Raw genomic sequence first — 44,380 nt, forward strand, 5'->3', positions numbered from 1 at the left:
TGGGATTGCTCCCTAGAAAGGAGGTGATCCAGCCGCACCTTCCGGTACGGCTACCTTGTTACGACTTCGTCCCAGTCGCGGCTCCTGCCCTCGGCCGCTGCCTCCCATACGGGTTAGCCCACGGACTTCAAGCATTAGCCACTCCCATGACGTGACGGGCGGTGTGTACAAGGCCCGGGAACGTATTCACCGCGCCATGGCTGATACGCGGTTACTAGCAACTCCGCCTTCACGGGGGCGAGTTGCAGCCCCCGATCTGCACTGAGACCACGTTTTGGCGATTAGCTCCGCCTTGCGGCTTGGCAACGCATTGTCGTGGCCATTGTAGCGTGTGTGTCGCCCCGGACGTAAGGGCCATGCTGACTTGACGTCATCCGCGCCTTCCTCCGCCGGTCACGGCGGCAGTCTCGGTAGACACCGGTAACTACCGACGCGGGTTGCGCTCGTTGCGGGACTGAACCCAACATCTCACGACACGAGCTGACGACAGCCATGCAGCACCTGTGACGCCCCCTCGAAGGCCGCGTCGTTTCCGACGCCTGCAGCGTCATGTCAAGCCCGGGTAAGGTTCTTCGTGTTGCGTCGAATTAAACCACACGCTCCGCTGCTTGTGCGGGCCCCCGTCAATTCCTTTGAGTTTTAAGCTTGCGCTCGTAGTCCCCAGGCGGCCGGCTTACCGCGTGAGCTAAGGCGCCCAGCGCGCTCGCGCGCGCCAAACGCCGAGCCGGCATCGTTTACGGCGTGGACTACCCGGGTATCTAATCCGGTTTGCTCCCCACGCTGTCGCGCCGCAGCGTCAGGTCGAGCCTAGGCGGCCGACTTCTCCACTGGCGTTCCTCCGGATCTCTACGCATTTCACCGCTCCACCCGGAATTCCGCCGCCCTCTGCTCGCCTCAAGCCTGCGCGTATCGGCGCGCCTCGCCCCGTTAAGCGGGGCGCTTTCAGCGCCGACGCCGCAGACCGCCTCCGCGCCCTTTACGCCCAGTAACTCCGGACAACGCTTGCCCCCTCTGTCTTACCGCGGCTGCTGGCACAGAGTTAGCCGGGGCTGCTTCTGGCGGTACCGTCATCATCGTCCCGCCCGAAAGGAGTTTACAACCCGAAGGCCGTCGTCCTCCACGCGGCGTTGCTCCCTCAGGCTTGCGCCCATTGGGGAAAATTCCTTGCTGCTGCCTCCCGTAGGAGTCTGGGCCGTGTCGCAGTCCCAGTCTGCCCGGTCGTCCTCTCAGACCGGGAACCCGTCAATGGCTTGGTGCGCCGTTACCACACCAACTACCTGATGGGCCGCAGGCCCGTCCCGGAGCGCCGGTTGGCTTTCCTCCGTAGAGCGTATGCGGGATTGTCCCGTCTTTCGACGGGGTATCCCCCACTCCGGGGGTGGTAACCCACGTGTTCCTCAGCCGTTCGCCACGCAGCCGGCACATGGCCGCTGCGTTCGACTTGCATGCATTAGGCACGCCGCCAGCGTTCGTCCTGAGCCAGGATCAAACTCTACATGATTGGTGCTGAGCCACAGCTTGCGCTGTTTCCCGTCACCGAATTGACATGGCGTTTATCTCTGGTTCACTCGTCATTCAGTTGTGAAGGTGCTTCTGCGGAACGAGGGAGAAAACAAAACCAAGAAAACTCAGCGTACTGAATTTTCTTGGCGACGTCTCTGAATTGTCTTCAGCGCGTTTCGCTCGAGTTTGCTCTCCACTTGTTTGGTCTGCCTCGCTGCTCGCGAGTGAGACCTCGTTCGTTCCAGCCCGCGTAGTATAGCACGCTGGTCGTAGGTTGTCAAGAGGGTACAAAATTTCGCATTTCTGCCCTTGAGGAAGCCTTAAATCAATTTTTTGAAGCAAGAGCAATTTTGTGAATTTTTCACCACTTTCACAACGAACCGTGCGCGCTAGCTGTGTTACGATTTATGAGGCATTGATTAGAACGACGAGCAGTGAGGAGCTATGCTGAACCTTTCGCAAGCGTTGCGCAGCGTGTCGGTAGTTGAAATCGCCAGCTATATCCCGGGGCCACTTTGTGCCGCGATCCTTGCCAAGTTAGGGGCAACGGTGATCAAGATTGAACGTCCCGGCGGAGACCCGATGCGCACCCTACCTCCACTCGATCAGACTGGTGAAAATCCGCTCTTTTCGCTGCTTAATCACGCCAAGCAATGCCGGGTGCTGAATCTGCGCCAAGCAAACGATCAAGCAGTCTTGCACGATTTGGTACGGTCGGCTGATGTGCTGATCGATGGCTTGCGCCCGGGTGCGCTTGGCCGGCTCGGTCTGTCTGATGACGTGTTGTTACAGGCTAATCCGCGGTTGCTGATAGTAGCCATTGGCGGTGCGCCGGCAACCCATACGCGCCGCGCCGAGGCGTTGCACGATTTGAACGCACAAGCGTTAAGCGGGTTGCTCGCTGCTGGCGAGCCGCCACCGCGCGTACCCGGTGTTCACGCCGCTGATATGGTGAGCGGCTTGATGGCCGCCAGCGCCGTCTTGGCCGGCTTGCTCGCCCGTACTACGACCGGCCAAGGCGGTCGCATCGAAACCTCAATGCTTGCCGCTGCGCGTTGGCTCAATACACCAGCATTGGCGCTCGCGATCGCTGGGTTGGCGGCTGATGATACGCTTAGCGGTGGTCTCGCTTGTTACCGTCTGTATCAGACGGCTGATGGCCGCTTTCTCGCTGTCGCTGCACTCGAAACCCATTTCTGGCAACGGGTCTGCACGGCGCTCAACCGGCCCGATCTCGTTCCATTACAGTACGACCCTGCTGCTCAGCCGATACTCACCACTGCGCTAGCGGCGGCTTTTCGCCAGCGCTCACTCACTGAATGGATGGCAATCTTCGCGCCGCTCGACGCATGTGTTTCGCCCGTCTTGACCCCGCAAGAAGCAGCGCAAGACGGACCGGTAAGCGTGGCGTTGGCGATCGAAACCTGATCTACGGCATCGGGTTAACCGATTGGCCAGCCGCAAGTTGGGCAATCGCCGGTCGTAGCTCGTCGAAGGTAATCCCACCTTCGTAGCGCGCTTGGATTACACCGTTGCCATCGACAAGGAATGTCCACGGCTCGGTGCGGAGATTCCACTCTTGCATCGCCGGCACGAGCTTGGCCTGTTGAAACGACTCGCCGAATGGATAGGGGTACACCTCAACGTGAATGAAGTTGACCCGATCGCCAAATTCGCTCTTGAGTTGCTTCAAAACACTCATATTCGGTGCGCAAACCGCTGTTTGGCAGAAACTTGGCGTTGAGAACGTCACCACGAATGGCTTGCCGCTCGCTATAGCATCAGCAATGGTCAGCCGGTAGAAATCAGGATCAGGCCGCGGGTCTGAGGTTAACTGATCGAGCGCAGGCACATCAGCCGCGGTCAGATTGCGTGACGGGATGGCTTTATCACCGACCATGGGCGCAAAGGCGCGCTCGCTTACATCGAGCCGAATGCGACTCTTCTGCGTACCACCTGCCTGCGGAATGACAATTTCGGCTTCCCAACCGCCAGCCCGATCGAGATTGGCGTAAGCAACGTAGAGACCGACCGGCAGCCCTTGACCTCGATAGACGGCCTTGGCCGTTGTGACCGGCTGGGTGCGATCACCGCCGGGGCCAACGTAGTATAATGTTACATCAAGTGAAAGATTTGGATCGTTGAGCGGCACACCACCCTGTAATAAGCCAAACGGCAGCCGGTTAAGACCAACCACCAATTCTGATGCGGCAATCACTGGTGCAATTGGCGCCGCCTCGGCTTGAGGTGACGCTACTTGGCGGCCACAGCCTGAGATGAAAACGGCCACGAGCAACACCATCGCCAAAATAAGACGCGAGTGCATAACAAACGTTCTCCTCTATTGCAAGACATCACGACGAAACGTGGCTCGATACGTGGTTTCGGCTCGTTCCACCACAACGGTAATTTCCCACCAGCCTTCCATAGTGTACGCTGTGCGCGTCCAATAACGCCCCGGCCCGTCTGGCAAGGCGACCGGTCGCGTCACCCCCATTGGCATCTCCGGCATATCGAGATCGAGATACACGTTGGCGTCATTAACCGGATTGCCCTGCGCGTCAGTGAGCAAAACCACAAAATCGACCGCCGTATTCATCTTGGCCCGGTCGGGCGTGTCGAGAGTGATTGACAAGCCATCAACGATTTTCGTTTCGCGCAACGGTGTCACGCTGTTGCCACACGCCGTTACGAGAGCAAGCAAGACAACAAAACCGAGTGAACGAATGAAACCCGTCATAGCGATTTCCGTACACCTTCGACCAACAATGGCAAGGCTGCCAACTGGACCAGATGAAACAGGCCGTTGTGATCGAATGGTATCTCGCCAATCACGACTTCAAGCGAACTGGTCTGAATACCAGCGGCAGCGATCGTGACTAAAATCCCCAGCATGATCCGATCAGCACCGGGCAATTGGCGACGACGGGCCAAATCGGCATAGATAGCCAATGCACTGACCATCGCTACCAATTCGTAGATAATAAACGCGAGAAAACCCCGCTGCACCCGCCGGCTGAGCCACGTAAAACCGGGAGCGATTAGGGCTAGCACTGGCAAAACGCACTGCCCGGTTCGTTCTCCCCAGCGATCGCTGAACGCAGCGGTCGTGAAAAGAGCAATGATGAGTGCCAGCAATACGTTCAGCGGTTGCCACAAACGCTCACGGGTTGAGGGTGAGAGGCGCAACCCATGCACAATAGCCCCCAGCGCACTGCTGGCGGCCAAGAGGGCAAAAGCGACTTGCCAGATGCGCCGGCGCCAACCTGCAACGCCGCGTAAGCGTTGTATCGAAATCAGCGCTGCTCCTGCCAGCGCCAAATCAGTTGCCGCTGTGGTCTGTTCACGCCGATCAGCAATAAGGAGATCGACAAGCCATTGCTTCACATGGCAACCTTGGTCTAGAGCACAATCTTTCGTTCAGCGATCAGGCGCTGGCGCAAACGGCGAAAGAGCGTGTCGTAATCGAGCCGTTCGTGCGTAATCTCATATTTGTACGCCTGCAACATCTGATGCACCTCGGCATTCAGGCGATCTTCCACCTGAAGTTCATCAGTCATAATATCGACAATGGCAGCCCGCAGTTCTGGATCGCCAGCTTGAAACAGCACCCCATCCGTCTCGGCCAACACATCGACCAGCATCGTCGCAAGTTGCTCAACTTTCGCTGGAGAAAGCTTCATTGGTGCCCCCTCTAAATGCGTCCAGCGGCCCGAAACGCGCGCCGCACCTCGGCTAGTTCGGCGAGCCGTTCGGGCGGCAACGGGCGCGCGCCGCCAAAGAGATGGGCCGCCAGCAAGGTGCGCGCGCAGTGTTCAATTTGTTCCATGCGGTGAAACGCCTGCATCAACGTGGCACCGTAGGTCAAGGCGCCATGGTAGGCCAGCAAGATGGCCTCGTGATCGGCGACAAACGGCGCAATCGCCGCGCCCATTTCAGGAGTGCCGGTCAGGGCGTAGGGTGCGGTTGGAATTGGCCCTAAGGCGATCAACGCCTCTGGCAACAATGGTTCCGCTAAGTTGACTCCGGCTAACGTCGCCCCCACTGCCGTTGGCGGATGGGCATGGACGCACGCCATCACGTCGGGCCGCTGGCGATAGACGAAGAGGTGCAGATAGCGCTCGGACGATGGTTGGCGGCCCGGCGCACCCCGAATCAAGTGGCCATCAAGATCAACTACAACGACATCGTCAACGGATAACATCCCCTTCGCCAAACCTGCCGGCGTCATCAGGATCGTCCCATCGGGCAACCGCGCCGAGAGATTGCCGTCGCCGGCAACGATCAACCCGCGCTCGTACAATAAACGACCGCATAGAACCATCTCGGCGCGCAGCGCCGCTTCTACCTCAGTGAGTTCGGTGGTTGTCATAGCGTTTGTGTTGGCGTAAACGGAAGAACAAGACAGCGGCAACAATCCAGCCCGACCATGCCAGCAGCGGACGGCTAAACCGCATGATAAGCATTACGATGAGTAGTACGGTTCGCAAACTCTGAATTACTAGCCGCTTAGCAAGGTCAGGGCGTGGCGTTGCCGTCCAATCAATCTGGTTGAGACGCGGCAATAAGCCGCGTTCCACACACCCTTCAAGTGAAAAGAGGTAAAGGGTATCGGTGTAATGTGCGGCGAGTTGCAAATCACGTTCGAGCGCGTCCCACGTGAGTGGAGGCAAATCTTCGGCGCTGCTTGATCGCACGGCGCTGCCGACAATACAACCGACCCCGATCGCATCAGCCGCCGGGCCGTAACTGTCGATCAGCGCGCCACCAAGATCGTTACCCAATTTTTCGATCGGAATACTGCTAAAGCAGAGCAACACCTCTACGTCAGCCGGGAGATCGACAATATCGAGTGCGCGTTGAATGGTTGTAGTCGCAGCACGCCGATCATCGATGATCAAGGGCAACTGGTAGGTATGCACCTCGTAGCCGTCGTGGTGCATTTCGGCGATCAAATCAATGTAAGCGGACCGCGCGCTCTCGTACAAGACATTTTCGTGGGCGAGCCAGATCCGGCGAGCAATGTCACGAATGCCACGTCGCCGGCTGGCAATCACTTCCCCTAGCGGAGGCTCAATATCAAGCCCAATCGCCTGAAAGTGCAGCTTGTGCGCGATCGCCCATTGCCGCGCGGCACGGTAGCGCTCAATCGCTTGCGGATAGTTCTGGAGGTTAAACCAGAACCCTTCTTCCGCCGGCAATAGCAACCATGCAATCACCGGGATCCGGTGTTGGTTGAGGGTGGCAATTGCTTGCGCCGTCTCTGCCGAGAGATTGTGCAGGGCGACAGCAACGCCGTACTCACCGGCGGCGAGAAAGTCGAGCAACCCCGGTGTGGCGAGTAACTCAAGCAGGGCCGGCCCCTCAAGCTCACAGAAGAAGATGATGTGGGGTCGTCCCAGCGTTGATGGTATTACGGCTGGCAGTGATCTCGTTTGCACGTCTGCATTATAGCACTGTCGCTTTCACGCCGTCGCCAGTTGCGGATGGCGCCGCCAGTGTTGCGTCGCCTGCTCATAGGCGTAAGCTAGTTGTAAGACTCTGACATCGGCACGCGGACGGCCGATGATCTGCAACCCGACCGGTAATCCGTCATGGGTGAAGCCGGCTGGCACGGCGATTGCCGGCGTATTACAGACCGAGATGTAGTAGCACGAGCGCATCCATTCGATATAGTTGCGCATCGGTATGCCATTGATCTCGGTAATATACGGTTGGTCGACCGGGAATGGCGGCACTTGGCTCACCGGCGCGATAATGAATTCATAGGTCTGCATAAACTCGTGCAGGCGTGCTAGCAACGCCGCGTGTAAGCGCATTGCACGCCCAACCTGCGGCCCGCTCAACGCTCGCCCGGCCTCGATGTTCCAAACCACCGTATCTTTCATACGAGCGCGTTCGCGATCGAGCAGCTCACCGAGTGCAAGTTCGTAGCGAAAGGCGCGCATGACCTGAAAGATCTCGTCGGCGTCGCTGAGATCAGGAGTCGCCTCTTCCACAATGCAACCGAGCTGCTCGAACACGGCCCGTTGCGCGGCAATCACGTCGCTCACCCGCGAATCAACCGGCAAACCACCTAGATCCGGACTCCACGCCACCCGCACACCGCGCAGATCGCATTCAAGCGGTTGGGCAAAGATGCTGGCCGGCTCGCTGATCGAGAGCGGCGCGCGTGGATCAGGCCCGGCAATGGCTTGCAAGATCAGGGCAATATCGGCCACCGTGCGCGCCATTGGGCCATCGATCGCGAATGGCAAGTATGGGGTGGGATCCGGCCAAACCGGCACGCGACCGGGTGAGGTGCGAAAACCGACCACGTTACAATAACCGGCTGGATTGCGCAGCGAGCCGCCCAAATCGCTCCCATCGGCAATCGGGATCATCCCGCATGCCAATGCCACGGCCGCCCCGCCACTACTGCCACCGCAGGTTTTGCTTAGGTCGTAGGGATTGCGGGTGGGGCCAAAAATTGGGTTAAAGGTCTGCGAACCAGCGCCAAATTCGGGAGTGTTGGTCTTGCCGATAGTCACGGCCCCGGCAGCTTTGAGGCGAGCAACGATCAGAGCGTCGAAGTCGGGCACAAAATCGGCAAAGATCGGCGAGCCATAGGTGGTACGCATGCCTTTGGTTTCGGCCAGATCTTTGTGCGCCACCGGCAAGCCAGCCAACGGGCCGGGATCCTCACCGCGCGCTAGCGCCTGATCAATGGCACGAGCGCGATCACGCGCACCTTCCACATCGAGCGTGACAATCGCATTCACCAATGGATTGAGCGCTTCGATCCGAACTAAATGAGCCGCAAGCACTTCGCTGGCCGAGATGGCACGCTGGCGGATCAAACGGGCAATGGCGGTCGCCGGTTGTAAACAGAGGTCGGTAGGCATAGGAATCTCTCGTTCAAGGCAACGGATGGTAGCGATCGGTCATTATCGCAGCTCGCAGAGGTTATGATACATCGGAATGCCTACAATGGATTGCAAGTCTTTCCTATGATGGCAGGCCTGATGTGGGAATAGCCACGAAAAGACACACATGACGCAAAGAGGAAACGTCAAGATTTTGGAGACTTTTGTGTGTTTCTGTGACAATTCCAAGCCCCACGCCGCCCGCAATATCCCCGGCCCTAAAGGGTCGAGCGATGGGTGCGAAGCCCGCTCCGCAGGCTTGGTTACCACTAATGCAGAAGGTGACCAGCAGATTTTTGCGGCTTTTGTACGTTTTGGCAGCTATTCCGTGGTGTATGATGAGAACGCATAGCAGAAGACAAGTATGAGCAACGGATTGTCTACCACAACCTAGGCTTTGCTCGTTTACGAAAGAAACCATGCCTAATGAATGACTGGATCATTTACGGTGCGAACGGCTACACTGGCGAACTGATTGCCCGCGCGGCAGTAGCAGCCGGTCTACGACCGCGGTTGGCTGGGCGTAATGCGGCTGCAATTAGGACGTTGGCCAACACGTTAGGTTTGCCATTCACCATTTGCCGGCTTGAGGATCGAGAGGGGTTACACCAAGCGTTGCAAGGCGCGCAAGTGGTACTACACTGCGCCGGTCCTTTCCAAGAGACCAGTGCGCCGATGGTTGAGGCATGCCTACAGACGGGAGTTCACTACCTTGACATCACTGGCGAGATTAGCGTCTTTGAGGCCGCAGCCAAGCAAGATGCCGCTGCCCGACGAACGGGAGTGATGTTGATGCCGGGAGTTGGTTTTGATGTTGTGCCATCCGATTGTCTGGCCGCTCACCTTGCCCGCCGGTTGCCGGAGGCGACGTCGTTGGCGCTGGCGTTTCGCACCTTTGGCAGTATCTCGCGCGGCACTGCGATCACGATGTTGACTATGACCACTCGCGGTTGTGAGCGGCGCAACGGCCAGCTCATTATCACACCGCCATTGCACGAGGTGCGCATGTTCGATTTTGGGCGGGGGCCTCAGCCGTGCGTGAGCATTCCGTGGGGTGATGTCGCCACTGCCTACTACACCACCGGCATTCCCAACATCAAGACCTTCGTAGCGATCCCACGCCGCGCACAGCGTTGGTTCAGCTTAGCTCGGCAGCTCCTGCCAATCGTGCAGCTACCAACAATACGAGCAGGATTGCGCCACTTGCTAGCACGGACATTGCACGGACCCGATGCCACCACCCGCGCTACTGGGCGAAGCATCATCGTGGGGGAAGTCACCGATACGACGGGACGGTGCGCAACCAGCCGTTTGACCTGTCCAGAGGGCTATACGCTCACCGTGCAGACGGCGCTGCTGATTGTGCAGCGGGTCTTGAACGGCCACACAACCGCCGGCTTTCATACCCCGGCAGGATTGTACGGACCGGATTTGATCTGCGAGGTGCCGGGAGTAACAAGGAGTGACGAATAGCGATACAGCTATATGCCAGTATGTTGGCATGTATTGAGCAGAAACTCTTTCACCATTTCGTGGTAACTGCTATATGGCAGTAGAGATGCCGCATTCCATATCTCCCACTGCGGTAGTTCTACGTCTACACGCGAAACTTTGCCGGGTCGAAGGTGGAGCTACAAGCAACAACCACATGACCGTCCTTTCCAACGAATATTCAAGAGCCGACAGAACACACGAGTGTAGATGTAGGGGATGGCTTTGAGATGAGGCGGTTCATCCTCAATTCCTGCCCTTCTCCCACTGGTGCTAGCGAGGCTCCTGTGTTCCACGCCCGCAATGCCGTGCCTGCCATCTCGTAGCTCCCCCTCGCCCGCCCTGAGGGGGGATGAGGGTCAGCAGCTTGCACAGCAGGCTTTGTCAGCCGAGCGAGGTCCTTCCGGGCCGGGTTCTCTGCGTAGAAGTAAGCGGCTGTGCTCAACCATACGTTCTATCAGCCCTCTCCTCTGGCGCGGGCGAGGGGTGCGCAGCGCCAAGCGTTGAGGCATTGCACAGCGATCAATCAATAGTTACAATCGATTTCTGTCCACCTCTCAACCACCAAATACCAACGCGTTCCCATTAGGAGGAACGCACCTATCCAGTGCTTCATCCACCCAAACGTGCGTTACGTTTTTAGCGGCCATTCTCTACGACAACCAGCGTGCCCGCCGGATACCGGCGGGCACATCTGCCAAAAGCCACCTTAGGATTGCGTTGCGTGCCTCGTAAGCGAGCGCGCCTGCCAACAGCTTGATAACCAGCATGAATCACCCAAACCGCAACCAATCCTTCTTGGTTTACCCCAACCACCTGCCAATCACCGGCTCGTGGTCGAACAAGACAACGTTTGCCAGCCGCCATAGAACCTTGCTTTCTAACGACCCATCTGGCGCACGATTTGCTGCCGCTCCTCGGCAGTCACGAGACCAAAGCTGTCACCGCGATTCAGGTAAACAATCTCTTCGTTCTTGATCCCAACCACTAGATCGGGCAAGGAATCGCCGTTTAGATCGGCCAAGCGCATCGTGATCGGCGTCAAATCCTCGTTCGCCCCTACCAAGTATGGCCCGATCAGCGTGCGCGTCTTGCTCACGTCACCACCGGGAATTTCGAGGATCAACACCTGCCGATCGAGATTCATCGCGATCAGGCGCGTTGGCCTAACGGTCTCCTCGGCGCGACCGACATCCGCCGTCAGATGGAACGTGCGTGGTCGCCCATACCGCCAGTCATCAACCACTACTTGCCCCCAGCTAATGACGGCGCTGACCAGCACATAAAGCGCTAGAACTGCCAACAACCCAGTCACGATATATGCTGTGGTACCGAGAGCTGGCGCCGGCACGGCCATCGTAGACATCCGGCGCGGTGAACGGATTTCACGACTTGTTACTGCCATAGCAGCCCTCCTCCGCGAAATAGCCAGTATCATAATAGAACAAAAGTTCGCCCGCTCACTTGTTCGAAAGTATACCAGAGCCACGATGGACTGTCAAGAACTTTTGTACTACTTTTTCAACAACCGGTGGGCAAGGCGGTTGTGGTACAATGCCATGCGAGTATTTGTTGCGTCACGTTCCGGTGGTTAAACGCTCAGACGGGTACTGCGCCTGCCGTATGCTACTTGAGTTGCAGATTCAGGATTTTGCCATTATTGACCGTCTGCATCTGCGCTTTGAGCAGGGCTTTAACGTGCTGACCGGCGAAACCGGCGCTGGTAAGTCGATCATTATTGATGCCCTCGGCACCTTGCGCGGCGAACGAGTCGATCCCACCTTTGTGCGCGCTGGCTGTACTCGCGCCCGGATCGAGGGCGTCTTTAGTCTCGATGATTGCCCGCACTTGCTCCCCCTGCTCACCGAACACGATCTGCTGGACGAAGATGAAGATCAGGTCATCCTCGCCCGCGAGATTTCGGCTGAATCGGGACGAAGCGTCGCCCGCATCAATGGCCGAGCCGTCAACAGCGCCACCCTGCGCGAAATCGGCAGTCGTTTAATTGATATTCATGGCCAGCACGAGGGCCAATCACTCTTCAACCCGCGCACCCACCTTGAGTTACTCGACCGCTTCGGCGATCTGTTGCCGCTCCGCCAACAAGTAGCCGAACAATTGGCCGCGCTGCGCGTTGTGCAAGCCCAGTTGGTCGATCTGCGCACCGGTGAGGCGCGCCGGCAGGCTCGGATTGAGGAACTAGAAATGCTGCGCACCGATGTGGCGGCGGCGAAGCTCAAGCCGGGTGAAGAGGAAGCGTTGCTGCGCGAGCGTTCGATTATGCAGAATGCAACGCGCATCGCCACGCTGGCTGATGACGCTTACCGGGCGCTGTACACCGGCACCGAAGGGCGTGGCGAGCGACCGGCAGTTGAGTTGCTGTCACTGGCGGCTGATGCGCTCACCGAGCTGGCCCGTTTCGATGAGCGAGCCGGGCCGTTGGCCCAGCAGGCTACCGAGTTGCATTACCAGCTCGAAGAGCTGGTGATCGGGTTGCGCCGCTATCGCGCCGATCTTGACGTTGATCCGCGCCGGCTCGATGCGATTGAAGATCGCCTCACCGTGTTGCGTGATCTGCAACGCAAGTATGGCGTGGATGTGGCAACGTTGATCGAGCGAGCCGCCAGCGCCGAGGCCGAGATCGAGCGGTTGAGCAACAGCACCGCCCAGATCGCCGCCCTTGAGACGCAAGAGCAACACCTGCTCGCTGAATTGGCCCGCCGCGCGCTTGAGCTGTCGCAACGGCGGCGGCAGGCCGGTGAGGAGTTGAGCCGTCAAATCAGCGCGGCGATGCGTGATTTGGCGATGCCACATGTGCAGTTCGCTGTCCAAATTGATCACGCCGATGATCCGAACGGCCCGCTAATCAATGGCCGCCGGCTGGCCTGCGATCGTACCGGCATCGATCGAGTCGAGTTTCTGATCTCACCGAACCCCGGCGAGCCATTGAAACCGCTGGCCCGCATTGCTTCCGGCGGCGAGAGCGCGCGCTTGCTGTTAGCGCTGAAATCGATTTTATCGCAGGTTGATGAGGTGCCGACGCTGATTTTTGATGAGGTTGACGCTGGAGTGGGCGGGCGCGCCGGGCATGTGGTCGGCCAAAAGTTGTGGGCAATCAGCCAGCGCCATCAGGTGTTGTGTATTACCCACCTGCCGCAAGTCGCCGCTTTTGCTAACGCCCATTACCATATTCGTAAAGAAGTGGTCGCTGGACGCACCCGCACCAGCGTTGAGTCATTGTCGCCCGAACAACGGATCGATGAGATTGCGGCTATGCTTGACGGCATACCCAACGACCATAGCCGGGCCAATGCCCGTCAGATCTTGGAACGGGCGCAGGCGTGGAAAGGAGGGGTGGCTGGGGCAACCCACGGGCCGTCCCCTCAGCGAGCTTCATAAACCGATGAGCAGGGCAGCCAATCGGCTGCCCTAATAGAGAGGCCGTTGTCGCCACTATGTCTCCCCAAAGTTCGCTAAGTCGCTGGAGCGCGTGGATCGTTGAGGCGAGCTGGTTGCTGGCGCTGACGCTGGTACCGATCTACTTCAACCTCTATTCCGCGCGCCATTTTGAACCTGATAAAGCGGCAACGCTGCGTTCGCTGGCGCTGATCGGGGTTGCTGCCGCCATCGTCTGGCTGCTCGATTGGCTGAACCAGCGCGCCTCAGATCAGCCATCAGCCAACGGCTCATGGTGGGCCGCGCTGCGCGCAATGCCGCTCTTCTGGCCTACGGTTGCCTACACTGCCGTCTTTATCCTAACGACCGTTACCTCGATCACTCCCGCCGCCAGCCTGTGGGGGTCATACCAGCGGATGCAGGGACTGTACACCTACCTCTCCTATCTTATGCTCGGCGTGCTGGCGGCATTCACTGTGCGCACCCCTGCCCAACGTGAACGTTTTATCACGATGAGCCTCGCCGCCGCTGCGGTGGTGGCAGTGTACGGCATCATGCAGCACTACCAGCTTGACCCGCTGCCGTGGCGCGGCGATGTAATTGCGCGGGTGGCTTCGACGCTCGGCAATTCGATCTTTGTAGCGGCGTATCTCATCATGATCGTGCCGCTGGCGCTTTACCGGCTGTTCGCGGCGCTAGCCGCCTCGCGTAATGCGCCGCTCACTTCGCAGCCGTCTGCCGAATGGCGCTGGACAATAGCGCGCGGCCTGCTCTGGCTGGCCGGCATGCTGCTGATTATCGCGATTTTGAAGTTTAGCGTCGCGATCCGCACAATTGATTTCCGCTACTGGTGGCTCTTTCCGGGAGCAGTAATCTGCGCGACGGCGCTCTGGTGGTTGCTGACTATCAACCGCAGCCAGCCGCTGCCACGTTGGCCCCTCCTGCTCACCTTCGCGTATCTGCTCGGTTTTGGGCTGGCCTTCGCCGTCAATGCCACCACTGGCGTGCAACAGTTCGCTACTCCTGACATTGCCGCTAATGCGCTCGATTGGTGGCTGTGGTTGGGATTGGCAGTGGTCGCGCTGCTCGCCGGCTATGGGTTAACCCTGTTCGGCCCAGCGCCGGCGGAGCCATCGCGGTTGGGATGGCAGCTCAAGGCAGCGGCCAGCGCCATTGTGCTCGCTCTTGTCATCGTCACCATCTTTTTTAGCCAGAGCCGCGGGCCGTGGATTGGTCTGGGAGCAGGTCTGTTTTTGTTCGTATCACTCACGCTGTGGTACGGGCGAAAGCGGCTACATGTGAGCGGCAATTGGCACGGCAGCCGGTTGCTAGCGCAGGCGCTGGCGGCTTGGGTGGCGATCACGCTGGCGACCGGCGGCTTTCTGATTGTGTTTAACCTCTCGGATGCGCCCTTCTTTACCCAATTGCGCGAGGTCCCGTACCTTGGCCGGATGGGCCGGCTGTTGGAAGTCGAGAGCGGCACTGGGTTGGTGCGACGCTTGATCTGGGTGGGAGATGAGCACGCTGGCGGAACCATTGGTCTTATCACCAGCGACCCGCTGCGATTACTGATCGGTTGGGGGCCAGAGAGCATGTTTGTCGCTTTCAACCGTTTCTACCCGCCATCGCTGGCTAATGTCGAAGCGCGCGGCGCTTCGCCCGACCGCTCGCATCAGGCCTTTCTCGATGAAATTGTGACCAAAGGGTTGCTCGGCCTAACCGCTTATCTCTGGCTGATCGGCAGCTTTGTTTGGTTCTGCCTGCGCCAATTGCGCCAGCCGGCCAGTTGGCGGCACCATCTGCTTATCATCGCCATCCTGAGCGCGATCACGGCCCATCTGGTCGAGGGTTTGACCGGCATCCCAATTGTGGCGACGCTGATGATGTTTTGGCTGCTGCTTGGTCTCACGATTGCGGCTGAACGGGTCGAGTGCAGCCAAGAATCTGCCCCGGCGCCTGAGCCGGTCGCCACAACCAAGACGGCGGCACGTCAACCGGCCCGGCGCGGCCAGCAACGTCCACTCACGCGCCGGCCCGCTACGCGCCGGCCTGCTGCCGGTATGCTCGGCACTGCCGGCTTGATCGGCTTTGTTGCTGCCGGTTTGATCTGGTGGCTGAACATTCAGCCGGTCTATGCCGATATGCGTTTCCAGCAAGCGCAAAGCTACAGTGATCAGGGACAAGTCTCGGCGCGAGCACTGTTAGTTGCGCTCAACGAATCGATTGCCACCATTCGGGCTAATCCCGGCGAAGATTTCTATTACCTGCATTTGGCCCGCACTCTGATGAATCTAGCTGACACCCTGCGCGGGCAAGGCGCAGCGATGGGCGAGGCCGGCAAACCCGATCTCGACGCACTGCTGCGGCTTAATAGCGTGGAAGCGGTTTCCGCCTTCGTCCAACGCTCCGCCCCCCTCAGTTTGATTGCCTATGCCGAAGCAGCTCTGCAACGCGCTCACCAGCTCAGCCCACTCAACAAAGATCACTACGCTAATCTAGGTCGGATCAACACCTTCTGGTATGGGTGGACGGGTGACGTGCAACGGTTGTACACGGCACTCCAGTGGTACGAACGGGTGGCCGAGATTGCACCGCAAGATGTAGCCCTCATAAACGAACGAGCCGGTGTGTTGATGAAACTGGCCGAGCACGCAACGACGAGCGGCGATGCCGTCCAAGCTGGCGCCTTCTTCCAACAAGCTGACGAGTTATTGCAAACCTCAGCCCGGCTTGATCCGCGTTTTGGTGACACGGCGCTCCGACGCGGCGATTTGGTGCGCTTCCGCACCGGCGATCTCGACGCAGCTACGACATTCTACCTGAAAGCCATCGAACAGGCGCCGCAGCAGATGGTTGAAAACCTTGATCGGATTGCACGGGGGCTGAGCAGTCGGCCCGATCTGCTCAGTCAACTCCGCACCGCCTTTGCGGCGCAGGCTGAACTGGCCGAAAAGGCCCTCGCCGAAGTGCAAGGCAAGCCCGAACGGGCCATCGATCTGCCTGCCCTTACCGCGCAAGCTGCCGGCTTATACGCCGCCGTGGCCCGGCTAGCGGTGCAGACCGAGGATATGGCCGGCGCGGTCGCACCGTTTGCACGTGCAGTTGCTATTCAACCCGACAATGCTGCGTTGAGCGAGCAATACACGCTGATCCTCAGTGAAACGCTGCAATACGATGCGGCGCTCGCCGAAGCGCGCCGGTTGCTGGCGGTCTTGCAAACTAGCGGGCGCACCAACGAGATGGCGCGGGTCGAGCAGTTGATGACCTTGATTGAACAGGCGCGCAAATAACGCCAAGACTATAGGCAGCTTTGCATCTTGGCATTGAAACGACAGGCTATGGCTAACATCGCCCTCATCTTGATCGCTGCACTCACCTTCTCGATCCTCGCCACACCGATTGCGCGGCGCATGGCATTGCGCAGTGGTGTGATTGCCATTCCCCGCGCTCGCGACAACCACACCACGCCGATCCCGTTGCTTGGTGGGGCGGCGATCTATGCCGCGTTCGTCGCCGCCTTGCTCATTTTTGGCGATCAGGCCCATATTCGCGAATTGATTGGAATTTTGCTTGGCGCGACAATTGTGTCGCTGTTCGGGTTGGTTGACGACCGCTGGGGGATGCCGGCACTGATCAAGTTGGCTGGGCAAACGCTGGCAGCTATCGTTCTGCTGCTCGGCGGGACGCAGGTGCAACTCTTACCGTGGTCGGCGCTGAATTGGGCGATCACCCTGCTATGGGTGATTGTCATCACCAACGCGATCAATTTTCTCGACAATATGGATGGGCTATCCGGCGGGGTAGCTACGATCGCCGCCGCATTCTTCTTGTTGCTAGCAGCAATGAATGAACCGCGGCAGGTGTTGGTCGGCGCGATGTCGGCAGCGCTGATCGGGGCCTGCATCGGCTTTTTGCGCTACAACTTTAACCCAGCTAGCATCTTTATGGGTGATACCGGCAGCCTGTTTATCGGCTTTATGTTGGCGGCGCTCGCGATCAAGCTACGCTTTCTGAGCAATACCCCGCTGGTCACGTGGCTAGTACCGGTCTGCGTGCTAGGATTGCCGCTCTTTGATCTCGCGCTCGTCTTCGTGGCCCGGATCCGCCGGCGGGTCAACCCCTTCACCACTGCCGGCAAAGATCACCTCTCCCACCGCTTGTACGCGCTCGGAATGACCAAGCGCGAATCGGTACTGACTTGTTATTTGCTGGCCGGTGCAAGCGGGTTGGTAGGGGTCTATGTCACTCAAGCGCGGCCCTTTGAGGCCTACCTCGTGTTTGCCGGCCTGCTAGTCATTGCCATCAGCGGGATCGTCTGGCTCGAACGGGTCTGCCCATCAGGGCAGCCACGGCAGGGAAGGTAGTGGTGTAGGGGCAGCGTGCATACTACCCCTACACCCCCGCACCAACATCGCTACTCCTCGCGCGATGTCCACGCCTCGTACAGCTCGTCCTTGGTCTTGATACCAAGCCGCGGCAAGGCATGGTTGACGACATAGGTCGCCGCGGTATGGCGGTTCTCCCACATCGCCTGATGCGCTTCGGGCAACTGCTCCCACGGCACCACTGCCGGTTCGGTGATCGTGATCAGACCGGCGCTGATCTCTTCGTTCATCCGCACAATCTCATAAGCGTTCGAGAGGTGCGTACCGAAGATCTGAGCCGTCGGCATATAGATACGGCGCTGGCGCACCCAAATCTGCGGCGCGAAGAACGAATAGCGCCGCCCGCCGATATCCTCGAAGTAGACGATCCGTCCGGTGAAGGGCTTGATCAGCATCGCGCTCACCGCGAGCGCATCGTGGCCGGCACGCTCGATGATCAAGTCGGGATAGCCGCGCGGGTTATCAGGGGTGCGCAAGAAGCCGCCAACCGCACTGCCGATCGGCTTGAAGGTCAGGTCATTGAAACGACGCACCGCCTCTTTGAGACCCTGCGGATCCTTGCGCGAATCGGGTAGCGGCGGCATCGTTTTCGGCCACTCGAAATCATCGCCGAAGCGCCGCTTGAGATCGGCGATGCTGACCACGCCGCGCAATGCCGCACCAAAGCCCAACGAGAGCACAAACTCGCGTTGCGCATCGCTAGCCGTCACCACCACAATCCGCGCCCCCATCAACCGTGCTGCCTCAATTGCTTCAAGGCCGCTGCTATCGATGAGATCATCGCTACCCACACCGTAGTAGATCAAGACCCCCTCACCGGCGCGCAACCCAGCCCGGCGCAGCATCTCGGTCGGCGAAGCTGCGCCGGGTTTGCCAATGAAGGTGAAGTGATAACCGCTGCTCGCACCGTAGAAGGTCAGGGTTGGGATATGGCCATCACGCGGCTCACCGAGCAGTTGGAAGCTGCGCGGGAAGGCCGTCTCGCCAGCGTGCGAGACCACGTAATCGGCCAAGCGACCATCGTTCTGGGATCGGAACATCTCGAGCAACGGATGGCCGGCAGCCTCCCATGACGCCCATTCAGACGGGTCTTCCGGCACGCGGGTGAAGCAATTGGCGATCGCCGGATCTTTGCGGTTAATTGCCCCCTTGCCGCCTGCTCCGATCACCGTTGCTGCGCGGTCAGCCGAGCTGACCATACCGATCACATTGAGGCCGTTGCGGGCCGCAGTGCGGGCCGCATCGAGACCGGTACCGGTTGCCGCGCCCTCGATGAAAATCGTGCGGCCGGGTTGCACCCGCAGCGTGGTAAAGAGCGCGCGATAGATCGTGCCCAGATTGAGGATATAGCTACCCGCCGCCTCGATGGTCATATCTGGTAACACCGGCATACACTGCGGCGCTTGCGCCACCATAAACTGCTGGTGTGAACCATCAGGCGTATCATTGCCTTGGATGACGAAATCGACTGCCATCGGATCAAGGCCCACCAACGGCGAGAGCAGATCGTTCTGACCAGAGTAGATAGCGACCAAATCGCCGATCTTCAGCCGGCCTTCGCGGCGCGCCTCTTCACCGAGCGCCACCACCAAACCGATCCCGCCTGAACCGGTCACGTGCCAGTCACGGTCGTGTTCGTCGAACCGCGACACCGGAATGCCGGTAATCGCCCAAATATCGTTGAAGTTGACTTCCGAAGCCAGCACGTAGATGAGCGCCTGATTGGCCCGAGGCCGCTCGACCGGAATGATAATCTGCTTCTCAGCCACGATCGGGTCGCCGTGCATCGCCGCACCGGTCTCTGGATCGCGGATGAAAGCCTGCGCGTACTGCCACTTCGGAATCCGATCGACGCCGGGGAAGAAGGGCGAACCGATCGGCAATAGCTCCTTCTGCTCTAGCAAGAGTTGCTCCTGTTCGGGAGTGATCAATGGCCGGCGTGTGGGCAACGGCGGGCTATGGCGATCGAGGAACTCACGGATCCCACGCTTGCCACCATTCGGATCAACCACTGCCTCGGCAAATAGCTTCGCCTCGTGCTCAAGACCGGCCTCGAAACCATGGATGAAGCCGTAGCGGATCGCATCAAGGGCGCGATGCACGGCGGCGTCACGCCCAACGATATGCGACTGCTTGATAATGCGCTCAACCCGCGGATGAGCAATGATCGAGCGCAGCTCGTCATCAGCGAAGTGCGGGTTGGGCTTACGCCACTCTTCGAGCTGCTCGTGACGGTGGCGGAAGGCCTTGGTGACTGCCGCCTCTTCGCGCAACGTGCCATCGGGACCAATCGCCTCACGGGCCAGCTCGCACGCCAGCGCGAGCGCGTCGTAATCGCCGGTCGCGATTGCATCGATCAAGCCCAACTCGAGCGCCTCGTCAGCCGGCACGCTGCGCCCACCCAAGATCATCTCTAACGAGCGTAACAGACCGGTACCATTATTGCGCTTATAGAGCAAGCGCGGCAGCCGTTGCGTGCCACCATAACCGGGCAGCAAGCGCAGATTGATCTCAGGCTGGCCAAACTCAGCGTAGACATCGGCCACCCGATAGTGGCAGGCCATCGCAAACTCCAGACCGCCACCGAGCGCCACACCGTTGATCGCCGCGATGCACGGCTTGTTCATGCGCTCGATCTTGCGGAAGGCGAGGTGTGCGTTGTTTGGCAGCGCCATCGCCTCTTCGACCGTATGAATCTCTTCGAGCAACTGGCGAATGTCGGCACCGGCCACAAAGCTCTTCGCACCTTGACCGGTAAAGACAACCGCCGCCACATCACTCCGCCGGCTGAGGTGATCGACAATCGTATTCAGCTCATCGAGTGCACGCTCGTTAAGCGCATTGACCGGCGGGTTAGTCACCGTCACCACCGCCAGCTTACCGGCGCTGGCTGTAGGCGGATGGTACTCGATGCGGAAGTAGCGGTAGCGCTCGATGATCTGCTGCTCTTCGGCCATGCGCTGCTTGCGCTTCCACTCGGCGATCTTGGCCGCGATCTCTTCCAGCACCTCTGGATTACGCAGCGTCGTGGTGTCACCCAACGGTTCATCGAGCATCATATTGCGCAGGAAGCGGCGCATATACTTGCCGCTGCGCGTTTCGGGGAAGGCGCTGACCTCGATGTAATCTTCAGGCACGCTCACCGCCCCCTTCTCGGTGCGCACAATCTCATCGAGCCGCCGGCGATCGGCAGCGGTTAGTCGCCGGCCCGGCGCTGGCTGGATGAAGGCGACCGGCGTCAGACCCTTCTCGCGGTGCGGCGCGCCGACCACAATACAGTTGCCAACCGGCGAGTCGGGTGTTATCTGGCGATCGCGCAGGATCGCGCCCTCAATCTCTTCGGTGCCCATGCGGTGGCCCGACACGTTGATCACGTCGTCCGAGCGGCCATGGAGGGTAAAGCTGCCGTCAGGGTACTTCATGGCAAAGTCGCCCTGAATGTAGCCCCACTCGCCGTTCGGCCCGCGCCGCCAGTAGGTCTTCACAAACCGCTCGGCATCGCCCTTCCACGCCCGCAGCGGGATCTCGCCGCGCAAATAGGCCTCAAAGCCGGGCACATCACCCCAGATTGTGCGCGTCAGGTACGGATAGGGCGCCGTAATCACGATCTCGCCCTTCTCTTCGTAATCGGCCACCCGATAACGCACATTGCCACTCTCATCCGTTTCGGCCACCCACACCTCGCCGGCAATCCACGGCAAGGGATAGGTATGCGCATCAGGACGGAGCGGGAAGTCGTTATTGCCGTAGAAGTGCGTCCAAACAATGCCGCCGTGCTCGGTCGCCCAGTACGAATTGATATACTGCGGCGTCATGATCTGCATCCCGAACTGCTGCACTGCCGGGCTAACCGGCTCGGCGCAGAAGGTGGCTACCCGCAGAGTTGACATGTCGTAGAGCCGCACGTCTTCGATATTCTGCGGGTTCGACATCACCGTCTTCAGGAACGTGACACCGGCTTTGAAGATCTGCACATTGTACCGCTCGATAATACTGGCGAAGCGACCCGATGAAGGGAAGAGCGGCGACCCCTCGGCGATCACGCCGGTGAGGCGACCAGCCATCGTCGCGGTGAGCATATAGCTCTGGCCAGTAATCCAGCCCGGATCGGCAATGACGTAGATCGTATCACCCGGCTCGGCATCGAAGCTTACCGGCAGGGTGTGCAAAATGCCGGCGACATACCCGCCGTGAACATGGATTACACCCTTGGGCTTGCCAGTGCTGCCAGAAGTATAAATGATAAACATCGGATACTCGGCATCGACTGGCTCGCAGGGAACGCTGGCATAGAGCGCGCGGATAAGTTGTTCATCGGATAGGCTGAACAGCTCAGCTTCGCTATGGACATCAACACCGGCAGCGCGCGCATTGGCCAAAATCTTCTCAAGGGCCGCATCCAGCAGCTCATGGCTCCAGCGATCGCGTTCCTCATTCCACAGAATATCTTGACCGGTGTGGCGCACCACAATCACTGCCTCAACCCGCGGCGGCGTTGTCACCAGCGCCTGCGCCAAGATTGTGCGCACATTGGCTTGGATGGCCGCATCCAGATCGCGCATCTGAGCCAGCGCCGCCCCGACCCCACGCATCACGTCCGATCGCTCGATGGTGATCTCACCCTCCAACGCCGCATCAACTTCGGCAAGTATCTTCTGACGCTGGTCATCGGTCAACGGCAATGTCGCTAGCGTATCGGTCACAATCTGGCGCGCGGTTTCCACCGGCACATATTTATCGAGCGCCTGATCGGTATAAGCCTCTTTGTAGGGCACCACTTGCGCATTGCGGTAGGCGCCGTCCGAGGTAATCACCACCCGCGCGCCGGCATTATGGATGCGATCTGACAGCGTCTTGTCAGAGAAGCCACCGAAAACTGGCGTGTAAATGATTCCCAACCGCTTAGCCGCCTCGATATAATAGATCTGCGGCATAATATTCGGCATATTGAGCGCAATCCGGTCACCTTTCTTGAGGCCAAGATCGCGCAACACTTGCGCCGCCTTCACCACCTCGACCAGCAACCGCCGCCGGGTGATCGTCTCTTGCACTACTGGCCCGCCGCGACCATCATTGAGCGAGCTATCCCAGCGATCACCCTCGAAGTAGAAGGCCACCTCGTCGCCGTAGCCCATCATGACGTGGCGGTCAACTTCGTTGAAACAGGCATTAGTCAAACCGCCAAGGAACCAGCGGTAAAAGGGCGCTTCGCTATCATCAAACGCCTTTTCCCATGGCTGATAGTCGGCTGGATAATCCACCTCGACCGATGCACCGGTGGCCGCATCAAGCCCTTCCCAGCGCTGACTCGTCTCATTGAAGCGGATCCAACAATGATGGGCCGGATCGTACCAGTGGATCAACGTCCGAGCGATTGCGCCATGGAAGGCGCCGGGATCGGCCAGCGCAGCAGCGCGCTGTTGTTCCCAAGTAACGCGATCCCGAATTGGATTAGAACGGGGCGCCCGTGGTGGGGCGGGGGGCGCAGTGTCGATCATCGACAGTCCTCCTCGACGCATGTCAAAACTAATCTACCGGTTGTGATATAGATAACAAGGGGTGCATATTATAGGTTACCCCTCGTGACGCAATTCGTCAAGACCTCAATAATTGAGAATTGTTCACCGTTTGCTTAACAGAGATGCATAACCACACCGGTGCAGCTCATGTCGACCGATCAAATCTGGATTGTCGATATGCGTCCTATGCATAGCTGGAACCAACCGCTGCCGAGCGGCGGCTGGCGCCTGAGTACAAACAAGACAGATCATTGGATTGGTCGGCGAGAACGGCAGCCGAGCCATTGGCATAACGGCAGCAAACCTCCCTACCAGCAATCGTCGCATAAGCTTACATTGCAAGGTGGTATACTAAATTGTATCATCCATGGCGCAGTTACGAACAACCCAGTCACCGCGCCAACCACTTGCCGCCGCTCAGAGTGTGGTTACATCCATGCCCTTTCAACCTGCGATTGACGAGCAATTAGTGATCGACGGGATCAGCTATCAGGTATGTGCCCATCCGGCCATTCCCGGACGCCCGTTTGTGCAAGAGGGTCAAAGCAGCCGGGTGGTTCAATTGCGCACGGCAGGGGGGTTTGTTGCGCTCAAAGTGCAAACCCAACTTTGCGAGCCGTCGTTGATTCAACACGCGCAGCAGTTGCAGCACGTGAGCACTATTCCCGGCTTGCAAGCAGCACGCCGCATGATCATCACTGCCACAAACCAACCGGCCTTGGTGACAACGCGGCCCGAACTCGATTACGCCATCCTGATGCCGTGGGTGCATGGCCCGCCGTGGCAAGAATTGATCCATCACCGTCGCCCGCTTAGCCCCAGCCAAAGTCTGGCGCTAGCGCGAGCACTGACCAATCTGCTCGTTGAGATCGAGCAACGCGGCCTCGTGCATAGCGATCTGCAATCAGCCCATGTGATGCTCCCCGGCCTGATAGATCCCGGCGCAGCCGCACCGGTTGCACTTGTCGATCTTGAAACAATGCATGGCATCGGCGTGCTCCGCCTCGCTATGCCAACGCCAACCAGCCCGTACCAGCATCCGGTTCCAGCGCAGGGATTGTCAGCCGACCGCTTCGGCGGCGCGTTGCTGATCCTTGAATTGCTTGGCTGGTGCGACGACGCCGTGCGCGCTGCCGCTGCAACGGATAGCTTCTTCACTCCCGCTGATCTGCTGCAGCCAACCGAACGCTACCATATCCTTCGCGACGCGCTTGCCCGCCGTTGGGGGCTTGGCCCTGCTCAAATGCTTGATCGGCTCTGGCAAAGCGCAACCCCTATGAATTGCCCATCCCTCAAAGAGTGGCAAGCGGTGTTACCCTCACCAGCTATGGCTACTGCCGAACCGCAAGCGCCAGCAATGATTGCCCCATCACTGACCGATCCGGTCGCGCCCCTGATGAATGATGCCGCTGCGCTGCGCACCCACGGCCAACTGGCGCAGGCGTTGAACGTCTACCGTTCGGCGCTCGACCGGCTACCCTCAGGCGACTCGCGGGTGAGCGAGGTGATGCAAACGATCGACACCATCGAACGCGAGTTGGCCCAAACCAGCGCTGCGCCAGCCCCCCAGCGCGATCTGAATTGGTCGGCACCGGTAGCCATTGGCGTCATTACCATTATCTTGCTCGGGTTGCTCGCAGCAATTGGCCTCAACCGCGTGGCAACGTCCACGCCAACGCCTGTGATTGCTAACCCGACCACGGTTACGGCGAGTCCTCTCCCGCTTCCATCACCTTCGCCTGCGCCTGCACCAACCAGATCGCCGATGCCGATCCAATCATTCCGTGTTGATCGCATTTTCCCCATCGAACTCTTTACCGGCGCGACTCAACTTGAGTTTACCGTGCAAGGTTCGGGTCTATCCGCCGTCCGCACTGCAACCCTGCGCGCCGCCGGCTATGACCCGGTCACTCTCGAGATTATGGCCGGCAGGAGTGATAGCGAATTGCGCTTGCGCATCAGTACCCTGAACATTCCACTCACCGGTTCGGCGCCCTTTACCCTCGAACTTAATGGCACGCCGGTTCCCGGCGCTGCCGTCACCCTGCGCGACTATAGCAGCGTGCGCGTCGTGTCGGGTGTGCGTCCCGATTATCGCTATACCGGACGGATTGAAGAAGATGCTCAAGGTACTTTTGCCCGAATTCGGGTTGAACCATCGCCTGAAAGCGCCGCGACCGAGCCTATCCGCAACGGTGACGAAGTAGATATTTTGAGCGAACAACCGGCTGGTTGGTATCGGGTGCGCATTCGCTCCAGCGCCGACTCGCGTCTGATTGGGTTGAGCGGTTATGTCGAGCGCTGGTTAATCGACAATACCGGTGTACCACCCCCGCCTACCCCAACCGTGCCGCCGGAACCGCCGCGGCTGCGCTTTGTGAAACTGAATGAGAATGAAGATCAGCGCTGCATCTTGATCCAGATTCGCGGGATTAATACAGCGGGCTGGATCGTTTCTATTGACGGTCTGCGCCTCAGCGGTGCGTTCGACTCCGGAGGCAATGCGCGCGTCTGCGGTTTGCGCCCCCGCCAAGAGGTGACGTTCACGGTGCGCGACGAGCAAGGTGCGCCGGTGCGCGGTGGCGTCGGCGTGCCGACCCGCGGCAGCGATGTGATGTTTGCCGAGTGGCGATAGGGATGGCGGAGCAGGAAGAGCGGGTTTGGAACCCGCCCTTACAAGGCAGCATCTCGGCAGCTAAACGCTCAGTAGCTCACACCAGATGGCTGTAATCCGCGTGTGGTTCCGCAGTAGACGGATTGAGCTTATCGACTAGCACCTCTTCCAGTACGGTGGCGGCAATCGGAAGCAGTGGCACTAAGCTGAGATTGTACCGTTCGCTTGCATCGCCCTCTAACCGTAATACCCGCCGCCCAAAGAAGATTAGCGCTGGTAACGAGGCGGGCAACGCCGCCAAGACAATCCCGCGCGGCAACCACCGTTCACGAGGTAATTTGCCGATCAACGCTTGCCCGATGGTAACGACTAAAAGTGTATTGAAGAGTAACCGAGTGTGTTCTAATGTGCTTTCGTTGCGCAAACTCAAGTAGGGAATCTTCGGCCAAAACTGGCGAGAATTGCCGTGCAGAATAATCATCACGATCACATTCGCAACGATGAAGCCGAGGGCATGCAGAATTCGTTTGAGCATACATCACACTCCTTCACAATGCCGCACTGTGTTATCCTCATCATAGCATCTCGATGGGCCGGAAGAAAGACGTTTCGCTGTGCCACAACCATTGTTATGAGATTTATACTCAGCAAGGAAGTCTCGCATGGTATCACTGATCTTCATTGGCAGCGGCATTCTCTCCATCCTCGGCGCAGCAGCGTTGGCCGCCGTTGCTTATTGGCATGACCACCAGCTAGCCGCCATCCAGCAAACCCCACCATGGCGGGTCGGCGATCTGCTCGATCAGGTGCGCGCCGGCTTACTGCCCATTGGCACTGCGGTCGAAGTCACCGGCATTGCTGAAACGCAGACGTTGCTCCGCGCGCCCTACAGCGATACGCCTTGCGTCGCCTTTCGTTACGTGAGGCACGAGGAGCGCGAACAAGCTGCGGCCCGCTCTTGGGACGGTAAAACAAGAAAGACCGAAACCGCTTTCGGCGATGACTATACCCAATGTGTGCCAAAGTTTCAAGGGCGCGATCCCAGCGGTGCTATCACTATCGTGACCGCCGGCGCCAGCTTTGATCTGCGGGAAACCGTCGCTCGCTACGAAGAGATGACCGGCCTCAGCGGCAGCAAACGCGAAATCTGGCGCCCAGAATGGGCTTTGCCTACCGGCAGCTCGGTATTCGTCCACGGCTATCTGCACCAACTTGGCGCCGATCCACATCATCGCGGACCGTTTCTCATCTCATTTCGTCTGAAACGTTCTTACGCCGAAATCTTCACTGCCGGAGCCTCTTGCTCTATACCATTGGCGGCATCTCCGCCGGCGCCGGCATTGTCGCTATCGTGATTGGCTTGCTCGTTTGACGAGGCGGTCAGCTCAGAGTATAGTACAGACGAAACGATATGTGTGCGCTCGCCGGCACCCGTCGTTTGGAGTCAGCAGTCGTTGCTATTCCCCTGCGCTGGCCGCGGGGGGTTTTTTGTACATCACCACTTGCACGGAGGAATGTATGGGCATCGCTTGGGAGGAGAAATTTGCGCGCGAAGGGCTTACCTTCGATGATGTCCTGCTGATACCGGCTGAGTCGAACGTCTTGCCCGCCACAGTCGATGTGAGCACGTGGCTCACACGCAACATTCGCCTCAATATTCCGATCGTCAGCGCCGCGATGGATACCGTTACCGAGCACCGACTGGCCATCGCGCTGGCCCGCGAGGGCGGCATCGGCATTATTCACAAGAATATGCCGATTGCCCAACAGGCCGAGATGGTGCGCAAGGTGAAACGTTCCGAAAGCGGCATGATTACCGACCCCATCACCTTGCCGCCCGACCGCACCGTCGGCGATGCGCTCGATTTGATGGCCGAATATAAGATCTCCGGCGTGCCCGTCACCACCGCCGATGGCGATCTGGTCGGCATTATCACCAACCGCGACCTACGCTTCGAGACCGACCGTAATCGCCCCATCCGCGAGCTGATGACCTCGCGCAATCTCGTGACCGTTCCTGAAGGCACCACTCTCGAAGAGGCCAAAGAAGTTCTCCATCGCCATCGGATCGAGAAGGTGCTGGTTGTTGATGAACGCGGCAAGCTGAGCGGGATGATCACCGTCAAAGATATTATGAAGCGGATCGAGTATCCCAACGCTTGCAAAGATGATATGGGACGGCTGCGCGTCGGCGCAGCCGTTGGCGTCAGCGGCGACTATCTCGAACGGGCTACCGAGTTGGTGCGCGCTGGAGTTGATGTGTTGGTCATCGATACCGCCCACGGCCATTCGCGCGGTGTGCTCGATGCGGTCGTGAAGCTGCGTGAGCTGTTCCCCCGCGTCCAAATCATCGGCGGGAATGTCTCGACGGCAGCCGCAACGATCGCCCTGATCGAGCGCGGCGTTGATGGAGTGAAAGTTGGGCAAGGCCCCGGTTCAATCTGCACCACCCGCGTCGTAACCGGAGCCGGTATGCCGCAGATTACCGCCATTTATGATTGCGCCCGCGCCGCCGAACCCTACGGGATTCCGATCATCGCCGATGGTGGGATCAAGTATTCGGGTGACATTCCGAAGGCGATTGCCGCCGGCGCTCATAGCGTGATGATCGGCTCGATCTTCGCCGGTACTGAAGAAAGCCCCGGCGAGTTGATCCTCTATGAGGGCCGCAGTTACAAGAGCTATCGTGGGATGGGCAGCATCGGCGCAATGCAACGCGGCGGCGGCGACCGCTACTTTCAGACCAACGTTACCGAAGCGCGTAAACTGGTAGCCGAAGGCATCGAAGGTATGGTTCCGTTTAAAGGCCCGCTCAGCGACACCGTCTACCAACTGGTCGGCGGTTTGCGCGCTGGGATGGGGTACGCCGGCGCACCGAATATCGAAGCCCTCCGTCGCGACGCCCGTTTCATCCGTATCACTACTGCCGGCCAAATCGAGAGCCATCCGCACGATGTCGTGATTACCAAGCAGGCGCCGAATTACGGCGGTCGCCAGTAAAGAATGAGGAATGCGCCGTGAATGAGTCGTTGATTCCAAAAGGTTTCGCCGATCTGGTCGGGCCCATGCGCACGGCCCACGAACGCATCTTGGCCGATCTGCGCCACCACCGGATCGAACTGCCATCGCCGCCGCATCTGCCGCCGGCCCGCGCCCAAGGCATCGCTGCCGCCCGCGCGTACCCAATGCAGGGGGTGCTGAAATACCACGGCCTCAGCGACTGGACGCAACGCATCGCCTTTTTGCCTTCAATTTCGCTCAATAACACAGCGGCGCACACGACGACGCTGGTCGAGTTCGATCCGGCCCTATCCGCCGATAGTGCTATCATCAGCGGTAAACCGGCGCAAGGCCGCGAACTCGAGCGGGTCATCACAGTGCTCGATACCGTGCGTGAATTGGCCGGAGTCACCAGCCATGCCCGCGTCGTCTCGCGCAATGTGTTGCGCACCCGCGTCGCCGGTAAAGGCTTGGGCACCAGCGCCGCGGCTGCCGCCGCATTGGCCTGCGCAGCGGTCGGGGCCCTCTTTGGCCCCGAACTAGCCGGCCACATCCGCTTTATCTCCACCCTCGCCCGCCGGCTGGCCGGCTCTGGCTGCCGCAGCGCCGCCGGCGGCTTGGCGCTCTGGCTCAGTTACCCCGGTATTCCGCCGGAGGAAAGCTTCGCTGTCCGCCTCGATCAAGACCATGAGCTTGAAGACGTGGCACTGATTACGGTGCCAATTGACTCGCGGGTCGGTTTGAAGACCGAACAGGCTCATCACGACGCGCCCAACAGTGTCTTCTTCCGCGCATGGATGCTTTCTCGCGGCGAGGAGGTGCGCGAGTGCATTGCTGCCGCCCGCCGCGGCGATTGGCAAACGATCGGTCAACTGGCCGAACTCGACAGTATGCGCTTGCACGGCGTCACCATGTCCGGTTCGCGTGAGCAGAAAATCATCGGTTGGGAACCGGAAAACATTACTCTGTTCCGGCTCTGCAACGATCTACGCGCCCGTGGCGTGCCAGTGTATGCGAGTACCGATACTGGCCCGACCGTAGTCTTCATTACCCGTCGTGACCTTGCCCCCTCGGTAACGGCAGCTATCCACGATTTGGGCATGGGATTCGAGACCGTCCAAGCCCCAATCGGCGGCCCAGCCCATCTGATCACGGTGGAAGAGGCGCTCGCTGACCTGTCGTAGGCGTTACGAGAGCGCACCGCGCGCAGGGATGGATTGCGACCATATCCCTGCGCATCCAACCCACCTTTGTTTTGGCAGAGAAGATCTGGCGAATGGGAGTAAGGAAGGGCTTATCAAGCGCAACCCAGATTGGCGCAATCGTGTACCATGCGCTTGTGTTCAGTTCCCAACATTGGCGTAATTGACAAGGCGAGATCGTGTCAGGCGGTGCAGCATTTGTTCACGCTCTTAGCCCAACGCCGGATCACGTCTGCGTTGGCTGGCGGCGTTGCGCTGTTGCATGACGTACAAGGACGTCATACCAATGATGTGGCCCGCGCTATGTTTGCTGAATTGCCGGTGGATATTCTCTTAGCGCGCAATGCGTTTTTCGGCACGTACATCGACAGCATGCCCAACCAGTTGCGCTGCTTGAACAAGCCGTTCGTTACCATCGAGGGGTTGTTGTTGCTTAAGCTCTATGCCCTGTGTTCACGCTACCGACAGGGCAACATGGCCCGGATCGAGTTGTGCGAAAACGATATTGCCACCTCGCTCCACGACTATCGGTCAGACATGGTAGCACTGTTTCAAGCGTCACCCGCTTCCGCGCCCCCTTACTGATCGAGTCAAGCGCGAAGCAATCGTCACTACACTGCAACGGCACAGCCAACGCTTTGGTCAGCAATAACCCTTCGCTTACCCCACCACCACAAAGACCAAATCATTCACATTCGTCCCGGTTGGGCCGGGCCGCAAGAGGTCATCAAGTGCGGCAAAGAAGGGGTAGGCGTCGTTGCGGCGCAGATGGTCGAGCGGATCGAGGCCCAATGCCCGCGCCCGCGCCACCGTCGCGCCGGTAGCCACCGCACCGGCAGCGTCAGTCGGGCCATCGCCGCCATCGGTAGCCAGCGCAATCACTGCCGCATCGGTCAAGCCCTCAAGCGCCAACGCCGCACTCAAGGCCAGCTCTTGATTGCGCCCGCCCAATCCAGTTCCGCGTAGTGTAACGGTGGTCTCACCACCGGCAATAATGCATGCGGGACGGGGGAGCGGCTGGTCAGAAGTCACAATCTCGCGGGCAATACCGGCCAACACTCGCCCCACCTCACGCGCTTCACCCTCAAGGTAGGTCGTCAGGAGCATCGCGTTCAGCCCGGCCACCTGTGCCGCCGCCAAAGCAGCCCGTGCCGCTTGGGCGTTGCTCCCGATTCCCACATTCTGCACCGTCGCCAGTAACGGATCACCCGGCTTAAGCGTCTCTGGCTGTTCGCCGCGCACGCCGGCAGTGAGGTAAGCGTGGATTGCCGGCGGACAACGATCGCGCAACTCGTAGTGATCGAGCAACGCCAACGCATCGGCAAAGGTGGTCGGATCGGCGACCGTCGGGCCGGAGGCGATCACATCGAGCGGACTACCGACCACATCTGAGAGGATCAGCGCGATTAGCGTTGCCGGGGCTGTTAACCGGGCCAAGCCGCCGCCTTTAAGCTGGTCAAGGTGCTTGCGCAGCGTATTAATCGCGCCAATCGGCGCGCCGCAAGCGAGCAATTCGGCGGTCAATCGCTGAAGATCGGCGAGAGTTACGCCGGGAACCGGCAAATTGAGCAAGGCCGAACCGCCGCCCGAAATGAGGGCAACGACCAAATCACGCGCACCGGCTTGGGCCAAGAGAGCGGCTATCTGCCGCCCGGCAGCGACGCTGCGCTCGTCAGGCGTAGGATGGGCAGCCTGCACTACGGTCACACCGGGGATTGCCGGCAGCGGTACACCATCGTCTTTCACCACCACGATCCCGCCGCTGAGCCGGTCGCCAAGGATGGCCGCCGCTGCTTGCGCCATCGCGGCGCCGGCTTTGCCAGCGCCCACCAACCAGACCCGATCAAACGCGCGCAGATCGTACCGGCGTTCGCCAGCGATCACCCAGTCACCTTCGCGGCGCAATGAGACCGCTGTGGCTTGAGCCGGATCGACTGCCGCTAACGCCGCAGCCATAACCCGCGCCATAGTTTCGCCCCACGGCGCTGATCGTAACGAGACCGTCAACAACCGGTCAGACATTGAAGAGGAAATGGCAGATGTCACCATCTTGCACGATATATTGCTTGCCTTCCATGCGCACGTGACCGGCCTTCTTAGCCTCGTGCATGCTGCCGGCAGCGATGAGATCGTGGTAGGCCACAATTTCGGCCCGGATAAAGCCACGCTGAATATCGGAATGGATCACCCCCGCCGCTTCGACCGCCGGCGTCCCACGCGGGATGGGCCATGCCCGCACCTCGTCGGGGCCGGCTGTGAGAAAGCTGATTAGACCCAGCAGGGCATAGCTCGCCTTAATCACCCGATCGCGGGCTGGGGCCGTAATGCCGAGATCATCCATAAAAACCCGCGCCTCGTCATCATCGAGCTGGGCCAACTCGGCCTCAATCTTGCCGCAGAGCGGCTCAACCGCGCTATTACGATGCGGATATGTAATCTGCGGCGGATGGGCGATATCCGCCTCGCCAATATTCGGCGCAATCAACATCGGCTTGGCGGTGAGGAACTGGTAGCCGCGGATCATCCGCGCCTCGTCGTCAGTCAGTTCTAAGGCGCGGATCGGTATCTCGGCTTCGAGCGCCTCGCGCAGCCGCTGCAGCAGATCGCGCTCGGCAGTGCGCAGTTCCTTCTCTTTGGCCGACAATTTCGGAATCTCGGCATTAAGCCGGTTGAGCCGACGCTCAATAATGCCCAGATCGGAAAAGGCCAACTCAAGATCGACCGCAGCCATATCACGCTGCGGATCGACCGAGCCATTGGGATGGGGAACGGTGGGATCCTCAAACGCGCGCACGACATGCAAGAGCGCGTCAGCCGAAGCAATATAGTTCAGCAAGACCGGCGGCAAGCCGCCGCCAGCGTGCCCGCTGCCGCTGAGACCGCCAATATCCACATATTGCACGTCAGCATATGTAATCTTGCGCGGTTTAAACATCTGCGCCAGCACATCAAGCCGAGGGTCAGGCACTTTCACCGTCGCCAAATTCGGCTCAAGCTGCCCCGATGAATAGGCAGCCGTCTCGGCATGGCCACGGGTGAGCGCATTAAAGACTGTTGTTTTGCCACTGTTGGGCAAGCCAATAATTGCTATTTTCATCGCCACTTCCTCGCGCGGTACTTCCCATTACTGCACACTATACCATAACTCGCCAGTACCCTCCCGTCACGAGCTGGCGCCGATTCCTTGCGACGGTTGTCACAAAATTGCATACCGTTTGCACAAAAAATTGTGGTACTATAGATAGAGAAGTGACGAAACGTTTCAATAACCGCCACCGCGAAGTGACAAAGGATGCCGCGTATGCAGTGCGCAAAGCTAATGCACAATATGCAAAAACCTGTCATCTAAACCACGTTGTCGATTTCGCATTTTGGGCATTATATTGGGAAAGAAAGAAATTGGTGCGTCCTAGCATTTGACGCAAAAGCAAAACGGTTCTATAATACCGTTAGGTTTACACCGTGCAGATCGCTTCCTGAACAGGGTAACGCAGCATGGCACAGATCTTCCCCCGCAATGCCAACCTTCTGGCTCGCCTCAGCATCTTCGCGCTCGTCTTGCTCGTCGTCGAAGGCATTCTCATTCTCGGCGTCTATTTCCGCTCCAACTACTTCCGGCAAGTGAATGTAGCCATCGAACAACCAGTGGCGTTCAGCCATCAACTCCACTCCAACATCGTCGGCATTGATTGCCGCTACTGTCACGTTTCGGTCGACCAATCGTATTTCGCCAATATTCCGGCGACCGAAACCTGTATGACCTGCCACTCGCAGATCAAGACATACAGTCCACTGCTAGAAAAGGTGCGCGAAAGCTACGCCACTGGCAAGCCGATCGAGTGGGTCAAGGTGTACGACCTGCCCAATTTCGTGTACTTCAACCACTCGATCCACGTCAACAAGGGCATCGGCTGCTCAACCTGCCACGGGCAAGTGAACAATATGCCGGTGGTCTGGCAGCAACAGGCGCTCTATATGGGTTGGTGCCTCAACTGTCACCGCAATCCTGAATTGTACATCCGGCCACGTGAAGAGGTCTACAACATGGATTACGTGCCGCCGTCGAACCAACTGGAGATTGGGCGCCGGTTGGTGGCGGAATATGGCATCATGCCGCCCGATCAATTGACCAACTGTTACGTGTGCCATCGCTAAACCGCTCGATTGCGTGCCGCCTAGCTTTGGACGGCACGCCTATGTGCCCGCTGGATTCATTAGCAACGGTGGTGGTAAACAACCATGACACAGCAGCAACCTGACCTCGAGGCCATTCGCGCTCAGTTGCGCGACGCGCGCGGACCGCAGTTCTGGCGTTCGCTCGATCAACTGGCCGATTCGCCGGCGTTCCGCGAACTGGTGGAGCGCGAGTTTCCGCGCGGCGCGAGCGAGATGAGCGATGGAATGAGCCGGCGCACATTCCTGAAGCTGATGGGTGCCTCGTTAGCCTTGGCCGGTATAACGGCCTGCACCTATCAGCCGCGCGAGTATATTGCGCCCTTTGATCGTCAACCTGAAGGTCGTATTCCCGGCGTCCCGCAGTTCTTCGCTTCAACATTAACCCTTGGCGGCTATGGCGCCGGGGTGTTGGTGCGCGCGAACGAGGGCCGCCCGACCAAGGTCGAAGGCAACCCGCGCCATCCGGCCAGCCTTGGCGGTACCGATCTATTTGCGCAGGCCGAGATTTTGACGATGTATGACCCTGACCGCTCGACAACCGTGTTGCGGCAGGGAGTGGCAAGCACATGGGCTGAGTTTACTGCAACGCTGACCAATGCGTTGTCGGCAGCGCAAGCGTCACAGGGAGCCGGTGTGCGGCTGTTGACTACCAATGTCACATCGCCATCGCTAGCTGCCCAGATCGAGCAGTTTTTGCAGGCGTATCCGCAAGCGCGCTGGTATCAGTACGAGCCGGTCAACCGCGATAATGTGGTTGAAGGGGCACGCCTCGCCTTTGGCCGCGATGTCACCACGCGCTACGATCTGTCGAAAGCGCTCGTTATCGTCAGTCTTGACGCCGATTTCCTTGCCCCCGGCCCCGGCTTTATCGCCTATGCCCGTGCCTTTGCCGATGCGCGCAAGGTGCGCAAGAATAGCAGCGAGATGAACCGGCTGTATGTGGTTGAGGCCAGCCCATCAACGACTGGCACTGCCGCTGATCACCGTCTACCGCTGCGCGCTGACGCAATTGCCGCCTTCACCGGCGCCTTGGCCCACGAATTGGGTGTTGGCGGCGCTCCGGCTGAGCTTGGCCCCAAAGCGGAAGAGTTCCTGAAAGCGATCGCCAAAGACCTCGAAGAGCATCGGGGCCGCGCAGTGGTGATTGCTGGCGATCAGCAGCCGCCAATTGTGCATGCCCTTGCCCATCTGATCAACGCTGAGTTGGGCAATGTGGGTCAAACGGTCTTCTACCACGAACCGGTGGAAGCGCGCCCCACCAACCAGATCAACGATCTGGTGACACTGGTGAGCGAGATGGCCGCTGGCCGGGTCGAGACCTTGATAATGATCGGCGGCAACCCGGTCTACAACGCTCCCGGCGATCTGCGCTTCGCCGACCGGATGGCGGCGGTGCCACTGACGATTCACCTCAGCCAATTTGTTGATGAGACCTCGGTACGGGCCACGTGGCATATTCCGCAGGCCCATCCGCTCGAGAGCTGGGGCGACGCGCGTGCCTTTGATGGTACAGCCAGCATTGTGCAACCGCTGATCGAGCCACTGTACGGCGGGAAGACGGCCAATGAACTATTGGCCGCGATGCTCGGCCAGCCCGACGCCGAGAGCTACGATCTCGTGCGCGGGTATTGGGAAGAGCGGATCGGTAAAACAGAGTGGGAAATTGCGTTGGCTACCGGTGTCATTGCTGGCACGGCCTCACCGGTGATTACGCCTGAACTGAATGAAGAAGCAATTCGCGCAGCGAACATTCCGCAACCCGGTGACGGGGTTGAGATTGTGTTTCGGCCTGACCCATCAGTTTTCGATGGCTTCTATGCAAATAACGGTTGGCTACAAGAGTTGCCCCGCCCACTCACCAAGCTGGTTTGGGATAATGCAGCCCTGATGAGCCCGCGCACGGCGATTAAGCTGCTTGGCTTACCGTTCGACGCCAACCGATTAGTTGGCGGCAAAGAAGACAGTCGTGAGCGTCAGCGTTATCTCGAGCAACTCTCGAAAGTTAACGGCACCATTGCCCGTATCGAATATCGCGGCGGCGTAATCGAACTACCGATCTGGCTGCTCCCCGGTCACGCAGAAGACTCGATCACGCTCAACCTCGGCTATGGCCGCACCAACGCCGGTCGGGTCGGCAATGGCGTGGGCGTTAATGTCTACCCGATTCGTACTAGCGATAGCCCGTGGTTCGGCGCTGGCGCGCGGGTGACGAATACTGGCCGCACGTACCTGCTGGTCAGCACGCAAGATCACTGGACGCTTGAAGGACGCGATATCTATCGCGTCGGCGAGTTCAAGAAGTTTAAGGAAGACCCCAAATACATCGCCAAAGAGGTGTACAAAGAGGAATATGGCCGTGAATCAACCAATTACCTCTCGTTACAACCCGGCGATGATTACACCGGCCGTAATGCGTGGGGAATGGCGATCAACCTCAACGCTTGCATCGGCTGTAACGCTTGTGTCGTTGCGTGCCAAGCTGAAAACAATATTGCCGTTGTCGGTAAAGATCAAGTCTCACGCGGACGCGAGATGCACTGGATTCGGATCGACCGCTACTTTGCCGGCGACGATCTTGACAATCCTGCCACCTACATGATGCCTCTCACATGCATGCAGTGTGAGAAAGCACCTTGCGAGGTTGTCTGCCCGGTTGCTGCCACCGTTCACGATTACGAAGGTCTTAACAACATGGTGTATAATCGCTGTGTCGGTACGAAGTATTGCTCGAACAACTGCCCGTACAAGGTACGGCGGTTTAACTTCTTGCAATACAGCGATACGACAACCGAGACCTTCAAGCTCGCGTTCAACCCAGATGTGACGGTGCGCGTCCGAGGTGTGATGGAGAAGTGTACCTACTGCGTGCAGCGCATTAGCGGGGCGCGCATTGCTGCCAAACGCGCAGCGGTGCAGGCTGGCCAGTCGTCGTATGTCATTAGCGATGGCGCTATTCAGACTGCCTGCGAACAGGCATGCCCGACAGGTGCGATTGTCTTTGGTGACATCAACGACCCCAATAGCCGCGTCGCCAAGTGGAAGGCAGAAGGGCATAACTACGGATTACTGAATTTCCTGAACACTCTCCCGCGCACGACATATCTGGCCCGTGTCCGCAACCCGTCTGAGGATCTAGAAAAGGTGGAAGGCTAGCAATGGCACAGGCGCAACCACTCCGAACCCGGCCCGTCGATGACGGTGAAGCCTATCTGCTGCCGGGGGAAACCTTCTCGTCGATCACGCAAAAGATCGGCGATGTCCCACTGACGCCGCCACTCAAGACCCCCAAGGGCTGGCTGGCTGGCTTCAGTGTGGCATTTTTCTTGTTGATGATCTTCTTTGTGTCGGTGACGTGGCTGTTCATCCGCGGCGTCGGTATCTGGGGTATTAATATCCCGGTCGGCTGGGGCATGGACATCATCAACTTCGTGTGGTGGATCGGTATCGGCCACGCCGGTACGCTCATCTCGGCCATTCTGTTGCTGCTCAATCAGGGCTGGCGCAACTCGATCAACCGCTTTGCCGAGGCAATGACGCTCTTCGCCGTTGCCTGCGCCGGTTTGTACCCGATCTTGCACCTTGGCCGGCCGTGGCTGTTTTATTGGCTAATCCCGTACCCGAATACTCATGGGATGTGGCCGCAGTTCCGCAGCGCGCTAGCATGGGACGTATTCGCAATCTCGACCTACGCGACCGTGTCGTTAGTATTCTGGCTGGTAGGTCTCATTCCTGACTTCGCAACCCTGCGTGATCGGGCTAAGAACATCTGGGTGCGCCGTCTATACGGTATCGCCGCTCTCGGCTGGCGCGGCTCGGCCCGCCACTGGCACCGCTATGAGATAGCGTCGATCCTGCTAGCCGGTCTCTCGACCCCGTTGGTGGTCTCGGTTCACTCGATCATCTCACTCGACTTCGCCATTTCGCAAGTCCCCGGCTGGCAAGTCACGGTCTTCCCGCCCTACTTCGTGGCCGGCGCCGTGTTTGCCGGATTTGCAATGGTGCTGCTGCTGATGATCCCGGTACGCACCTTCTACGGCTTCGAGAGCTATATCACCATTCACCATCTCGACGTAATGGCGAAGGTGATGCTCGCCACCGGCATGATCGTCGTCTATGGCTACTTCATGGAGGTCTTCGCCTCGCTCTACAGCGGAAACGAGTACGAAGAGTACCTCCTCTACAACCGCCTGTTTGGACCAAGCTCGTGGGCCTACTGGGGCTTGCTCTTCTGCAACGCGTTAGCGATTCAGCCACTGTGGTTTAAGAAGGTACGCCAAAATATTCCAGCCTTGCTCATCATTTCACTCATCGTCAGCGTGGGCATGTGGCTTGAGCGCTATGTAATTATCGTGATCTCACTCGAACGCGACTTCTTGCCCTCATCGTGGGATATTTATATTCCGACGATTTGGGACTGGTCGCTCTATCTTGGCACCTTTGGTCTCTTCTTTACCCTGCTGTTCCTCTTCATCCGCGTCTTGCCGATGATCAATATCTTTGAGATGCGGCTGTTCCTCCATCAGGAAACGGAGAAGGCAAAGCGGCGGGCAGAGCATGGCACGCACGGGCACGGACACGAGCACGGTACGGCCCACGGCGCAGCCTCGGCAGACTAGAGGAGTGATGCGATGCGAAACGATATCTACGGCGTGATGGCCGAGTTTCCCACCCCAGAAGCACTGATTGAAGCGACCCGCAAAGCGAAGGCGGCGGGTTATACCAAAATGGACGCCTTCTCGCCATTCCCAATCGAGGAGGTCATTGAGGAGATTGCCCACGGCGATACTGGCGTGCCACGCTTGGTGTTGCTGTTTGGTTTGATTGGGGCAGCGACTGGTTTTATTCTGCAATATATCGGCAATCTGGTTGACTACCCGCTCAATGTCGGCGGTCGTCCACTTGATATTACCAACTGGCCAGCGATGATCCCGATCACGTTCGAGAGCGGGATTTTGCTCGCCTCGTTTGCATCAGCGATCGGCATGGTCGTGCTGAACGGCCTGCCAGCACCATACCACCCGGTCTTTAACGTCCCGCGGTTTCAGCATGCGTCGCAAGACGCCTTCTTCCTGTGCATTGAATCAACGGATCCGCTGTTTGATCGTTCGCGCACTTCGCAGTTCCTGCGCTCACTCAATCCGATGCAGGTCTCCGAGGTGGAATACTGAGGGAAGCCCATGCAGACGCCTCGCCTAACAACGCGCATGATTCGCTTCGGTTGGATCGGCCTGCTGGTGTTGCTGCTCACCGCCTGCCATCAGGACATGTACGATCAGCAGAAGTACACGACCTATGAGCCGAGCAGCTTTTTCGCCGATGGCCGCTCGTCACGCCCCAACGTGCCGGGCACGACACCGTATGAAGTGGTCAAGACCGATGAGTTTCTCTACACCGGCCTGATCGATGGCAAAGAAGTGGACGCTATGCCCTTCCCGGTGACAAAAGACTTGCTGCTCCGCGGGCAACTGAAGTACAACATCTACTGCGCCGTATGCCACGGCGAGTCAGGCTACGGAGCGAGTATGGTGGCCGAGCGTGGCGGCATTGTGCCGGCCAACTTCCACCAGCAGCGTCTGCGTGAAGCGCCACTTAGCCACTTCTTTGTGATTATTACGAATGGCGTGTACCGTGGCGACCCCAATAATGGCGGTTATCAGTCAATGTATGGCTATGCCTCGCGCATTACGCCGGAAGACCGCTGGGCGATTGCCGCTTATATTCGGGCCTTGCAGTTGAGCCAGAATGCGACCATTGATGATGTGCCTCCCGCCGAGCGTGCAAAGCTTGGTAATTAGGCTGGAAGGTTAGAGACATGGCGACGACGAGTCTTTCGCAAACCCGCATTCCGCAGTTGGGTCAAGTACAGACGCTTGGCCTTGCTGCCGCCGTCATCGGGATCGGCGTGTTAGCCGCTGGCTATTTTCTCAATCCAACCTCGTTTTTTGAGTCGTACATTTATGGCTACTATGTGGCGATGACCATTCCGCTCGGCTGCCTCGGCTTCCTGATGGTACAGCACCTCACCGGCGGCGCATGGGGCGTCACCGTGCGGCGTATGCTCGAAGCCGGCGCAGCGACGCTACCAATCATGGGCCTGCTCTTTATCCCGATTGCATTGGGATATTTCGACACCTACAAGTCGCTCGGCCTTGAGCATCCACTCTACGAGTGGGCTAATCCTGAAGTTGTTACTCCCGGCGGTGCGGAGTTTGATCCGATTATTGCGCATAAAGTGCCGTGGCTTAGCCCACTGTGGGTAACAGCTCGGATTGCGATTTTCTTTGTGATCTGGACGATATTGGCTTACACCCTGCGTAGTTGGTCACGCCAACAAGATGCAGGTGGTGATGCGAAAAAGTGGGCGACTCGAATGCGCCGACTAAGCGGTATCGGTGTGGCACTGTTTGTCATCACGGTCACCTTCTTTTCGTTTGACGTGACTATGTCACTCGATCCGCATTGGTTTTCAACAATTTACGGTGCCCACTATATGGTCAATGCTGGCCTAATGACGCTGTCGTTCCTCGCCTTGATCATGAGCCGGGTACGCGATGCGAGTCTCTTCCGCGAGTACGTATCGGTGAAACCGATTCATGACATTGGCAAACTTATATTTGCCTTTACGGTGCTGTGGACGTATATGTCTTACGGCCAGTTGGTGATCATCTGGTCAGGTGACGTGGCTGAGTTTACACCATGGTATGTCCACCGCACCCAACACGGCTGGGTCTTTGTGGCACTGGCGTTGATGCTCTTTGCCTTCGCGCTGCCCTTCTTCGTGCTGCTGTTCCGTGGCACGAAGCGCAATCTCAGCACACTCGCTACAATTGCGGGTTGGATCATCTTTATGCGCTTCGTTGATATGGCATGGATTGTGCTGCCTTACTTCCGCGAGCATCTGTGGGATATTACGATCACTGATGTGGCGGCACCGATCGGCTTGATTGGTCTGGTGGTAGCCCTGTTTGCTGCCAACGTGCAACAAGCGCCGCTCTTGCCGCTGCGCGATCCCAACATGGAACAGTTGCGGAATAGCGGCCATCACTAATGCGGAGGAGAGATACGTATGAGCTTTCGCCCGAACTATTCGGCACCCCGGTATGCACCGCCGCGCCCCATGCAATCGGCCCGTCCGGTGTATGTGACCGCCGAACCGCCGCTAAGCCGCTTGATGATTGCCGGCTTGATGGTATTTATTGTGCTGAGTCTGGTGGTGTTGCTGGCCGGTCGGGTTCCGTTTACGCCGCAGCCGGCACCGGTAACCGGCAATACGTACCGCAGCTACGTCACCGAAGCGCGCACTTTGCTCAACAGTTATGGCTATACGCTAGAAGGCAAGGTGCATATCCCGATTGATCGGGCGATGGATCTGATCGTCGAGCGCGGGTTGCCGGTACGGCAATAGTCAAGAAACGATATACGGCACGGGTAGTAGGAAGGGCCGGTTTACAACCGGCCCTTCCCGTTTCATAACGGCCCTACCGGTTTGTTTGGCGTAATAGATCAGCGATATGCGTTACCGCTGCCGTGGCATAGAACAGATGACCGCCACATCCCGTATCCGACGCGCCAAAATGCGGGATTGGCCTGCTCAGCTCTGGCAAGCTGGCGAGAACGGCGCACCAGCGGCATTCCAGCCGTTCACCGGCCACCGCTGCCCACATTTCTCGCAATTCAAGATGCGGACGGAGATAATCAAGATGCCAATGCGCCCGTTTCTCAACTACGCTATGCCGGCGAAGCCGCGCTGCCAGCCCGCCCGGCCCAAACGCGCTCCCTACGTAGTAGTAATGGCCCGGAGCAAGATCAAAGCGCCCTAACCGCCCAATCGCAAGCTGGGCCAGCGGTTGCGCCAACCATAAATGGAGCAGATAGGTGCCCCGAGCCGCTAGCACCGGCATTTGTGTGATTACCGCTGGCGATACTAAGAAGATCTGCATCAAAAACCTCTTTTTGCCATCCAATCGCGGCAACCATGCTATACTGAACAACGATTGTACGGCAGAACGCCGCTCAGTGTGATTGATAAGCCTATGAACGTATTACTGATTGGTTCCGGTGGCCGTGAGCACGCACTAGCATGGAAAATTGCCCGCTCACCCAACTTTACCAAACTGCTGACCATTCCCGGCAACCCCGGCACCGGACGTTACGGTAGGAACGTACCCTTCCCACTGCACGACTATCCGGCATTAATCGAACTTGCCCGCCAAGAACAGATCGATCTGCTCGTCGTTGGCCCCGACAACCCGCTGGCCGACGGCATCGTTGATGCCTTTCAAGCCGCCGGTATACCGGCGTTCGGCCCCACCGCCGCTGCCGCCCGGATCGAGAGCAGCAAGTCGTTTGCCAAAGAGATCATGGCGGCTACCGGCGTTCCCACCGCACAGAGCCACGTCTTTGCTTCGGCGGCGGAAGCGGCTGATTTTGCCCGCGCCAGCGGTAAAGCATGGGTTGTCAAGGCAGATGGTTTGGCGCTTGGCAAGGGGGTGATCGTCGCTGAGACCATTGAAGAGACCCTCGATGCCATTGCCAAGTTGAGCACGATCCCCGCCGGCCATCACCTCTTGCTCGAAGAGCGGTTGTACGGGCGTGAAGTGTCAGTGCAAGCGCTTTGTGACGGCGAACGGCTGTGGCCGCTCCCACCGGCCCGCGACCACAAACGGCTTGAAGAGGGGGATCGCGGCCCCAACACTGGCGGGATGGGAGTGATTGCGCCAGTTGATGAGGTCACGCCGGCCCTGCTCGACGAGATTGTGAACCGCTGTATGCAACCGGTGGTCAACGAGTTGGCCGCGCGCGGCACGCCATTTCGAGGCTTGCTCTATGCCGGCATGATCCTCACTGCTGACGGGCCAAAGGTGCTGGAATTTAATGCCCGCTTTGGCGACCCTGAAGCGCAAGCCGTTTTGCCGCTGCTCGAAGGGGATTTCCTCGGCGCGTTGTACGCCTGCGCCACCAGCCAATTGAAGCCTGATACGTTGCGCCAGCGTAAAGGCTACGCGGTCTGCGTCGTCTTGTGCGCTGCCGGCTACCCCGGACGCCCGCGCAAAGGTGATCTCATTCGCGGCGTCGAGGCGCTCGATGAGGATCAAGTGCTTGTCTTCCATGCCGGAACCGCAGTTGGCCCGAACGGCCTCTGCACGGCGGGCGGACGGGTATTGGGGGTCACCGGTCTCGGCTCAAGCTTGCGGCAAGCCCGCGAACGCGCCTACGCCGCCGCCGACCAGATCCGGTTCGAGGGTAAGCATTTCCGCCGCGATATTGGTCAGGAGTAGGTTGTGCCAAGCATTGCGGTGTTGTTGAGCGGCAGCGGTAGCAATTTGCAGGCGCTGCTCGATGCGCAGGCTGCTGGTGAGCTAGCTGGGGAAGTGACCTTGGTTGTCAGTGATCGAGCACAGGCTTACGGTTTGCAACGGGCGCTCAACGCCGGCATCGCTGCCGCGCACGTACCACTCACAGCGCCGCGCGGCCCCTTGCGCCAACAGTGGGAGCAGCGGCTGGCTGGTGTGGTTGCTTGTTTCGAGCCAGACCTGATCGTATTAGCCGGCTTTATGCGGGTACTCTCGGCTGCATTTCTCGACCGATTCCCCAACCGAGTCATCAATCAGCATCCGGCGCTCTTGCCTGCCGACGGCGGCGATACCGTCACCACCAGCAGCGGTATTGTGATTCCGGCCCTACGCGGTGCGCACGTCGTGGCCGACGCCATCCGCCTCGGTTTACCGGTCACCGGTTGCACCATCCACCGGGTGACGCCGCGGGTTGACGACGGCCCAATTTTAGCCAGCGCCGAGGTACCGGTTATGCCCGGTGATACGGTCGAATCGTTGCACGAACGGATCAAGGCGGTGGAACGGCGGTTAATCGTGGCTACCGTAAACCGGTTACTAGGGGGGTAAAACACGACGGGGTAGGGGCGCAATGCGCTACGCATAGGGGCGCAGTAGGGCGCGGTAGCGCAGTAGGGGCACAGCCTGCTGTGCCCCTACTCCCGCCGCAACAACGCCAACGTCAACATGACCCCGCCGGTGACCACCCCACCCACGCCGAAAAACAACAATGTCCACGGCAACCAGCCGTACCATTCAAAGGCCCGCATCGCCACCACCAGCATAGCCACGCCGAGAATAAACGCCGACACGACCAACGCCAGCGCCAAGCGGTTTGCTGCACCGATCAATGCACC

The 44,380-nt window shown here is 59.0% G+C and carries 33 protein-coding genes, 1 rRNA gene and 1 pseudogene; 19 read left to right on the forward strand and 16 right to left on the reverse strand.

Going from position 1 to position 44,380, the window contains the following annotated elements:
* Positions 1–16: 16 nt before the first annotated feature.
* A 16S ribosomal RNA gene (locus tag Q1A59_RS00545) occupies positions 17–1,501 on the reverse strand.
* Positions 1,502–1,947: 446 nt separating this feature from the next.
* On the opposite strand from Q1A59_RS00545, the gene Q1A59_RS00550 reads away from it, so the two are divergent.
* Positions 1,948–2,931 (forward strand): CaiB/BaiF CoA-transferase family protein, encoded by a 984-nt coding sequence (locus Q1A59_RS00550; protein ID WP_298482381.1) that lies wholly within the window; start codon positions 1,948–1,950, stop codon positions 2,929–2,931.
* 1 nt (position 2,932) lies between these two features.
* Here the strand turns inward: Q1A59_RS00550 and Q1A59_RS00555 are convergent, their stop codons facing one another.
* Genes Q1A59_RS00555 through Q1A59_RS00585 form a run of 7 tightly spaced genes read right to left on the reverse strand, consistent with a single transcriptional unit; the run spans position 2,933 to position 8,387 of the window.
* Entirely contained in the window at positions 2,933–3,829 is an 897-nt protein-coding gene (locus tag Q1A59_RS00555; RefSeq protein WP_298482379.1) for a thioredoxin family protein, read from the reverse strand.
* A gap of 15 nt (positions 3,830–3,844) precedes the next feature.
* Positions 3,845–4,243 carry a FixH family protein gene (locus Q1A59_RS00560; protein WP_298482377.1) on the reverse strand — a complete coding sequence of 133 codons (399 nt, stop codon included), beginning with the start codon at positions 4,241–4,243 and terminating at the stop codon, positions 3,845–3,847.
* The gene (locus Q1A59_RS00565; protein ID WP_299643358.1) at positions 4,240–4,890 is read right to left on the reverse strand and encodes a DUF6962 family protein; all 651 of its coding nucleotides are present in this window, start codon (positions 4,888–4,890) and stop codon (positions 4,240–4,242) included. The genes Q1A59_RS00560 and Q1A59_RS00565 overlap by 4 nt, the downstream gene beginning before the upstream one ends.
* Before the next feature lie 14 nt (positions 4,891–4,904).
* Positions 4,905–5,186, reverse strand: coding sequence for a DUF507 family protein (locus Q1A59_RS00570; protein ID WP_298482373.1), 282 nt, complete (start codon positions 5,184–5,186; stop codon positions 4,905–4,907).
* 11 nt (positions 5,187–5,197) lie between these two features.
* On the reverse strand, positions 5,198–5,875 hold the full coding sequence (locus Q1A59_RS00575; protein ID WP_298482370.1) for a class II aldolase/adducin family protein: 678 nt from the start codon (positions 5,873–5,875) through the stop codon (positions 5,198–5,200).
* Positions 5,853–6,944 carry a hypothetical protein gene (locus tag Q1A59_RS00580; protein ID WP_298482369.1) on the reverse strand — a complete coding sequence of 364 codons (1,092 nt, stop codon included), beginning with the start codon at positions 6,942–6,944 and terminating at the stop codon, positions 5,853–5,855. Before Q1A59_RS00580 ends, Q1A59_RS00575 begins: the two co-directional genes overlap by 23 nt.
* A gap of 24 nt (positions 6,945–6,968) precedes the next feature.
* A complete protein-coding gene (locus Q1A59_RS00585; RefSeq protein WP_298482367.1) occupies positions 6,969–8,387 on the reverse strand; it encodes an amidase in 1,419 nt (472 codons plus the stop codon).
* Positions 8,388–8,834: 447 nt separating this feature from the next.
* Here Q1A59_RS00585 and Q1A59_RS00590 point away from each other — a divergent pair, with 447 nt between their 5' ends.
* Complete coding sequence (locus Q1A59_RS00590; RefSeq protein WP_298482365.1) at positions 8,835–9,881, forward strand: trans-acting enoyl reductase family protein; 1,047 nt, start codon at positions 8,835–8,837, stop codon at positions 9,879–9,881.
* A 657-nt stretch (positions 9,882–10,538) separates the two neighbouring features.
* Here the strand turns inward: Q1A59_RS00590 and Q1A59_RS00595 are convergent.
* Together Q1A59_RS00595 and Q1A59_RS00600 are read right to left on the reverse strand one after the other, a co-directional pair.
* Entirely contained in the window at positions 10,539–10,766 is a 228-nt protein-coding gene (locus Q1A59_RS00595; protein ID WP_299643363.1) for a hypothetical protein, read from the reverse strand.
* Positions 10,767–10,779: 13 nt separating this feature from the next.
* Complete coding sequence (locus Q1A59_RS00600; RefSeq protein WP_298482363.1) at positions 10,780–11,304, reverse strand: hypothetical protein; 525 nt, start codon at positions 11,302–11,304, stop codon at positions 10,780–10,782.
* A 218-nt stretch (positions 11,305–11,522) separates the two neighbouring features.
* Between Q1A59_RS00600 and recN the strand changes: the two genes are divergently transcribed.
* Genes recN through Q1A59_RS00615 form a run of 3 tightly spaced genes read left to right on the forward strand, consistent with a single transcriptional unit; the run spans position 11,523 to position 17,659 of the window.
* Entirely contained in the window at positions 11,523–13,298 is a 1,776-nt protein-coding gene (recN, locus tag Q1A59_RS00605) for a DNA repair protein RecN (RefSeq protein ID WP_298482361.1), read from the forward strand.
* Positions 13,299–13,354: 56 nt separating this feature from the next.
* Positions 13,355–16,585: a hypothetical protein gene (locus Q1A59_RS00610; RefSeq protein WP_299643367.1), complete on the forward strand. Its 3,231-nt coding sequence runs from the start codon at positions 13,355–13,357 to the stop codon at positions 16,583–16,585.
* A gap of 48 nt (positions 16,586–16,633) precedes the next feature.
* Positions 16,634–17,659: an MraY family glycosyltransferase gene (locus tag Q1A59_RS00615; RefSeq protein ID WP_298482357.1), complete on the forward strand. Its 1,026-nt coding sequence runs from the start codon at positions 16,634–16,636 to the stop codon at positions 17,657–17,659.
* 50 nt (positions 17,660–17,709) lie between these two features.
* On the opposite strand, the gene pcs is transcribed toward Q1A59_RS00615, so the two are convergent.
* Positions 17,710–23,178, reverse strand: a complete 5,469-nt coding sequence (gene pcs / locus Q1A59_RS00620; RefSeq protein ID WP_298482356.1) for a propionyl-CoA synthase subunit Pcs — start codon at positions 23,176–23,178, stop codon at positions 17,710–17,712.
* 457 nt (positions 23,179–23,635) lie between these two features.
* Here pcs and Q1A59_RS00625 point away from each other — a divergent pair, with 457 nt between their 5' ends.
* The gene (locus Q1A59_RS00625) at positions 23,636–25,834 is read left to right on the forward strand and encodes a serine/threonine protein phosphatase (protein WP_298482354.1); all 2,199 of its coding nucleotides are present in this window, start codon (positions 23,636–23,638) and stop codon (positions 25,832–25,834) included.
* A 76-nt stretch (positions 25,835–25,910) separates the two neighbouring features.
* Here the strand turns inward: Q1A59_RS00625 and Q1A59_RS00630 are convergent, their stop codons facing one another.
* On the reverse strand, positions 25,911–26,348 hold the full coding sequence (locus tag Q1A59_RS00630) for a hypothetical protein (RefSeq protein WP_298482352.1): 438 nt from the start codon (positions 26,346–26,348) through the stop codon (positions 25,911–25,913).
* A gap of 127 nt (positions 26,349–26,475) precedes the next feature.
* Between Q1A59_RS00630 and Q1A59_RS00635 the strand changes: the two genes are divergently transcribed.
* The 4 genes from Q1A59_RS00635 to Q1A59_RS00650 all read left to right on the forward strand — a co-directional run bounded on the left by Q1A59_RS00635 (position 26,476) and on the right by Q1A59_RS00650 (position 30,600).
* Entirely contained in the window at positions 26,476–27,168 is a 693-nt protein-coding gene (locus Q1A59_RS00635; RefSeq protein WP_299643371.1) for a hypothetical protein, read from the forward strand.
* Between the two features lie 163 nt (positions 27,169–27,331).
* Entirely contained in the window at positions 27,332–28,813 is a 1,482-nt protein-coding gene (gene guaB, locus Q1A59_RS00640) for an IMP dehydrogenase (RefSeq protein WP_298482348.1), read from the forward strand.
* Positions 28,814–28,830: 17 nt separating this feature from the next.
* Positions 28,831–29,997: a diphosphomevalonate/mevalonate 3,5-bisphosphate decarboxylase family protein gene (locus Q1A59_RS00645; RefSeq protein WP_298482346.1), complete on the forward strand. Its 1,167-nt coding sequence runs from the start codon at positions 28,831–28,833 to the stop codon at positions 29,995–29,997.
* Positions 29,998–30,204: 207 nt separating this feature from the next.
* On the forward strand, positions 30,205–30,600 hold the full coding sequence (locus Q1A59_RS00650) for a hypothetical protein (RefSeq protein ID WP_298482344.1): 396 nt from the start codon (positions 30,205–30,207) through the stop codon (positions 30,598–30,600).
* 75 nt (positions 30,601–30,675) lie between these two features.
* Here Q1A59_RS00650 and Q1A59_RS00655 read toward each other — a convergent pair whose 3' ends face one another.
* Both Q1A59_RS00655 and ychF read right to left on the reverse strand, forming a co-directional pair.
* On the reverse strand, positions 30,676–32,064 hold the full coding sequence (locus Q1A59_RS00655) for a glycerate kinase (RefSeq protein ID WP_299643376.1): 1,389 nt from the start codon (positions 32,062–32,064) through the stop codon (positions 30,676–30,678).
* Complete coding sequence (ychF, locus tag Q1A59_RS00660; RefSeq protein WP_298482340.1) at positions 32,030–33,112, reverse strand: redox-regulated ATPase YchF; 1,083 nt, start codon at positions 33,110–33,112, stop codon at positions 32,030–32,032. The genes Q1A59_RS00655 and ychF overlap by 35 nt, the downstream gene beginning before the upstream one ends.
* A 398-nt stretch (positions 33,113–33,510) precedes the next feature.
* On the opposite strand from ychF, the gene Q1A59_RS00665 reads away from it, so the two are divergent.
* From Q1A59_RS00665 to Q1A59_RS00695, 7 genes are all read left to right on the forward strand, one after another.
* Positions 33,511–34,170 carry a cytochrome c3 family protein gene (locus Q1A59_RS00665; protein WP_298482338.1) on the forward strand — a complete coding sequence of 220 codons (660 nt, stop codon included), beginning with the start codon at positions 33,511–33,513 and terminating at the stop codon, positions 34,168–34,170.
* An 84-nt stretch (positions 34,171–34,254) separates the two neighbouring features.
* Positions 34,255–37,344: a TAT-variant-translocated molybdopterin oxidoreductase gene (locus Q1A59_RS00670; protein WP_298482336.1), complete on the forward strand. Its 3,090-nt coding sequence runs from the start codon at positions 34,255–34,257 to the stop codon at positions 37,342–37,344.
* Positions 37,345–37,346: 2 nt separating this feature from the next.
* A complete protein-coding gene (nrfD, locus tag Q1A59_RS00675; RefSeq protein WP_299643381.1) occupies positions 37,347–38,807 on the forward strand; it encodes an NrfD/PsrC family molybdoenzyme membrane anchor subunit in 1,461 nt (486 codons plus the stop codon).
* Positions 38,808–38,819: 12 nt separating this feature from the next.
* Positions 38,820–39,359 (forward strand): DUF3341 domain-containing protein, encoded by a 540-nt coding sequence (locus tag Q1A59_RS00680; protein ID WP_298482331.1) that lies wholly within the window; start codon positions 38,820–38,822, stop codon positions 39,357–39,359.
* A gap of 9 nt (positions 39,360–39,368) precedes the next feature.
* Positions 39,369–39,986 carry a cytochrome c gene (locus Q1A59_RS00685; RefSeq protein ID WP_298482329.1) on the forward strand — a complete coding sequence of 206 codons (618 nt, stop codon included), beginning with the start codon at positions 39,369–39,371 and terminating at the stop codon, positions 39,984–39,986.
* Between the two features lie 17 nt (positions 39,987–40,003).
* Positions 40,004–41,239, forward strand: a complete 1,236-nt coding sequence (locus tag Q1A59_RS00690; protein WP_298490412.1) for a hypothetical protein — start codon at positions 40,004–40,006, stop codon at positions 41,237–41,239.
* An 18-nt stretch (positions 41,240–41,257) separates the two neighbouring features.
* The gene (locus Q1A59_RS00695) at positions 41,258–41,596 is read left to right on the forward strand and encodes a hypothetical protein (protein ID WP_298482324.1); all 339 of its coding nucleotides are present in this window, start codon (positions 41,258–41,260) and stop codon (positions 41,594–41,596) included.
* 73 nt (positions 41,597–41,669) lie between these two features.
* Here Q1A59_RS00695 and Q1A59_RS00700 read toward each other — a convergent pair whose 3' ends face one another.
* Positions 41,670–42,131, reverse strand: coding sequence for a DUF123 domain-containing protein (locus Q1A59_RS00700; protein ID WP_298482322.1), 462 nt, complete (start codon positions 42,129–42,131; stop codon positions 41,670–41,672).
* A gap of 93 nt (positions 42,132–42,224) precedes the next feature.
* Between Q1A59_RS00700 and purD the strand changes: the two genes are divergently transcribed.
* Both purD and purN read left to right on the forward strand, forming a co-directional pair.
* Complete coding sequence (gene purD, locus Q1A59_RS00705) at positions 42,225–43,469, forward strand: phosphoribosylamine--glycine ligase (protein WP_299643387.1); 1,245 nt, start codon at positions 42,225–42,227, stop codon at positions 43,467–43,469.
* Positions 43,470–43,472: 3 nt separating this feature from the next.
* Positions 43,473–44,093, forward strand: a complete 621-nt coding sequence (purN, locus tag Q1A59_RS00710; protein WP_298482318.1) for a phosphoribosylglycinamide formyltransferase — start codon at positions 43,473–43,475, stop codon at positions 44,091–44,093.
* Positions 44,094–44,179: 86 nt separating this feature from the next.
* Here the strand turns inward: purN and Q1A59_RS00715 are convergent.
* A pseudogene (locus Q1A59_RS00715) lies at positions 44,180–44,380 on the reverse strand (AarF/ABC1/UbiB kinase family protein); the annotation flags it as partial.

It is taken from the genome of uncultured Chloroflexus sp. (assembly GCF_937951745.1).
Classification (GTDB): Bacteria; Chloroflexota; Chloroflexia; order Chloroflexales; family Chloroflexaceae; genus Chloroflexus.

What these genes read in the sequence shown, in the direction of transcription:
- Q1A59_RS00685 (WP_298482329.1), top strand. Translation starts at nt 39,369, where the DNA reads ATGCAGACGCCTCGCCTAACAACGCGCATGATTCGCTTCGGTTGGATC.
- Q1A59_RS00585 (WP_298482367.1), bottom strand. Translation starts at nt 8,387, where the DNA reads ATGCCTACCGACCTCTGTTTACAACCGGCGACCGCCATTGCCCGTTTG.
- Q1A59_RS00695 (WP_298482324.1), top strand. Translation starts at nt 41,258, where the DNA reads ATGAGCTTTCGCCCGAACTATTCGGCACCCCGGTATGCACCGCCGCGC.
- purD (WP_299643387.1), top strand. Translation starts at nt 42,225, where the DNA reads ATGAACGTATTACTGATTGGTTCCGGTGGCCGTGAGCACGCACTAGCA.
- Q1A59_RS00615 (WP_298482357.1), top strand. Translation starts at nt 16,634, where the DNA reads ATGGCTAACATCGCCCTCATCTTGATCGCTGCACTCACCTTCTCGATC.
- Q1A59_RS00610 (WP_299643367.1), top strand. Translation starts at nt 13,355, where the DNA reads ATGTCTCCCCAAAGTTCGCTAAGTCGCTGGAGCGCGTGGATCGTTGAG.
- Q1A59_RS00680 (WP_298482331.1), top strand. Translation starts at nt 38,820, where the DNA reads ATGCGAAACGATATCTACGGCGTGATGGCCGAGTTTCCCACCCCAGAA.
- Q1A59_RS00635 (WP_299643371.1), top strand. Translation starts at nt 26,476, where the DNA reads ATGGTATCACTGATCTTCATTGGCAGCGGCATTCTCTCCATCCTCGGC.
- Q1A59_RS00555 (WP_298482379.1), bottom strand. Translation starts at nt 3,829, where the DNA reads ATGCACTCGCGTCTTATTTTGGCGATGGTGTTGCTCGTGGCCGTTTTC.
- Q1A59_RS00665 (WP_298482338.1), top strand. Translation starts at nt 33,511, where the DNA reads ATGGCACAGATCTTCCCCCGCAATGCCAACCTTCTGGCTCGCCTCAGC.
- Q1A59_RS00590 (WP_298482365.1), top strand. Translation starts at nt 8,835, where the DNA reads ATGAATGACTGGATCATTTACGGTGCGAACGGCTACACTGGCGAACTG.
- nrfD (WP_299643381.1), top strand. Translation starts at nt 37,347, where the DNA reads ATGGCACAGGCGCAACCACTCCGAACCCGGCCCGTCGATGACGGTGAA.
- Q1A59_RS00690 (WP_298490412.1), top strand. Translation starts at nt 40,004, where the DNA reads ATGGCGACGACGAGTCTTTCGCAAACCCGCATTCCGCAGTTGGGTCAA.
- Q1A59_RS00600 (WP_298482363.1), bottom strand. Translation starts at nt 11,304, where the DNA reads ATGGCAGTAACAAGTCGTGAAATCCGTTCACCGCGCCGGATGTCTACG.
- Q1A59_RS00655 (WP_299643376.1), bottom strand. Translation starts at nt 32,064, where the DNA reads ATGGTGACATCTGCCATTTCCTCTTCAATGTCTGACCGGTTGTTGACG.
- Q1A59_RS00630 (WP_298482352.1), bottom strand. Translation starts at nt 26,348, where the DNA reads ATGCTCAAACGAATTCTGCATGCCCTCGGCTTCATCGTTGCGAATGTG.
- Q1A59_RS00595 (WP_299643363.1), bottom strand. Translation starts at nt 10,766, where the DNA reads ATGGCGGCTGGCAAACGTTGTCTTGTTCGACCACGAGCCGGTGATTGG.
- Q1A59_RS00700 (WP_298482322.1), bottom strand. Translation starts at nt 42,131, where the DNA reads ATGCAGATCTTCTTAGTATCGCCAGCGGTAATCACACAAATGCCGGTG.
- recN (WP_298482361.1), top strand. Translation starts at nt 11,523, where the DNA reads ATGCTACTTGAGTTGCAGATTCAGGATTTTGCCATTATTGACCGTCTG.
- guaB (WP_298482348.1), top strand. Translation starts at nt 27,332, where the DNA reads ATGGGCATCGCTTGGGAGGAGAAATTTGCGCGCGAAGGGCTTACCTTC.
- ychF (WP_298482340.1), bottom strand. Translation starts at nt 33,112, where the DNA reads ATGAAAATAGCAATTATTGGCTTGCCCAACAGTGGCAAAACAACAGTC.
- pcs (WP_298482356.1), bottom strand. Translation starts at nt 23,178, where the DNA reads ATGATCGACACTGCGCCCCCCGCCCCACCACGGGCGCCCCGTTCTAAT.
- Q1A59_RS00625 (WP_298482354.1), top strand. Translation starts at nt 23,636, where the DNA reads ATGCCCTTTCAACCTGCGATTGACGAGCAATTAGTGATCGACGGGATC.
- Q1A59_RS00550 (WP_298482381.1), top strand. Translation starts at nt 1,948, where the DNA reads ATGCTGAACCTTTCGCAAGCGTTGCGCAGCGTGTCGGTAGTTGAAATC.
- Q1A59_RS00570 (WP_298482373.1), bottom strand. Translation starts at nt 5,186, where the DNA reads ATGAAGCTTTCTCCAGCGAAAGTTGAGCAACTTGCGACGATGCTGGTC.
- Q1A59_RS00670 (WP_298482336.1), top strand. Translation starts at nt 34,255, where the DNA reads ATGACACAGCAGCAACCTGACCTCGAGGCCATTCGCGCTCAGTTGCGC.
- Q1A59_RS00560 (WP_298482377.1), bottom strand. Translation starts at nt 4,243, where the DNA reads ATGACGGGTTTCATTCGTTCACTCGGTTTTGTTGTCTTGCTTGCTCTC.
- Q1A59_RS00575 (WP_298482370.1), bottom strand. Translation starts at nt 5,875, where the DNA reads ATGACAACCACCGAACTCACTGAGGTAGAAGCGGCGCTGCGCGCCGAG.